This window comes from Enterococcus sp. HMSC076E04 (assembly GCF_001814285.1).
Taxonomy (GTDB): domain Bacteria; phylum Bacillota; class Bacilli; order Lactobacillales; family Enterococcaceae; genus Enterococcus_B; species Enterococcus_B lactis.
Window position 1 is genome coordinate 1 of record NZ_KV815625.1, and the last position, 46,221, is coordinate 46,221.

Annotated in this window: 44 protein-coding genes and 1 pseudogene; 12 read left to right on the top strand and 33 right to left on the bottom strand. The window is 39.2% G+C overall.

The features are described from left to right. Positions 1 to 46: 46 nt before the first annotated feature. The 8 genes and pseudogenes from HMPREF2961_RS10515 to HMPREF2961_RS10550 all read right to left on the bottom strand — a co-directional run bounded on the left by HMPREF2961_RS10515 (position 47) and on the right by HMPREF2961_RS10550 (position 6,424). Positions 47 to 628, bottom strand: coding sequence for a TetR/AcrR family transcriptional regulator (locus tag HMPREF2961_RS10515; protein ID WP_002314525.1), 582 nt, complete (start codon positions 626 to 628; stop codon positions 47 to 49). A gap of 183 nt (positions 629 to 811) precedes the next feature. Further along, positions 812 to 1,438, bottom strand: coding sequence for a cysteine hydrolase family protein (locus HMPREF2961_RS10520; RefSeq protein WP_002314524.1), 627 nt, complete (start codon positions 1,436 to 1,438; stop codon positions 812 to 814). Positions 1,439 to 1,459: 21 nt separating this feature from the next. Beyond that, on the bottom strand, positions 1,460 to 2,788 hold the full coding sequence (locus HMPREF2961_RS10525) for an FAD-dependent oxidoreductase (protein ID WP_002314523.1): 1,329 nt from the start codon (positions 2,786 to 2,788) through the stop codon (positions 1,460 to 1,462). A gap of 156 nt (positions 2,789 to 2,944) precedes the next feature. Continuing rightward, entirely contained in the window at positions 2,945 to 3,346 is a 402-nt protein-coding gene (locus HMPREF2961_RS10530; RefSeq protein ID WP_002286825.1) for an organic hydroperoxide resistance protein, read from the bottom strand. 84 nt (positions 3,347 to 3,430) lie between these two features. Then, complete coding sequence (locus HMPREF2961_RS10535; RefSeq protein ID WP_002308156.1) at positions 3,431 to 3,637, bottom strand: hypothetical protein; 207 nt, start codon at positions 3,635 to 3,637, stop codon at positions 3,431 to 3,433. Between the two features lie 94 nt (positions 3,638 to 3,731). Next, positions 3,732 to 5,234: a phosphohexomutase domain-containing protein gene (locus HMPREF2961_RS10540; protein ID WP_002314522.1), complete on the bottom strand. Its 1,503-nt coding sequence runs from the start codon at positions 5,232 to 5,234 to the stop codon at positions 3,732 to 3,734. 17 nt (positions 5,235 to 5,251) lie between these two features. Beyond that, positions 5,252 to 5,707: an arginine repressor gene (locus HMPREF2961_RS10545; protein ID WP_002314521.1), complete on the bottom strand. Its 456-nt coding sequence runs from the start codon at positions 5,705 to 5,707 to the stop codon at positions 5,252 to 5,254. Positions 5,708 to 5,804: 97 nt separating this feature from the next. Further along, positions 5,805 to 6,424: pseudogene (locus HMPREF2961_RS10550) on the bottom strand (GyrI-like domain-containing protein). A 220-nt stretch (positions 6,425 to 6,644) separates the two neighbouring features. Here HMPREF2961_RS10550 and HMPREF2961_RS10555 point away from each other — a divergent pair. Together HMPREF2961_RS10555 and HMPREF2961_RS10560 are read left to right on the top strand one after the other, a co-directional pair. Beyond that, positions 6,645 to 8,018: an MFS transporter gene (locus tag HMPREF2961_RS10555; RefSeq protein ID WP_002314519.1), complete on the top strand. Its 1,374-nt coding sequence runs from the start codon at positions 6,645 to 6,647 to the stop codon at positions 8,016 to 8,018. A gap of 74 nt (positions 8,019 to 8,092) precedes the next feature. Beyond that, positions 8,093 to 9,205 (top strand): NAD(P)/FAD-dependent oxidoreductase, encoded by a 1,113-nt coding sequence (locus HMPREF2961_RS10560; RefSeq protein WP_002314518.1) that lies wholly within the window; start codon positions 8,093 to 8,095, stop codon positions 9,203 to 9,205. Between the two features lie 71 nt (positions 9,206 to 9,276). On the opposite strand, the gene HMPREF2961_RS10565 is transcribed toward HMPREF2961_RS10560, so the two are convergent. The 7 genes from HMPREF2961_RS10565 to HMPREF2961_RS10595 all read right to left on the bottom strand — a co-directional run bounded on the left by HMPREF2961_RS10565 (position 9,277) and on the right by HMPREF2961_RS10595 (position 16,668). Then, complete coding sequence (locus HMPREF2961_RS10565) at positions 9,277 to 10,914, bottom strand: phosphoenolpyruvate carboxykinase (ATP) (RefSeq protein ID WP_002314517.1); 1,638 nt, start codon at positions 10,912 to 10,914, stop codon at positions 9,277 to 9,279. Between the two features lie 166 nt (positions 10,915 to 11,080). Continuing rightward, on the bottom strand, positions 11,081 to 11,689 hold the full coding sequence (locus tag HMPREF2961_RS10570) for an aggregation-promoting factor (protein ID WP_002314516.1): 609 nt from the start codon (positions 11,687 to 11,689) through the stop codon (positions 11,081 to 11,083). A 382-nt stretch (positions 11,690 to 12,071) separates the two neighbouring features. Further along, positions 12,072 to 13,223 carry a tRNA epoxyqueuosine(34) reductase QueG gene (queG, locus tag HMPREF2961_RS10575; protein WP_002314515.1) on the bottom strand — a complete coding sequence of 384 codons (1,152 nt, stop codon included), beginning with the start codon at positions 13,221 to 13,223 and terminating at the stop codon, positions 12,072 to 12,074. 18 nt (positions 13,224 to 13,241) lie between these two features. Beyond that, on the bottom strand, positions 13,242 to 13,994 hold the full coding sequence (locus tag HMPREF2961_RS10580) for a hypothetical protein (protein WP_002286840.1): 753 nt from the start codon (positions 13,992 to 13,994) through the stop codon (positions 13,242 to 13,244). A gap of 140 nt (positions 13,995 to 14,134) precedes the next feature. Next, a complete protein-coding gene (locus HMPREF2961_RS10585) occupies positions 14,135 to 15,085 on the bottom strand; it encodes an Mn/Fe ABC transporter substrate-binding lipoprotein EfaA (protein WP_002342906.1) in 951 nt (316 codons plus the stop codon). Then, on the bottom strand, positions 15,086 to 15,925 hold the full coding sequence (locus HMPREF2961_RS10590; protein WP_002308137.1) for a metal ABC transporter permease: 840 nt from the start codon (positions 15,923 to 15,925) through the stop codon (positions 15,086 to 15,088). Beyond that, on the bottom strand, positions 15,922 to 16,668 hold the full coding sequence (locus tag HMPREF2961_RS10595; protein ID WP_070704750.1) for a metal ABC transporter ATP-binding protein: 747 nt from the start codon (positions 16,666 to 16,668) through the stop codon (positions 15,922 to 15,924). Before HMPREF2961_RS10595 ends, HMPREF2961_RS10590 begins: the two co-directional genes overlap by 4 nt. 238 nt (positions 16,669 to 16,906) lie before the next feature. Between HMPREF2961_RS10595 and HMPREF2961_RS10600 the strand changes: the two genes are divergently transcribed. After that, positions 16,907 to 18,277 (top strand): amino acid permease, encoded by a 1,371-nt coding sequence (locus tag HMPREF2961_RS10600; protein WP_002314512.1) that lies wholly within the window; start codon positions 16,907 to 16,909, stop codon positions 18,275 to 18,277. A gap of 50 nt (positions 18,278 to 18,327) precedes the next feature. Here the strand turns inward: HMPREF2961_RS10600 and HMPREF2961_RS10605 are convergent, their stop codons facing one another. The 4 genes from HMPREF2961_RS10605 to HMPREF2961_RS10620 all read right to left on the bottom strand — a co-directional run bounded on the left by HMPREF2961_RS10605 (position 18,328) and on the right by HMPREF2961_RS10620 (position 21,179). Continuing rightward, positions 18,328 to 19,224, bottom strand: coding sequence for a LysM peptidoglycan-binding domain-containing protein (locus HMPREF2961_RS10605; RefSeq protein ID WP_002314511.1), 897 nt, complete (start codon positions 19,222 to 19,224; stop codon positions 18,328 to 18,330). A gap of 113 nt (positions 19,225 to 19,337) precedes the next feature. Next, the gene (locus tag HMPREF2961_RS15445; protein ID WP_002314510.1) at positions 19,338 to 19,508 is read right to left on the bottom strand and encodes a hypothetical protein; all 171 of its coding nucleotides are present in this window, start codon (positions 19,506 to 19,508) and stop codon (positions 19,338 to 19,340) included. Then, positions 19,505 to 20,182 (bottom strand): NAD(P)H-dependent oxidoreductase, encoded by a 678-nt coding sequence (locus HMPREF2961_RS10615; protein WP_002314509.1) that lies wholly within the window; start codon positions 20,180 to 20,182, stop codon positions 19,505 to 19,507. The genes HMPREF2961_RS15445 and HMPREF2961_RS10615 overlap by 4 nt, the downstream gene beginning before the upstream one ends. Before the next feature lie 91 nt (positions 20,183 to 20,273). Beyond that, positions 20,274 to 21,179, bottom strand: a complete 906-nt coding sequence (locus HMPREF2961_RS10620) for an AraC family transcriptional regulator (protein ID WP_002312019.1) — start codon at positions 21,177 to 21,179, stop codon at positions 20,274 to 20,276. A gap of 174 nt (positions 21,180 to 21,353) precedes the next feature. On the opposite strand from HMPREF2961_RS10620, the gene HMPREF2961_RS10625 reads away from it, so the two are divergent. The 5 genes from HMPREF2961_RS10625 to HMPREF2961_RS10645 all read left to right on the top strand — a co-directional run bounded on the left by HMPREF2961_RS10625 (position 21,354) and on the right by HMPREF2961_RS10645 (position 26,943). Further along, positions 21,354 to 22,808, top strand: a complete 1,455-nt coding sequence (locus HMPREF2961_RS10625; protein ID WP_002336053.1) for a glycoside-pentoside-hexuronide (GPH):cation symporter — start codon at positions 21,354 to 21,356, stop codon at positions 22,806 to 22,808. Positions 22,809 to 22,823: 15 nt separating this feature from the next. Next, entirely contained in the window at positions 22,824 to 23,855 is a 1,032-nt protein-coding gene (locus HMPREF2961_RS10630) for an aldose epimerase family protein (protein WP_002314507.1), read from the top strand. A 6-nt stretch (positions 23,856 to 23,861) separates the two neighbouring features. Then, positions 23,862 to 25,049, top strand: coding sequence for a galactokinase (locus tag HMPREF2961_RS10635; RefSeq protein ID WP_002314506.1), 1,188 nt, complete (start codon positions 23,862 to 23,864; stop codon positions 25,047 to 25,049). A gap of 153 nt (positions 25,050 to 25,202) precedes the next feature. Then, positions 25,203 to 26,585, top strand: coding sequence for a Y-family DNA polymerase (locus HMPREF2961_RS10640; RefSeq protein ID WP_002291409.1), 1,383 nt, complete (start codon positions 25,203 to 25,205; stop codon positions 26,583 to 26,585). Beyond that, the gene (locus tag HMPREF2961_RS10645; protein WP_002314505.1) at positions 26,557 to 26,943 is read left to right on the top strand and encodes a hypothetical protein; all 387 of its coding nucleotides are present in this window, start codon (positions 26,557 to 26,559) and stop codon (positions 26,941 to 26,943) included. The genes HMPREF2961_RS10640 and HMPREF2961_RS10645 overlap by 29 nt, the downstream gene beginning before the upstream one ends. A gap of 121 nt (positions 26,944 to 27,064) precedes the next feature. Here HMPREF2961_RS10645 and HMPREF2961_RS10650 read toward each other — a convergent pair whose 3' ends face one another. The 14 genes from HMPREF2961_RS10650 to efp all read right to left on the bottom strand — a co-directional run bounded on the left by HMPREF2961_RS10650 (position 27,065) and on the right by efp (position 42,378). Then, on the bottom strand, positions 27,065 to 27,733 hold the full coding sequence (locus HMPREF2961_RS10650) for a DUF421 domain-containing protein (RefSeq protein WP_002308119.1): 669 nt from the start codon (positions 27,731 to 27,733) through the stop codon (positions 27,065 to 27,067). 278 nt (positions 27,734 to 28,011) lie between these two features. Next, on the bottom strand, positions 28,012 to 29,391 hold the full coding sequence (locus tag HMPREF2961_RS10655; protein ID WP_002314504.1) for an FAD-dependent oxidoreductase: 1,380 nt from the start codon (positions 29,389 to 29,391) through the stop codon (positions 28,012 to 28,014). A gap of 173 nt (positions 29,392 to 29,564) precedes the next feature. Continuing rightward, positions 29,565 to 30,734, bottom strand: coding sequence for a pyridoxal phosphate-dependent aminotransferase (locus HMPREF2961_RS10660; RefSeq protein WP_002314503.1), 1,170 nt, complete (start codon positions 30,732 to 30,734; stop codon positions 29,565 to 29,567). Next, a complete protein-coding gene (locus HMPREF2961_RS10665; RefSeq protein ID WP_002291404.1) occupies positions 30,709 to 31,860 on the bottom strand; it encodes a M20 family metallopeptidase in 1,152 nt (383 codons plus the stop codon). The genes HMPREF2961_RS10660 and HMPREF2961_RS10665 overlap by 26 nt, the downstream gene beginning before the upstream one ends. Further along, the gene (locus HMPREF2961_RS10670) at positions 31,820 to 33,181 is read right to left on the bottom strand and encodes an aspartate kinase (protein WP_002291402.1); all 1,362 of its coding nucleotides are present in this window, start codon (positions 33,179 to 33,181) and stop codon (positions 31,820 to 31,822) included. Before HMPREF2961_RS10670 ends, HMPREF2961_RS10665 begins: the two co-directional genes overlap by 41 nt. Then, positions 33,178 to 34,179 (bottom strand): aspartate-semialdehyde dehydrogenase, encoded by a 1,002-nt coding sequence (locus HMPREF2961_RS10675; protein ID WP_070704753.1) that lies wholly within the window; start codon positions 34,177 to 34,179, stop codon positions 33,178 to 33,180. Before HMPREF2961_RS10675 ends, HMPREF2961_RS10670 begins: the two co-directional genes overlap by 4 nt. Before the next feature lie 15 nt (positions 34,180 to 34,194). Then, positions 34,195 to 34,890: a 2,3,4,5-tetrahydropyridine-2,6-dicarboxylate N-acetyltransferase gene (gene dapD / locus HMPREF2961_RS10680; protein ID WP_002314500.1), complete on the bottom strand. Its 696-nt coding sequence runs from the start codon at positions 34,888 to 34,890 to the stop codon at positions 34,195 to 34,197. 5 nt (positions 34,891 to 34,895) lie between these two features. After that, the gene (gene dapB / locus HMPREF2961_RS10685; RefSeq protein ID WP_070704756.1) at positions 34,896 to 35,612 is read right to left on the bottom strand and encodes a 4-hydroxy-tetrahydrodipicolinate reductase; all 717 of its coding nucleotides are present in this window, start codon (positions 35,610 to 35,612) and stop codon (positions 34,896 to 34,898) included. Continuing rightward, positions 35,609 to 36,490: a 4-hydroxy-tetrahydrodipicolinate synthase gene (dapA, locus tag HMPREF2961_RS10690; protein ID WP_002314498.1), complete on the bottom strand. Its 882-nt coding sequence runs from the start codon at positions 36,488 to 36,490 to the stop codon at positions 35,609 to 35,611. The genes dapB and dapA overlap by 4 nt, the downstream gene beginning before the upstream one ends. 2 nt (positions 36,491 to 36,492) lie before the next feature. After that, positions 36,493 to 37,293 (bottom strand): diaminopimelate epimerase, encoded by an 801-nt coding sequence (gene dapF / locus HMPREF2961_RS10695; RefSeq protein WP_002314497.1) that lies wholly within the window; start codon positions 37,291 to 37,293, stop codon positions 36,493 to 36,495. Continuing rightward, positions 37,280 to 38,539 carry a diaminopimelate decarboxylase gene (gene lysA / locus HMPREF2961_RS10700; RefSeq protein ID WP_070704759.1) on the bottom strand — a complete coding sequence of 420 codons (1,260 nt, stop codon included), beginning with the start codon at positions 38,537 to 38,539 and terminating at the stop codon, positions 37,280 to 37,282. The genes dapF and lysA overlap by 14 nt, the downstream gene beginning before the upstream one ends. A gap of 287 nt (positions 38,540 to 38,826) precedes the next feature. Then, a complete protein-coding gene (locus HMPREF2961_RS10705; protein WP_002314494.1) occupies positions 38,827 to 40,722 on the bottom strand; it encodes an alkyl/aryl-sulfatase in 1,896 nt (631 codons plus the stop codon). Between the two features lie 127 nt (positions 40,723 to 40,849). Beyond that, the gene (locus HMPREF2961_RS10710; protein WP_070704762.1) at positions 40,850 to 41,617 is read right to left on the bottom strand and encodes a J domain-containing protein; all 768 of its coding nucleotides are present in this window, start codon (positions 41,615 to 41,617) and stop codon (positions 40,850 to 40,852) included. Between the two features lie 197 nt (positions 41,618 to 41,814). After that, complete coding sequence (efp, locus tag HMPREF2961_RS10715) at positions 41,815 to 42,378, bottom strand: elongation factor P (RefSeq protein ID WP_002289434.1); 564 nt, start codon at positions 42,376 to 42,378, stop codon at positions 41,815 to 41,817. A 428-nt stretch (positions 42,379 to 42,806) separates the two neighbouring features. Between efp and HMPREF2961_RS10720 the strand changes: the two genes are divergently transcribed. The 4 genes from HMPREF2961_RS10720 (at position 42,807) to HMPREF2961_RS10735 (ending at position 46,143) form a co-directional block, all read left to right on the top strand. Next, positions 42,807 to 43,724, top strand: a complete 918-nt coding sequence (locus HMPREF2961_RS10720) for a PLP-dependent cysteine synthase family protein (RefSeq protein ID WP_002314491.1) — start codon at positions 42,807 to 42,809, stop codon at positions 43,722 to 43,724. 12 nt (positions 43,725 to 43,736) lie between these two features. Then, the gene (locus HMPREF2961_RS10725; protein ID WP_002292688.1) at positions 43,737 to 44,882 is read left to right on the top strand and encodes a cystathionine gamma-synthase; all 1,146 of its coding nucleotides are present in this window, start codon (positions 43,737 to 43,739) and stop codon (positions 44,880 to 44,882) included. 171 nt (positions 44,883 to 45,053) lie between these two features. Further along, entirely contained in the window at positions 45,054 to 45,512 is a 459-nt protein-coding gene (locus tag HMPREF2961_RS10730) for an S-ribosylhomocysteine lyase (RefSeq protein WP_002289439.1), read from the top strand. Positions 45,513 to 45,672: 160 nt separating this feature from the next. Further along, positions 45,673 to 46,143 carry a glutathione peroxidase gene (locus HMPREF2961_RS10735; protein ID WP_002314490.1) on the top strand — a complete coding sequence of 157 codons (471 nt, stop codon included), beginning with the start codon at positions 45,673 to 45,675 and terminating at the stop codon, positions 46,141 to 46,143. The last annotated feature ends 78 nt before the right edge of the window (positions 46,144 to 46,221 follow it).

The following is a 46,221-nucleotide window of genomic DNA, read 5'->3' on the forward strand; positions in this document are numbered from 1 at the left end:
TTTCTTCATACTCGAAACTAAGCGACTTTTTCACAACCTCTAATTATTAAAGAACCTTTTGCGAAGTTAACAATCTTTCTTTGATCAATTGGAAATTCTGTCTAAGTAGTGATAGATCTTGTGTGACTTTCAACAATAAGATACTACCCTGGATTTCAGCAATCAACGCTTTGGCTTGACGGTCTGCCTCTGCATCGGACAGTTTTTCTTCAGAAAGTGCCAAGATATTTTGTTTCGTATACTTGACCCATTGATTGACTAATTCTAGTAGCAATAGACGGAATTCTTCATCCACTGTACTCAACTCAATAATTAAATTCCCCACAGGACAGCCATGATAAGTGATTTGTGCCTCATGATCAGCGAAAATCCAATCCAACATTTCTTCTAGTGCTTCTTCTGGCTGTTTTCCAGCATTTAAGATGTCTTCAAACAACTCTGTCTGCCACACGTCCATATGCGCATGGATCACCGCTAGACAAACTTCTTTTTTTGAAGAAAAGTAATAATAAAATTGCCCTTTCCCCGTATCAGAAGCTGCTAGAATATCCCGGATTGACGTTTCATGATAGCCTTTTTTATAAATAAGATCTTTGGTCGCTTCCAAGATCTTTTCCTTTGTTTTCAATGATATTCTCCTTTTTCATCTCTCATAGTCCTATATTATACAATAAATTCATCATTTTATCTTCCTAATCGTTTAAAAAAAGACTGTGCCAAATTATCTGACACAGCCCTCACTATAAAACTGTTCTCTTGTAGCTAGATGTTCATTGATTCAAGAACTGCGAGGACAAAAGCAGTTCCTATCTTATGATAGTTGCTCTAATACTTCCTCTGTTGTCATCACTTGATCTGCAATAAAACCAAAATTCGTCAACGCTGCATCCATTGCTTCTTGGCCAGGAGCACCAATTGCATCTGTCGCTACCACAACATTGAATCCACTCTCTACCAATTCACGCATATGGGAATCGCTACACAAGTTTCCATTCATTCCACCAAGAATTACTGTGTCGATTCCATTTTTTCTCAATTGAAGCGCTAAGTCGTTGCTTTCTGGTCCAAAGATTTTATGAGGAGAGCTGATAATCGTATTTTCATCCAAATATGGTTTCAATTCTTCGATAAAATCGGCTCCTGAACCTTCTTCCACTGGTTCATATTGACTTTTTCTAGCAAACATCTGCTGCTCAAGCATCATATGTTCTCCTGCACCGCCAAATTGCCATTTATGGTCATGTGGATAAAAATAATGAGGAGAAATAAAGAGTTTGTATCCTTTTTCTTTTGATTGTTTCACCATTTCAATCATATTTTCGATCGTATTGTATTTTTCTAAGATATCTTTTGTCAAACCAAAGCCACCGCCTGCTGGTTTCAAGAACTCGACTTGCGGGTCAGTTAGAACTACTGCTGTATTTTTGTTGTTGAACATGATAAATTCTCCATTCGTTATTTATTTTAATACATCATTTAGAGCTTCACTCATTGTTGGATGAGAATAGATTTGATCTCTCAATAACGTATAAGGAAGTTTTCCATTCATAGCTAGCGAAATCAAGTTGATGACTTCATGAGAATCTTCCGCATAAATACTTGCACCTAGAATCAAGTCAGTTTCAGGATCAACTAAAACTTTGAATACCCCTTTAGGATCTTCTAATACTTGTGCTTTAGGAACACCGCTTGTCATATACTTGAATAATTTGTAATTGACGCCTTGAGCTTTGGCTTGTTTTTCTGTTAATCCTACATTGGATAAAGTTGGAGTGATAAATACACTGTAAGACACAGCTTTCCGGTTATTCGTTGTTCGTGTATTCTCGCCTTTCAACTGATCCATGATAATTCGATAATCATCTAGAGAGATATAAGTGAACTGCAGTCCGCCTTTGACGTCTCCAATCGCCCAAATGTTTTCCGCATCTGTACGAAGGTATTCATCTACAGCGATTGCTCCGCGATCGGTCAGTTTAACATCTGTATTTTCTAATCCAAGAGAAGCTGTATTAGCTTTTCGGCCAGTTGCTGCTAAAACTTTAGATGCTTCAATCGTTACTTTTTGACCATCTTCTGTAAAGGTAACGGCAGCTGTTGATTCTTGGTCTGCTACTTCATCGACAGTCACACCTAAGTGGAACTCGATCCCTGCATTCGTCAAATCTTCTAAAATCATTTGTGCGATGTCTTCATCTTCACGAGGAAGAAATTCAGGATGGGCATCAAGAACGATAACTTTAGATCCGTATTCATTGAACATTGATGCAAATTCCAGACCAATATATCCAGCCCCAATGATCACTAATTTTTCCGGTAATTGTTCCTGATCCATTGCTTGCGTAGAATCAATCAAGTAGCGACTTGTATTCAATCCTTTGATTGGTAAAATGATTGGTTCAGAACCAGTATTGATGAAAATCCGTTCGCCTTCAACAATTACTTTTTCACCATTATTCGTCACTTCGATTTGATGGTTAGAAAGAAAACGTGCGGTACCGTCCATCACTGTCCCAGTCGCCTCATCGCTGATCATATGATAATTTTTGGCGCGAAGCATGCCCGTCAATTTTTCTTTCCGAGCAACAGCCTCTGTAAAATCGATTCCTCTTTCTCCATTGAATATCAATGATTTAGAAGGAATACAGCCGATGTTGATACATGTTCCGCCATACATACGTGTTGACTTTTCAACGACTAAAACCGATTCGCCTTTTGAAGCTAACGCCTTCGCTAAAGTCTTACCGCCCTTTCCAAAACCGATCACAATATTTTGATATTTTTCCATCCTTTTTCCCTCGCTTCTTTTTTACCTACCGATTGGTACAAAAATATGATAACCGATAATCGTCTATTTTCCAAATCATCTGCTTTGTTTGTCAAAAAAACCAGACAAAAAGCGGTCCTTTCACGTTTTTAGTCTGGTTCGATTTCCTTTATTCTTCTAAACAATCGTTACTTCTACATCGATATTTCCTCTAGTTGCTTTGGAGTAAGGGCAGAATTCATGCGCATCTTCTGCAATTTTTTGGGCTTCTTCTTCGCTGATGCCATCGATATGCACTTCTAATACTACACCGATCTGATAGCCGCCATCATCTAAATTATAAAGAGAGACACGTGCTTTTACTGTGGACTCTGCTGTCATTCCTGCTTCTTTGATCATATGTTGTACCGCCCCATTGAAACAAGAAGCATAACCTGCTGCAAATAATTGTTCTGGATTTGTTCCTTCTGCATGGATTCCCGGAGGAGTGATTTTCATATGCATCGAGCCATTGGGTGCCTCGACCTCTCCATTGCGCCCGCCATGGTTGATCATTGCTGTTTCGTATGCTTTTTTCATTGTACTGCTCCTTTCGATTGACCATTTGCTACTTGCTATAATTATAGTGTATGACAAGTAAGGCGCTTTCTACAAAAATTCTGCTTATTCAAATACCAGAATACCGTCTTCTACTATTTTTCCAAAAAACAAAAAGATGCCACTCGTGAACAACAGGGTCATATTCGTTCCAAAATAAATAGCAATCTTTTCTAAATAATCTTTTATATGATTGATTTTGAGATACATATATACCAGAAAGTTGACCCCATAGACCAATACTGTTAAAAAAATAACCATATTCGTTACCATTTTTTTCCTCCTTTTGCTGGCCACCCTACCAGCACTCGGTTTAACCTTACCACTTTTTTTGTTGTCCAAGCAACTACCTTTCAAGAAGATTGGTTTATTCTGCTGATAATGATTCAAGATCAGAAAAATGTCCGAATAAGTTTGCTAGTTTTTCTAACACTAGCTGGTTCTTTCCGCTCTCGTCATTTTCTATCTGCAATACTAACAACGGCTCATGTAAGCTTAAGCGAACCAAAAACCAACCGCTTCCATAAGGTTCTTGCAGATTATACCGAATACCTTCTTCATTTGCCGGGTCGAAGTTCATCCCTTTTTCTTCTTCCAACAGTCGCTTCATTTCTTCTAATATCTTGTTTCCTTGTTCGCGTGGTTCATCACTGAACAATTTTAGTCGGATTTCTTGTACTTCTACAGGCTGTTTCAACTCTTTGATTTGTTCATCCAATGTGATACCTTTTCTTTTTAATTCTGGCAAAAGCATCAGGATCTTCGCGATGACGTATGCACCATCATCCAGAAAATAATTTTCCTTGAATGCAGCGTGACCGCTTGTTTCGATGGCTAGCTGTGTATCTTTCCCAAGACGATTAAGTTCTAATGCTTTATTGATTACATTTCGATAGCCGGAAATATAACGAATTTGGGTACCTCCTTTTTCTTCAATGAATTTTTGTAGATGAGAAGAAGTAGGCGAATTCGTTACGATCCTTGTCCCTGGATGCTCTTTTAATACGATCGTACTTAATACTGCGATCAAATTATTTCGATTGATGACTGTTCCAGAAGCACTGACCACAGCTGAACGATCCACATCTGTGTCAAAAATGATTCCAAGATCTGCTTCATTTGCTAAAACAGCCTGCTTGATACTTTCCATCGCTTCTTTGTTATCAGGGTTGGGGATGTGATTAGGAAATCGACCATCTGGTTCCAAAAATTGAGATCCTGTTGTATCAGCGCCTAAGCTATTCAATACTTTTTCAGCAAAAAATCCTCCAGCACCATTTCCAGCATCCACGATGATTTTCCAACCTTTTAGTGGTTTGTCATCTTGTGTTCCCATCCCTTTTTTGATTTTTGTGACTAAATCTTGCGCATAAGGTGTCAAAAGGTCTGCATTTTCCACACTTCCTGCTTGTTCACTGTTTATTTTTTGCTGCTGTGACAGGATATAAGCAATATCTTCTTTTTCTGCCCCTCCTTCTGAGGTGAAAAATTTTATTCCGTTGTAATAATAGGGAAGATGGCTAGCAGTCAGCATGACCGCAGCGTCGCATGAGAATTGTTCAAATTGAGTGGACATAAACATAGCTGGCGTAGTAGCCAATTCGAAATCAATGACATGTATCCCTTGTTCTTTCAGACTTTGGATCAACGCCTCTTTTAGTGCTGGTCCGCTGATCCTACTGTCATGACCAATCCCAATCGTCCATTTTCTAGTTGGATTAGTTGATTTCTTCTTTTTCTTTAGCCAGTTTGCTAGTCCCCAGCCGATCTTTTCTACCCTGTCTGTCGTCAAATTGACTTCATGACCTTCAACTGGTAATGCAATCCCTCGAATATCCGATCCATTTTGTAGCGCTTTCATATCTTCCATATAAAAGTCCTCCTCATCTATTCCCTCATTTTTTCTAATTTTTCCGCAAATCGCTGTGCTTCTTCTTCTGAGCGGCAAATAATAATGAATGTATCTACACCTGCCATCGTTCCAACAACTTCGGGATAAGCAACTTCGTCTAACCAATTCGTTACCACATCAGCGCCATTTCGTTCAGTCAATACGATAACCATGAATTGAACAGACTGTATACGTAAAACCTCACGCCTAATTGCCGTACGCAAACGTTCTTCATTTAAAGAAACAGATGGTTGGTTAAATAATGTATAGCGTACTATTTTATTTTCATCTTGGCTTTTTACTAACTTCATTTCTCTGATGTCTCGAGAAATCGTAGCTTGAGTCACATCGGCACCTGCTTCATGCAACCGTGTAAGCAGCTCTTCCTGTGTCCCAATCGGTTGTTCTGTAATCATTTGGCGGATCAATGCTTGTCGCTGTTTCTTTTTCATATTAGACACCTCTCAATATTGATTATAGCAAAAGAAAAGTAATATTTCTTCTTATTTTGGTATTTTTTACTTTTATTTTTCGGTTTTATTCAGGTTGCTATCTTTTTTCTATTTTGACACGCAAAATCGTCTTCATTTTTTCAGGTGCAGATTTTCGTGGATCGCTGATATAGATTTCTTTGTGTTCTTTAGAAGTTCTTTGATACCCTTCTTCTGCAATGAATGCTTCTAATTTCTCAAAGGATTCTGGTTCTTCATCATAGGAACCAATGTGTAAGATTTGGGCACAAAGACCTTCTTCCATCTTTCCGAATGCTACTTGTTCTCTCAAGTCTTCCGGAAGTTTGCTCAGAGAACGCTGAATGGCTTCTTGGGCTATCGCTTCTGTAACAAAGTCAGGCTGTCGGATCATCAATTGATAAGAAAAATGTTCTTTTTTCATCACTGGTTCATGCAAATACTTTTCTTGCAGTCCCCATTGTCCTTCCAATGGATAGACAGTATACATCTGATAATCAGGAATCAGCCAATTTTTTTTAGGCGACATGCGTATTGCATAGCTGACTGCATATAGACAGGCTACTCTTTGTTTAAAGCCTTCCTGATTCGGGTCGCCGATCCCTCTGATGCTAAAGAATGGTTTTTTAGGAACCTCTAGTATTTGCGGGCTTTTTTCATACTATAGCTCTTGTCTTTACGCCATTCGATTTTTTCCATTTTTCTTCCTCCGCGAAATTCCATTTAGTTATTTATTATCATACCTCTTTTTAAGTGACTTGGCTAATCGTGTTGACACTATTTTTCAGTTTGTGCTAGAATAAGTTAAGTAAATAAATCGTACAGATAACACGTTTCGGCGTGTCGAGAGAGAGGCGGTTTCTATTTTTATAATAGAAATCACTCTCTTTTTTTACGAAATTTTTTAGAGGTGATGTAAATGACAAAACAAAAACAGCTGCTTTTAGTACCTGCAGTAATTGCAACAGGGATGATGTCTTTTGCGGGCGTATTGATCGAGACGGCCATGAATGTAACTTTCCCAACTCTTATCAGACAGTTTGATTTAACGACCGCACAAGTCCAATGGGTAACAACGATTTATCTTTTGATGATTTCGATCATTGTTCCGCTGTCTACTTATTTGAATCGCAATTTTAGTCTCAAAAAACTCTTTTTAGCTTCAAATCTGCTTTTCTTGGCAGGTATAATGATCGATTTCTTCTCTCCTACCTTCATGGTTCTATTGTTTGGTCGATTGCTCCAAGGGGCAGCAACAGGTATCGCTCTTCCGTTGATGTTCCATATTATCTTGACATTTGCCCCCCTCAATCGACGAGGCGCGATGATGGGTGTCGGTACTTTGACAACGGCCATTGCTCCAGCGATTGGACCCACTTACGGAGGCATTATGACTTCACATTTTACATGGAATCATATTTTCCTGTTTCTTGTGCCCATTTTGCTCCTTTCTTTGATTATCGGCTGGTTTGCTATTCCCGAGATGGCAGTACAAAAAAGTGGTTATTTGGATTGGTGGAGCGTTTTAGGAATCTTTCTTTTGTTTAGTGGAAGTCTGACATTTTTGAGTACGTTGGGAACACTTTCTAGTTGGATTGCTTTGATCATCGGCGGGATCGGCTGGTTCCTATTTTACTATCGAAGTAAAAAAGTGGAACATCCGCTGATTCGGCTGTCCATTCTTTCAAATAAAACATTCCGTTTGTTTTTGATTGGCTTCTTGGTTTATCAGTTTTTATTACTTGGTGTGTCTTTTGTCTTACCGAATTTCCTTCAGATCGTTCAAGGAAGCAGTCCTTTTGTCGCTGGATTAGCCATGCTTCCCGGTGCAGCGGTTGGTGCTTTGCTTTCTCCTTTTTCTGGTAAAATGCTGGATCAATATGGACCGAAGAAGCCAATTTTTGCTGGACTGATCCTTTCTTTGATTGGTTGGTTAGCATTATTCCTGCTTATCGGACACGCTTCATTGGGTGTATTGATTGCCTGTCATGTTTTTTATATGGTCGGTATCGGTTTGTCTTACAGCAATATGATGACGACTGGAATGAATGCGCTGAATGAAGAACTGCAAGGAGACGGGAATGCAATGTTCAATACCTTGCAACAGTTTTCTGGTGCTGTGGCTACTTCATTAGTAGCGGTTATCATCAATTATGTTCAGCATCATACTTCCCATAATTACGAAGTGTCTACTACATTAGGATCAAAAGCGGCGTTGGGCGTCTTATTGCTGTTGCTTCTTATCAGCTTTGCTCGATTCGTCTATTCTCTGTTTTTTGCTAAAAAAGCGTAGTTTCCATATACGGCAGGTGTTGCATCTGCCGTTTTTTTGTGTGAAAATGGTTGTTTGTAAAAGGAGGCTTTTTTATGGAAAAAATTGCCATTATCGGTGGCGGGATCATTGGTATGACTCTAGCCAATTACTTGGATACATCAACATTCGATGTTGCTTTGTTTGATGAAGGGACAGGACAGGCAACGAAAGCAAGCGCTGGGATCATCTCCCCTTGGTTGTCAAAACGCAGAAACAAACAATGGTATCGTCTGGCTAAAGACGGCGCTGCTTTTTTCCCTAAACTCATAAAAGATTTCCAACTTGATCAAACGATTTATGCACAATCAGGGACACTTTTGCTTCGGCCTGAACAAGATTTAGCTGAATTAGCTATTCTTGCGGAGAAACGAAAAGAAGAAGCGCCAGAAATTGGAAATATCGAATGGCTTTCACCTGAACAGACGTCCCAAGCTCTTCCGTTATTGAAGCCAGCAGTTTCACTACGCATCAGTGGTGGTGGTCGTCTGGATGGAAAAGCATATTTAGAACATCTTGGTCAGCGTTTAGTACAAAAACAAATCGAGCAGATCCAGGCAAAAGTCACCTTGCATAAGAAGAACGATTCTTGGCTCGTCAAGGGACCGTTTGGAGAATACACAGCTGACCGCGTAATCTTGACACCTGGTCCTGCACTTAAGCCTCTATTGAAAAAATTAGGCTATTCTGCAGATATACGTCCGCAAAAAGGGCAGCTCTTAGCATTTCAGACATCTTATAAGATGAGTCAAGACTGGCCTGTTGCTATGCTTGACGGAGAAGCTGATTTCATTCCTTTCATGGATGGAAAGATCCTTTTAGGTGCTACCCATGAGAACGATCAAGGATGGGATTTGGCTCCTACTAGCGAAGCTTATGAGGGATTGACTAAGAGTGCAGAACAGTTCTTGGCTGATCCAGATCAGATAAAAAATTGGTCCTACGAGTTCCGTGTAGGCACCCGTGCTTATACGTCAGATTTTTCCCCATTCTTCGGCGTATTGCCAGATGACCCAAGTCTACTGGCTGCTAGCGGTCTAGGCTCTTCTGGTTTGACGACAGGCCCTTATATCGGCTATCTATTAGCCAACTTCTTAAATACTGGTCATTGGCCTACGGAAGATTATCAAAAGGACATCTCCACCTATATTACGAAAAATCCATCATAGAAAAACAGCTTTTTCAAGTAAGGATCCCGAGCGATATTGCGCATGGATTACTTCTTGAAAAAGCTGTTATTTTAGTTCAATTTCTGAATCAAATTCTCCAAACTTTCTTTTGCTTCATCTGGCAAGAGATCTTTTCCTATCTGAGCTTCAATGAATCGTAAACGACTATCAAGTCGTTGTTTCACCAGATTTTTATAGGACGTATCCTCAAAAGAAACAGGAAAATCTGGTATAGGTAAATAGTGGATGTCTTCAAACGGACCAAACGACTTGAATTCTGCCGTTTGTTGCACGATTCTTTCAACGATTGACAATGTCGTTTCAGGTTTGATTTTTTTATCATCGAAATATCCAGTATTCAAGACATAGCAGGCTGTTTGCTGTTTCAAAAACAACTCTCGAAAAGCTTGATAGTCTTCCCTAAGAGGATAGACACGGAAAGGATTAGCAAATGGTTCAATGACTAGCTCATCTAGCTGTCTTTTTGTAGTGATATTTTCCGCGTCTGATCGTTTTGTTGCTAATGTTGCACCAAAAGACGCTGCTAAAACCGGGTCATTGATCTTGATAATTGGCGGAAGTGAATCATCTTTCATGATCCAAAAAACAGCATCGATCTTTTCGCTAAGATGATCGACTCGGTCTGGTGTCGCATAACGTGATTTGACTGTCCGCCCATTTCCGTTTCGTATATCTCCTGTCACTAGGACTTTTTCACCCTTACTCGTACATGTCACGCCCACATTCTGACAAGTAAGGAAAGAAGAAATGGCCGGATCATCAGACGGATAGTCTTGTGTTTTATCAAAGTAAGAAGGTTCCAAGGCAGTAGCAAAACCATTTTTTCTAGAAATAACAAAAGCATCGTCATGTAGGATCGTAACAGAGTACCCTTCCGAATGTTTTGCTAAGGTGATCGTTGATTTTCCAGAACCGGACAACCCAAATACAGCCATCGTATAAGTCTGATCATTACTAGTATATTGTTTCATCCCGCCATGGCAGGCAATAAAACCATTGCGATTCCCCAATGCCCAAGCAAGCGTCAAAGTCGCTTTTTTTAATTCCCCAAAGTAATGTAATCCTAGCACAGCAGCTGTATTATGGAGAGAATCAAATAAAACGAGTCCATTGGGAAAGGCTTCATGCGTCCATTCGGGATCACAAAAGATATAAAGATCTCCCTCATCAAAGGACGCAGATTTTTGATAAGTAGCCAGGGTCTTCGCATTCGCTGGCTGAAAATTCAGTATATAAGAATACAGATTGTTCTCAAATCCTTCTGGAATCAACAAATGACTTTGTACAGAAAATTCTTCAGATAGACCAACGATTACTTTTGTATGATAAAATTGTCGCTTTCGACTTTGATACACGGCTTCTCTCAAGATCTTCTCGTATTTACTTTGCTCCTTGCCCAAGTCCTCAAAGATACGCCGAGCACTTGCTGTTCTTCCTACAATACTCCCATCATTGAATACTAGTGTCCTAGCATCAGCTGGTAAATCTAGTTCTTCAGCATGTGAGACCGTTAAATCTGTGATGATCGTTCCTGGACTCCCTTTTGCTAGTTGATAAGCTGTCTTCCTGTCAAAAACTTCTTGAACATTATTACCGTAGAATGCCGTTTCAATAATGGATCGAATACTGGATAACAGTGGATTTTCACTTGTGATTTCCTCTAATTCGAGACTCTCTTTTGTACTCATCGCTCCTCCTCCTCCCCTAAACAAAAAAGCGGTTTCTTTATTATACATTATCCGAGTTTTTATTTGTACTGCTGTGCAGAGGGAAACAAATCATTTATTTTTCATAAAAAAAACCGAGAACTTGAATAAACAAGACTCTCGGTTTCATCATTTTTCTTTTATCGGCTTAGTACCAACCGTTTGCTAACCAGAATGTTTTAGCAGCATCCCATGAACCATAACGAGATGTTACGTATTGTTCTGCTACACGTTCTTGATTGGCAGCTGAATAGTCGCCGTTTAAGTATGAAGCATCTAATTGGTAACGGCCAATGTAACGTCCGTTAGTAGCTGTGTATGAACCGCCTGATTCTTTTTGTGCGATCCATTCTTTTGCAGAGCTTGAAGTTGGCGCCGTTGCAGCAGCTGGGGCAGCAGGAGCTACTTCAACTGTTTCAACAGGTGCAACGTATGTATGTTCTTGCGTTGCTGTTTCAGTTGTAGATGCTGTATTTTCTGTTGTGTTGCTTTCTGTTGTTGCTGAAGAATCATTTGAAGTTGGGATTGTTAATTGTTCACCAACATAAATGCGGTTGATGTCTGCAATTGAATTCTTTTCAGCAATTGCATCGATCATTGAGTTGTCTCCTGCAAATTTTTGTGAAATCTTAGATAATGAATCACCTGATTTTACTGTGTAAACTTCATCAGCGTGAGCATTTGTAGTTCCTACAAACATTGCAGTAGCACCAGCAGCAAAAGTTGTACCTAAAACAATTTTCTTAAATGAATTCATATTAAACTCCTTTTTTCTCCGTTTTTTATTCTTTCGACGCTATTAACTTTATCATTTAGAAATATTTCATAGGTAAAATAATCATGACATTTAATGACAAAATGACGAATTATTTAATATTTGTAACATTTGAACAAAAACTTTTTTGATGTAAAACCATCAGATCGTTGTTATATAAGCAAAGTAATCGTTTTTCTATGTTTTTTTATTTTTGAATGAAAAACATCTTTTCTGTAATATTTACTGCAATAATCCATAAAAAAAAGCAAAAAAATGTTTGATTTTTATCAAATCCTCTTAAAAAAACGTAAAAAATACAAAAAAACCAGTAATTGTTACAACAATTACTGGACAAAAACAATGAATAATGCTTACTATTTTTTTATTTTAACTTTCTCCGCAATAATTTTTGTGCATGTTCTAGTTCATTTATGACGACTTCTTCCGATTCTTTAGCTAATGTTTCATCTAATACATCAAGCCATTTTTCTGGCTCTTTTGTTCCTAGACGTCCAATAGCCCAAGCTGCTGTTCCTCTGATGACAGGGCGGACATCCGTTAAACATTCTGAAATCTCAGGCAATGCCGTTCGATCTCCTAGATTAGCTAAAGCAATCAATGCGTTTCTCTGCAAAGGTTTTTTTCCACGCCACGAACCGGCTAAATGCCCAAATTGCTGCTTGAAGTCTTTATTCGACATCGACAGCATCGGCTTTAATTTTGGATATACTTCATCTATTTTTGGTTCCATCTCTTCATGAAAATGAAAATCTTTTCCTTGATTGTAAGGGCAGACTAACTGGCAGATATCGCATCCATAAATGACATTTCGCATTTTTTTCCGATATTCTTCGGGCATCATCCCTTTTGTCTGCGTTTGATAAGATAAACATCGCTGTGCATTCATTCTGCCATCACCAAGCAATGCTTTCGTCGGACAAGCAGTCACACAGCGCATACAGTCACCGCAACCAAACTCTCCTGGTTTATCCGGCTCAAATACGATATTAGTGACGATCTCACCAAGATAGACAAATGAACCGAACTCTTCGGTGATCAACAATCCGTTTCGGCCGATAAATCCTAATCCAGCTCGCTGTGCTACAGCGACATCGATCAGTTCCCCAGTGTCTACTTGCGGAGCTAGACGCCATTCCTCTTCTTTTTGCCATTTTTCTGCTCTTGTTTGGATGAATTCGATCAATCGATTTAATCGGTCTCTCAGTATATCATGATAGTCGATCCCCCATGAGGCACGAGCAAATTGCCCTCGTTTTTCATCCCTAGGTACTTCTTCATGGATTCTAGTAGGATACGCAAGAGCAATGGAAATGATTGATTTTGGCTGATCAAATGTCATTTCTGGATAAAGACGCTCATCGATATTTGGGTGTTCGAAACCAGAAGTGTGGCCGGCTGCTTTTTGCTCTTCCAACGATTCTTTTAATGAATCAAAAGGCTCCGCCGTCGTAAACCCGATCTTGTCAATTCCTAATCGTTTGCTTTCTTGTATGATTTCTTCTTTTAATGTCATGGTCTTCCTCGCTTGCTGTTAACGGCTGTATAATCCATAATATAGTTTTTCTTTTTTCAGTTGGACAAACTGGATCTGCTGATCAGCAATCTTCTTTTCTTCCATCCATTTTTTTCTTGCAGCAAATACTTCCCAATAATTTGTCGAAATCAATTTTCTTTTGTTATCCAATGCGTTGAAAAAATTCAAAGAAACTGGTTTTGTACTTAACAATTCATGGAGTCTTACCTCTTCCCAAGGTGAAAACTCAGACAGATCACGGGAATACAGTACTTCTTCATAGAGATTTTTTTGCTGCGTATACGTGAATGTTTGCGGGATCTTCCCGGGTCTGGCAATTTCTACTAGACGGTTATAAAACATATTCATTAATTTGCTGTTGGCAATAAATTGACTTTTATAATAGGCCGACTGGATCTTTTTGATTACTCCTTCTGCTTTGATTACTGAAAACAAAGCAGGCCATGCTTTGACGGTTATTTCGTCGTTTTGTTTAACTAATACGCCAGGTGTGAAGCCGACTGGAGAAAGGAACACAAAATAACCGATACCGGTATTTTCATCTAAAGGCTGAAATTCATCAAACAACCATTTGCCTATGTACAGCTCTTCATCTGGTTCTGTTGTCTCGTTTTGATTTGCTATGAATAATTTAGCTAATTCTGCTTCAAGAAATTGAAGGTCTTGATCCTTGTCGGTATTTTCTTGCTGGCTAATCAATCGAAATACTTCTTCTTTAATCGTATATTTATCTTTACGTGTAAAATTCATAGCCACACCTTCCTTCCTTACTCTAACTATAACGGAATTTTCTCAAAAAGGGTATCTGTACGCCGAAAAACATCATAATTTTTTTCCGGTTTCTTGTAAAAAAACGCAAGGTCCGCTCCTTAAGCCAGACCTTGCGTTTTTCAGCTCTCTTTTGTTTGGGATAAACCTTCATGGATTGTTTCGATGTTCCATTTCATCATCTGATAGTAAGAATCTCCTTGTTCTCCTTCTTTGGCTATAGAATCAGTGAACAATTTATCATAAATTTCCAAACCCGTTTCTTTTGCTACTCGCTCCATACTTCTTGGATCTACACTGGTTTCCACGAATAAAACTGGCACTTCTTTTTCTCTTACCTGATCAATAATTGCTTTCATTTGGTCAGGCGTGCCTTGGCTTTCTGTATTGATTTCCCATATATATGCTGCTGGCAAATCATAAGCCCTTGAAAAGTATTTGAATGCTCCTTCACTTGTTACTAATAATTTTTTGTTCTCTTCGATAGAAGCAAAACTTTCCTTCGCTTGTGTATCTAATTCTTTTAGTTTTTCCACATATGTTTCTGCATTTCGCTTATAATGTGTCGCATTTTCTGCATCTTTTTCAGAGAATATACGTGCGATTTCCTGCACATATTTTATTCCGTTAGATAGGTCTAGCCAAGCATGAGGATCCGCTTTTGTATGTTCTTCACCGCTAGTTAAATAAAGAGGTTCTACATTTTTGCTAACTGCAAAATAATCTTTTCCTTCTTCTTTCTTAGCTGTTTCCATCAAGTTATCGAACCAGCTGTTACCTGTTTCAAGATTCAATCCGTTGTATAAAATGACATCTGCGTCGCTTGCCTTTTTGATGTCTTCTGGTAGTACTTCATATTCATGCGGATCTGTTCCGACTGGTACGATACTGTGGATATCTATTTTATCTGTTCCGACCTCTTTTGCCATATCTGCCAAGATCGAATTGGTTGCCACGACTGACAGCTTTTCTTTACTTACTTCGTCTGCTTGATCTGAAGTTTGCTTTCCGCAGCCAACTAACGCTAATAAACTAATTGCCAGGATCAAAAAGAGTGATTTCTTTGTTTTCATCTATCTGCTTCCTTTCTGAAATAAAATTCCTTTTGTTGGTGAGAATAAAAAAGCAAGGATAAAAAATGCGGTACATGCTAAAACAATCGTGGCTCCTGATGGCCAATTGTAACTATAACTGAAAAATACGCCGACAACGGCACTGAACATACCGATCCCTGCAGCCGTGATAATCATTTTCAATAAATGGTTCGTCAACAAGTAAGCTGTGGCAGCTGGTGTGATCAACATGGCAATCACCAAGATCGTTCCCACCGTCTGCAAACTAACTACAGCGACTAATGTCAAAAAGAACATCAAAAGATAATGGATCAGTGACGTATTCAGCCCATAAGCTTTTGCCATTGTTGGATCGAATGATGTGATCTTCAATTCTTTATAAAAGAAAAAAACAAATATCAAGACGATTCCGCTGACTAGTGCTGTCAGCAGCAGATCGCTCTCCCTAACAGCTAAGACATTCCCAAATAAAATATGATACAGGTCTGTCGCACTTTGAGCATATGAAATCAAGATGATCCCCAATGCAAAAAACGAACTAAAGACAATCCCGATCGCTGTATCATTTTTCAATCGGCTCCGCTGTGTCACGAAACCAATCACCGCTGCTGTCAACATCCCAAAAGCAGTGGCTCCAAAAATGTAACTAAAACCAAACATATAAGAAATGGCTACACCTGGAAGAACTGCGTGAGAGATAGCATCTCCCATCAAAGACATCCCACGTAAAATAATAAAGGAACCGATGACTCCAGAAGCCAGTCCTACAAGCATGGAAGTGACCAAAGCATATTGTAGAAATTGATAATTCATCAATCCATCAATAAAAGATTGGATCATTTTTTCTCTCCTCCTTTTACTAAATGTCCGATGATCTCACCATAGGCCAGTTGAAGATTCTTTGATGTAAAGACTTCTTGTACTGGACCAGAAGCGATCAGCTGTTTATTTAAAAGAACCACTTCATCGAAATATTCTTCTACTTTATGAAGATCATGATGGACGATCAGAATCGTTTTTCCTGAATTCTTCAACTCTTGCAAGATGTCAAAGATTTTTCGTTCACTCAATGCATCGATTCCTACGAATGGTTCATCTAAAAAGATCCACTCTGCACCTTGAGCTAGAGCTCGTGCAATAAAAACTCTCTGAAGCTGACCACCCGATAGTTCGCTGATTTGTCTTTTGGCATAGTCTTCCATCCCTACTTTTTTTAATGCTTGTCTTGCTCGTTCTTTTTCTTTTTTCCCGGGCCGCTGTCCGATTCGTAAAGATGGATATGTCCCTAAAAGTACAACGCCTAACACATCGATTGGAAAGGAAAGATCCAATTCGCTTCGCTGCTCCACATAGGCTATTTTTTTACAGACTGATTTTACTGGCTGTCCTGAAAAAGTGACTTTACCAGTAGAAGCTGGTATCAACTCTAGCAATGCTTTCATGAATGTTGATTTTCCTGCGCCATTTGGTCCGATGATACCAGTGATTTTTTGTGGCTTTATTGTTAAATTGATGGTTTTCAAAACAGTTTTCCCTTGATAAGCGGCTGAAAGGTCTTGAATTGCAATGGCCGTTCGTTCCAAATCCTACACTCCTTTTTAGGTTTCCCTAACTTTTTATTTAAATATAGTTTAACTAAAAAGGAAAGCATTTACAAGTAGAAAGATGAAAAAGTTTTTTTCGAATTTTCCTCGCATTTTATGAAAATTTTCTGTAGAATCACATCAAGAGTTCAATAAGGTTAACCTAAAAATAATACAACTATCTATTGAAACGTTTAATTATTTTTCCTGTTGACTCAACAACGAAAGGAGTTTTTGTATGGAAGAAGAAAAGTTAACTCGAAGTCTTAGTGCCCGTCATATCCAAATGATCGCACTAGGTGGAACGATCGGCGTCGGTCTGTTTATGGGTGCCTCCTCAACCATACGCTGGACAGGACCCTCAGTGATGGGAGCTTATGCGATTGCAGGATTCTTTTTGTATTTGATTATGCGTGCTTTAGGCGAAATGCTTTACGTCGATCCTTCGACTGGTTCTTTTGCAAACTACGCGAGCGAGTACATCCATCCTGTGGCTGGCTACTTGACCGCTTGGAGTAATATTTTTCAATATATTGTCGTAGGGATAAGTGAAGTAATCGCTGTAGGATCTTATATGAATTATTGGTGGCCCAATCTGCCAGCAATTATTCCCGGCATCATTGTCGTCTTATTTCTTATGCTGGCAAATCTTATTTCTGTCAAAGCGTTTGGCGAATTAGAATTTTGGTTTTCGATCATCAAAGTCATAACAATCATTTTGATGATCATTGCAGGTCTTGGGGTGATTTTATTTGGATTTGGTAATCATGGCCAGGCGGTAGGGATCTCAAATCTTTGGAAAAACGGTGGATTCTTCACTGGCGGTGTCAAAGGCTTTTTCTTTGCGTTATCGATCGTCGTTGCTTCCTATCAAGGGATCGAACTGATCGGAATGACTGCTGGCGAAGCAGAGAATCCTAAAAAGACGATCATTGAAGCTGTTCAATCCACTATCGGTCGAATCTTGATTTTTTATATTGGTGCCATTTTTATCATCGTGAGTATTTATCCGTGGAATCAATTGAGTGAGATTGGCTCGCCTTTTGTCCAAACTTTTTCTAAAATCGGCATTACATTTGCTGCAGGGTTGATCAATTTTGTCGTGATTACAGCGGCATTATCAGGTTGCAATTCAGGCATTTTCAGTGCAAGCCGTATGGTCTATACACTTGCGATGAATGGAAAGATGTCTAAAAAGTTTCTGAAATTATCTCGTCATGGTGCGCCTTTTTACCCTGTCGTAGCCATCTCAGGCGGAATCTTGATTGGTTTGATCTTAAACTATCTTCTGCCAATGTTCATCAACCAGTCCGAAAATATCTTTGTCTTCGTATACAGTTCAAGTATTTTACCTGGTATGGTTCCTTGGGTGGTGATTTTGATCAGTGAGATTCGCTTCAAAAAGACTCACGCAGATAAAATGCATGATCATCCTTTTAAAATGCCGCTGTCTCCTTACACGAATTATGCGACACTTGCTTTTTTAGCTATCGTGTTGATTTTCATGTTTATCAATCCTGAAACAAGGATTTCTTTGATCATTGGTCTCGTTTTCTTGCTTTACATGACGATCCATTACTTTATACGTGAAAAAAGAACCGCCAAATAAAAAGAACGAAGCTTCCATCAAGGGAGTCTTCGTTCTTTTTATTGCTTTTATCAATTCAATTTTAGTGTCTCACCGGGAGTCAGGAAATAATCGTCCATACTCATCCCATTCAGTGACAAAATCGTTTCTACTGGTACGCCAGTTCGTTCGGCTATTTGATTTGGGCCTTCTCCTTCCAAAACAACAGTTGTCGCAGCCTGTGACGTCGTACTGCTAGTAGTCGTTTCAGTGTTTTCTGTTGTGTCTTGCGTTGTTCGAGCTTGCATTCCAGAAGCTTCTGTTGATTCTATCGTCTCAGACTCAGAAGATGCTGTTTCTTGTGTGCTTGTTGACTCTGCTTGAAGAGAAGCGCTCGTCTGCAAATATATGTCGGAAATCTTAGCGACATGATTCGTATAGTTAGCCGATAGCTGATTGATCAAGGTATCTAAGGCTACACCGTCTTTATTATCTGCTGACTGATACGCTGCACGTAACTTCCCGATCCCTTCGTCGGAGATAGCTTGGAGCTCACGTGCTTTTTGGTTAGCAACTGCGGATAAACCAGCTATGCCCTCCTGATTTCCCTGGATTTCTGTTTGGTATTCTTCAATCAACACAGGCGTCTTTTCTTCCATCTTTTTCGAATAATCATTGACGATTGCTTGGAGTTGCTCTGACAAATCATCTGCTGTTTTTTCTTCAGCAGTTTGTGTTTCTTTTGTTTCAGTCGATGCCTCACTTGTTTGTTTCGCATCTGTTTTCTTTGTCGTTGTTTCCGTTACGGTCGTGCTTTTTGCATCTGACGAATTTTTCCCGTGAAAATACAGCCCCGCTATTCCTCCTACTATGATCAAAAAAACGGCAACTGCTGCCCCAATCATGATCATCCGCTTACGTGCTGCCTGTTTTTGCTGTCTTCTTCGGGTCATCCGAACATTTTCTCCCCACTCATTTTCATCATACATTTTTTTCACCACCAATTTTTATGTATAACAGCGTTATCAAACGCTTCATATTCTTATTGTAGCAAATAATTGTCATTGTGCACATTTTTATCCTTGTTATTTATAAGAAAATTTCACCAGTTGAGATGATTCCAAGATTGTCCGTCGATTTCTCCTTGCAACTGTGTTGTTCGTTCATCTATCTCAGCCATCAGTTTCTTTATCTCATATAAGAGTGCACGGTCTTGATATTCTGATTTTTCACTTAATTCATCTAATTGTTGGATCAACCATTCATTTGTCATAATGAAGTTCCTTTCATTTCTTGCAGTGTAAAGGTCAAGTCTTCGATTTGCTCTTTTGCGTCAGTCAGTGCTTCTATGATATATGTTTGTTTGTCCGAATCTTCTTCCTGCATTTTCTGATTTCCCTGTACTCTTTGAATAAACCAGTCAATCCGTTGAGTAAGCGATGGCTTCCCTTCCAATGAGAGATACTGCTGATAAGCAATTAGCTTCTCCCAACGTTTTTCTTGGGATAAATACATAAATTGTGCTAAAACGAATGGCGGAAGATAGGTCATATGGAATTTGTTTGCGATTCGCTGATATGGTCTCAAAAATTCGGAGATCGTATATTCTTCTTTCCCTCCAGCTTGGTATTCCTTTTCCGCCACACCTGTTGTCAATACGATGCCTAATTCTTTTCCTTCTAATACATGTGCTGCTTGTTCCAAAACATTATCTTGCCAAATTTTTAAATGAGCAGGGGAACTATACCAGTAAAATGGAAACTGGAAAATGATTCGATCATGCTGTGCCAGAAGCTGTAGCTCAGCCTTTACATCTATCTTTCCATCTGGATAACTTGATTCTAAATGATGCCAAGTAACGGATAAACCGGAAGAAGCTTCTTTGAAAAATTGCTGATTCAGAGATTCCTCCATCGTTGGATGGCTGATGATGATAAGTGTACGCATCCCTTCTCCTCCTTTTTTAGTCTTCGTTTTACAGTGTAGCATAACCGCCACAAGTTTCTTTTGCCGATGCTTGTCCTTTTGTCCAAGCAAATTAGGTCGTCCAAGAGACTGCAGTTTGTTTTTCCAACTGTTTTTTCAAAGTATCCAAAGCAATATTCTTGAAATTTTCGTTTTTCATCCGTTTACGATAGTTCGTAGCCGTTTCTCCGGTACTTTTTTTGAACATTCGGCTAAATACGACTAGACTATTGAACCCTACTTGATAGGCAATGCTTTCCACGGATTCATCCGTCAGGGAAAGAAGAAACGCCCCTCGATTAATCCGTACCCCGATCAAATATTCCTTGATACTGGTACCCATATGATTTTTGAATACTCGTGACAAGTGACTCCGGTTGACAGCTAAATGCTGGGCAATTTCCTCAACAGATAAATTTTCCGCATAATGTGCCTCGATGTATTTGACTGTCTCAACAGCTAAGGAGGAATGAACTTTTTGTACGCCACCGCTGATCTTTCCGCCGTCTTTTAAAAGGACTGATAAAAAACGGTAGGTTAGTGCTGTTAACTGTAATTCATTTTCCAAGGTTTCTTCCGTATCTTTCATGCATTCTAAAATAATGTCGATATATTTTTGTATATCGGAAGAGACCATCGTGTACTGGTCTTCTCTGAAAAGCGACTGCCGGATGATTTCTTCTGCCGCATGTCCACCGAAAGAAAGCCAGCAATACATCCATGGATCTTCTCCATCTGATAAGTAAAATGTCGAGTCTCCTGGACGAATCAAGAATAGATCTCCTTTTTTCAATTGAAACTGTTGATTTTTCACATGATAAGATCCTTTGCCTTCCATCACGACGTGTAAGATGTAATCATTGCGAATAGCAGGACCAAAAGAATGAAACGGCATCGTTTTAGAGAAGCCGCAAAAATCAAAATACAATTCTTTTTCTACTTGTTGATGTTCCTTTTTTAAAAAAATCGATTGCTCCATTTCTTCCCCTCCTTACTTCTTTAGTATAATGCAACAAAAAGTTAAATAAAAGTCACAGAAATATATTAAAAAGGAAGCGATTTCTTGTTAAGTTTAAGTCATTAAAAGATCTTTGTTATTCGTTGTAACCGGTTTACTTAGTATTATATATTGAACAGGAGAGGAATACAGATTATGAAAAGCAAAATGATCCAACGTATGTCCTACGCTTTAGGCGCTTTTGGACACGACACATTCTATGTTACATTAAGCACTTATTTTATGGTATTCGTGACAAGCCAGATGTTTGCAGGAACAGATAAGGCAACGAATGCAAAAATGATTGCTACAGTTACAAGCTTAGTTGTAGGTATTCGCTTAGTTGAAATTATTTTTGATCCTTTAATTGGTGGCGTTATTGATAATACCCGTACAAAATATGGCAAATTCAAACCATGGTTAGTTATCGGTGGTATTGTTAGTTCTGTACTCTTGGTAGCAATCTTTACCAATTTCTTTGGCTTAGCTACTCATAATACGACTTTATTTATCATATTATTTGCAATCGTTTTCATCTTGTTGGATAGTTTTTATTCATTCAAGGATATCGCTTTTTGGTCAATGATTCCTGCTTTGAGCACGGAAACAAAGGAACGTGAAAAATTTGCTACGTTTGCTCGTTTCGGCTCTTCTCTAGGTGCAAATGGTACTACACTAGTCGTTGTCCCTATCGTTACTTTCTTTACCTATCTTGTTACTCATAAACATATTGAAGGCGCTTCAGGTTGGTTCTGGTTCGGTGTGATTGCCGCTGTTATTTCAGGCGGTACTGCGATTATCACTGCCTTGGGAACAAAAGAAGTCGATACTGCGATCCGTCAACAAAATGAAAAAGCCGGAATCAAAGATGTGTTCAAAGCAGTTGCTCAAAACGATCAATTGATGTGGCTTGCCCTTGCTTATATCGCTTATGCGATTGCTAATGTAGCAACGACTGCCGTATTGTTCTACTTCTTCAAATATGTACTTGGCCAACCAACTGAATTTTGGATTGTTGGTCTAGTTGCTGCCTTACTTGGTTTAATAGCTGTCCCATTATTCCCAATGCTTACACGCGTCATCTCTCGTCGCTATGTTTACCTTGGCGGGATTGCAATGATGATTTCTTCCTACTTTTTCTTTACGATCGCAGGTTCAAGTTTGCCAATCGTTATCATCGGGTTAGTATTGTTCTACTTCCCTCAACAATTGATTTTCTTATCCGCTTTGATGACAATCACAGACTCTGTTGAATATGGCCAATGGAAAAATGGTATCCGTAATGAAGCCGTTACTCTCTCTATTCGTCCTTTACTAGATAAAATCGCTGGTGCTTTGTCTAACGGGATCGTAGGGTTTGTCGCTATCGCTTCTGGGATGACTGGTAATGCTACTGCTGCTGATATCACTGCTCATGGCGTAACGACTTTCAAAGCTTATGCATTCTATGCTCCTGCTGCTTTGATGATTTTCTCCGCTATTATTTTTGCTTGGAAGATTACATTGACAGAGAAAAAACATGCACAAATCGTTGAGGAATTAGAAAACAAATTGGCTCCAGCTGATACAATGGAAGATGAACTTCACGATGCAGTAGTTCCTTCACATTAAGAAAGGATCTTGAAAATGAAGATTACAGAAAAAGATTTCGGCCAAGGTTATCATTTGATAACCTTGGAGAATAAAAACAAGCTAGTACTTTCTGTCTCTGATTTAGGTGCTAGGATCGTTCGTTTAAAAACAAATGATCAAGAATTAGTTTTGGGATTTGACACCGCTGAAGAATATATCGAAAAAGACCCGTATATCGGCGCATCTATCGGTCGCACCGCAGGGAGGATCGAAAATGGCCGCTTTTCTCTCAATGAAAAAACTTACCAACTAGCTATAGATCCAAAAACTGGGCATAATCTGCATGGTGGTTCTCCTGGATTTGAATTAAAAAAATGGTCTTATGTCATTTTGAATGGCGAAAATGAAGCTTCTGTCATTTTTACTACTACAAGTCCCGACGGAGAACATGGTTTTCCAGGTACATTGGATGTGGAAGTCCGTTATACTTTGACACAAGATAATATCTGGCGGGTGACCACTCGCGGCATCAGCGATCAAGATACTTTATTCAATCCGACAAATCATGTCTACTTCAACTTGACGGGAGATGCTTCTCAAGCGATCGATCAACATGAGCTTTGGCTCAATAGTGAAGCTTACGCTCCTTTACGAGCAGACAGTATTCCTATAGGAGTAAAAGAAAATACTGCAGGAAATGCTTTCGATTTTCAAACGCCTAAAAAACTAGCGTCCGTTTTTGCTAGTGATTTGGATCAAAAAGAACTCGTTGACGGAATCGATCATCCATTTTTCTTAAAAGAATCTGGCTTGGATAAAGAAGCCGCTCGCTTGACTAGTCCGGATAAAAAAATCCAAGTAGATATCGCTACAGATGCTTCTAGTATGGTTATTTTCACTGCAAATTTCGGTCCAGAAACACCAGAAATGCGTGGTCGAAAACTGGCACATCACGGCGGCATCACATTTGAGACTCAAACAGCTCCAGGGGCAGAGCGCTTCTCAGCATTTGGTTCGATTCATTTAAAAGCCGGATCAACATTTGAAACAGTGACAGAATTCAAAATCAAAACAAGAGAGGAATAACTCATCATGGAAATCAAAAGAAGCTTAAACACAAAATTTGCCGAAACATTCGGCCCTAAAAAAACGACACAATACTTCTCGCCAGGTCGCATCAATTTGATTGGTGAGCACACAGATTACAATGGCGGTCATGTCTTCCCTGCTTCTATCACCTATGGAACGCAAGGTGTCGCCGCACCTAGAGACGATAATAAAATATTAGTTTATTCCACAAACTTTGATGATATCGGTGTCATCAGTTTTACTTTAGACGAGCTAGAATATGATAAAAAAGCAAATTGGGCAAATTACGTAAAAGGAATGGTCCTTAAATTAAAAGAAGCTGGACACCCAATTGATCATGGATTTGAGTTGTTGGTGGAAGGAACAATCCCTAACGGTGCAGGACTTTCCAGTAGCGCTTCATTAGAATTATTGGTAGGTGTTGTATTAGAAGATCTGTTTGATTTAAAAACAGATCGTTTGGAACTAGTCCAAACGGGTAAAAAAGTAGAAAATGAATTCATCGGTGTCAATTCAGGTATCATGGATCAGTTTGCCATCGGCTTCGGTGAGCTAGATCATGCGATTTTGTTAGATACAAATACGCTGAAATATGAAATGGTCCCAGTGAAACTAGATGGTTATGCAATCGTCATCATGAATACGAATAAACGTCGGGAATTGGCAGATTCAAAATACAATGAACGCCGCAGCGAATGCGAAGAAGCCTTGGCACGTCTGCAAAAAACTTTGCCTATCTCTTCTTTAGGAGACTTAGATGAAGAAGAATTTGAATCAACTATTGACCAAATCGGTGATGATACATTGATACGCAGAGCTCGTCATGCTGTTTATGAAAATCAACGTACTTTGAAAGCAAAAGCTGAATTAGAAGCTGGAAACTTGGAAGCATTTGGACAACTGCTAAATGATTCTCACCACTCTCTTCGCTATGATTATGAAGTGACTGGGATCGAGTTAGATACACTAGTGGACGCTGCTCAAAAACAAGAAGGTGTCTTAGGTGCACGAATGACAGGAGCTGGATTTGGCGGCTGTGCGATTGCTCTTGTCAAAGAAGAAAATATACCTGCCTTCAAAAACAATGTCTATGATGAATATATGAAAGTTGTCGGCTATGCTCCAGAATTTTATGTTGCACACATTGGAAATGGGACAACAAAGATTGATCCAGAAGCCGTTCATGTTTGATAGAAAAATCAATGAACACAGCTAAATAAACAAATACAAATAACCTCTCAGCAATTTTCAAACATGAGCAAAAGGCTCACATTTGAAAATTGCTGTTTTTTATTGACACAAAAAGGGAACGTGTGTTCTAATTATGTAGAAGAGGTGATTGTTATGTGGGCGAATCAAAATCCAGTATTTGTTTATGAAAAAGAACCTTCACGAGATATTTTATGTATTGACTGCAAATCTTTTTACGCCTCCGTAGAGTGCGTGGAAAAGGATCTTGATCCCCTTACAACTAAATTAGTAGTAATGTCCTATCCGTCTGATTCGACAGAAACACGGGGTAGCGGATTAATCTTGGCTTCCAGTCCTGCAGCAAAAAAAGCGTACGGCATCACCAATATCAGTCGTGCCAGAGATTTACCCTTCCCCTATCCAAGTGATTTATATATTGTTGCTCCAAGGATGGCCTATTATATGGAAAAAAACAGAGAAATCAATACTATCTATAAAAAATATGCAGATGAAGCGAACCATCATGTCTATTCCGTTGATGAAAGCTTCCTTGATGTAACAAATAGCATGGCACTCTTTGGTAAAACGAATGCGTACGACATGGCTAAACTGATCCATAAAGATGTATTTGAACAGACCGGAATCTACACGACTATAGGAATCGGCGATAACCCACTACTTGCTAAACTAGCCTTAGATAATGGCTCAAAAGACGGAAAACAAATGATTGCTGAATGGCGTTATGAAGATGTCCCAGAAAAGTTATGGACAATCTCAGATATCACTGACTTTTGGGGAATCGGCAAACGAACAGCAAAACGACTGAAACAAATGGGTATACATTCGGTTTATGATTTAGCTCACGCGGATTATTATCACTTGAAAAGCACGTTAGGGATCATCGGTACTCAGCTTTATGCCCATGCTTGGGGAATCGATCGAAGTTTTTTAGGGCAAGAATATATACCGAAATCAAAAAGTATCGGAAATAGTCAAATTCTAGATAGAGATTATACGAGGCAAGAAGAAATCGAGATTGTTATCAAAGAAATGGCCGATCAAGTCGGTACCCGCTTGAGACGATCTGCAGCAAAAGCACAAGTAGTCAGCTTATGGGTAGGATACTCCTTAGGTTATCTTGATCCAAATGGTAAGACCGGTTTTCACCAGCAAATAAAAATCGAAGCGACAAATGCTAGCAGAGATCTAGCAGAGGCTTTATTGACCATTTTCCACCAGCATTACCGCTGTCAGGATATTCGGCGTATAGGTGTGAACTGTTCCAACCTCGTATACGCGACAGGTTTACAGCTTAACCTTTTTGAAGATCCTGAGAAGCAGATAAATGAAGCGAAAGTTGATTTTGTAGTCGATACGATCAGAAAAAAATACGGCTTTAAATCAATCATCCATGCGCATAGTCTCTTGCAAGGAGGACGCGCCATCGCACGTAGCTCTCTCGTTGGTGGGCATGCAGGTGGGATGAGTGGATTAGAAGGTGGAAAAGATGAGACGGACAGCAAAAAAATTCATTGACTATAACGAGTATCGAGATCGTCCATTTGGATTAAAATGGGGAACCGCTTTTGCGATGGAAGAACTAGTCAACGGTATCAAAAAAAATGAAGAAGAAGCACGCAAACAACCTATCCCTAAACAACAAATGACATTACAAGAAATCGATAGTATACTGACAGAAGCTTTTTTATCTCGTAAAGCAGTAATCATCCAGCTCAATTTAACAGATGAATTTGGAAGACTCTTAGATGAGGTTGAAGGTCATTTCATTGGTGAAGCCTATGAAGATTATTTTATGATCGACCATCAGCCGATAGTTTGGGAAGACGTACGGCATATTGAGTTAAAAGAAACAAAAAAATGGTTTGTGACATGAGAGGCTGTTCAATCAGCGTTTTGATCTTATTATTAGCTGATTGAACATCGTTTAGTGGAGATTGCGAAAAAGTCGCTTAGTTTTGAGTATCAAGTCAAAGAGCTGATTTCACAACCTCTCTCTATCCATCTATCCGGTAAGATTCATGCATCACGTCTTCTTTGTTTAGTACGTAGAACCCTTTTTCTTCTGACCATTCGACATAAATCAGCTGTTTTACGTCTGCATAGCCTTCTTTCTTTAAATTCTCCAGAAGCCACGATTCATCTAGTTGATTGGATTGAAGTACTTTATGCTGGATTTGTCCTTCATCCACTAGCAGGATCGACAAAGCTTTGTCATCATCTGATTTTTTCAATACACTCATTTGACCGGCATTCTCTAGGATAACATGTTTGGCATTTTCAAGAGAAAAGCATTCCTGCTGTCTTAAGATTGCTCGCAATTGCTCCATCTCGATATGGTTATTTGCCAACTCTGTCATGTTGATGACGCCGTCTTTGATTAAAACAGAGGGCTCGCCTTTAACCCAGCGATTGACTTTTTCATTTTTTTGGACGATACGTTCGATACCATAAATCATTACTGCCCAAAGCGCAATGGCAAATAGGACATGGCCTACATGGACATTGTCATCATAGGTTGATTCTTCTAAGATCCCCCCTAAAACAAGCGTATAGACTAAATCAAATGGTGTGATTTCCGACATGGATTTCTTCCCAAGCAAACGCACCACTAATAACAAGCCGATCAATCCGAATACCAGTTTCATTGTGATTGAAAAAACCATTCTTTCTCCCCCTAACTATCTGTTAATTAAATTATATATGCTTTCTCTCAAACACGCATGGAATATACAAGGAAGAAATGCATCCTTTCACTAAAAAAAGGACTGTGACACGAGTCGTGTCACAGTTCCTTATTCCGAACAAAGGGTGTTCCAGAAGTAGCTTCTTCGAAAAATAAGCGAAATTTCACAAAAATTTGAGAAGCAATTTTCGTAAATTCCTTCTTATTTCTTGAAGCTGACCACTTCTGTCACAACCTCTTTTCAAATATTTCGTTTCCTTATTCTACAAATGGTTCTTCTCCTAGTGCTTGTTGAGCGGCTAGATTCAACATGCTCCATTGTCGGTCAAAACCTGGTTGGAAGAAGAAGTCGGCTTCTGCCAGTTCTTCTAAAGTCAGTTTATTTTGGATCGCTAGTGCCAACACATTTCCTTGACCTGTAACATCATAGGTAGATAATACTGCTCCTCCTAGCAATTGATGGGTCATTGGATCTGAGAATAATTGGATGGACACTTTTGGATTTCCTTGTTCTTCTGGTACATATTTTGGTCGTAACGTATCTTCATAATAAGACACTCGTACATCTACTCCTGCTTTTGCTGCAGTGAAGCTATTCAATCCGCTTGCTGCAAAATGGTAGTCGAAGACACTTAATGCGGAGGAACCTACGACTCCGCCGAACGGTTTATTTGGTACTTCTTCAAAAAGATGTTTTACTACATAACGTGCTTCTCTACGTGCAACAGTCGCTAAAGCAATCGGCATTTTTTTGCGTGCTGGGATAGAATAAGCAAGTGTAGCATCTCCTACTGCATACACATCTGGAAGATTTGTTTGCAAGTATTCATTCGTTTGGATCCAGCCACGTTCATCTAAGTCGACGATCCCTTTTAACCATTCAGTATTTGCCTTCACACCAGCAGCTTGGATGACTAGATCTGCTGGGATTTCTTTTTCACTTGTTTTGATTGCTTCCACTTTTCCGTTTCCGGTAAAGGCTTCGATTTTGACGTTTGTCAAAACTTCAATACCGTTTTCATTTAGGTGTTGTTCTAAAATGTCTGTCATCTCAGCATCTAAATATGTGCCTAAGGGTCTGTCGATCACATCAAGCAAGACGACTTCTTTCCCAGCTTTTCGGCTTGCTTCTGCTGCTTCGATCCCAATGTAACCAGCACCTACGACAGCGATTTTTTTAATAGCCGGATCATTTAATTTTTCTTTGAGTTTGGTTGCCCAATTGTATCCACGCATCAAGTAGACATTTTCTAAATCTGCCCCTGGTACTGGCAAATTGTTTGGTTTGACACCAGAACTCAAGATCAATTTATCATAAGGATATTCTTTTGTTTCGTTATCTGATGCGCTAGTAACCGTTACTGTTTTTTTATCTGCATCGATCGTTTTTACTTCGTGATTATTTAAAATATGAACATTGGATTGCGGAAAGTTTTCTGGTCTGAAATTACGTACATCATTTACATCTGTTACCTTGTCTTCTAGATACAGCTCCATACCGCATGACATGAAGGAAACATAGTCTCCTGCTTCAAATAGCGTGATATCTACATTTTCACCGTATCGTGTCAATAGTTCCAAGATCGATTGATGCCCTCCATGAGATGCACCTACAATGACAACTTTGATTTTTTCCATTGATGAAACCTCCTTGAATATTCTTTTAAAATCATTCTAAACAATTTAAACTTAACATTACATCAGTTATGAATCAAAAGAAACGCGTTCATTTGAACCAAATTTAAAAAACAATCGGCAATTTGCAGAATATACCGCAAAGATGCCGATTGTTTTTTGAGAAAATTCATGAATCACTGTTCTGTTAAAAAGTCTTTGATCCGTTTGCACGCTTCATGTAAGTTTTCCATACTGCTAGCATAAGAAATTCGTATATAGCCTTCTCCTTCTGGGCCAAATGCAATGCCAGGGATACACGCAACTTTTGCCTGTTCCGCTAAGTCTACACAAAACTGCCAAGAGTCGGTTTGAATGACAACTGGGAGTTTGCAAAATAAATAAAATGCACCGTTTGGCTGAGTCACTTCAAATCCTAAAGGCGCCAATTGCTGGACCAGATAGTCTCTTCGTGTTTGATATTGCTCTTTCATGTTCTCGCTATCTTTTACTCCATTTATTAGCGCTTCAGCCGCAGCTTTTTGCGACATCGTTGTAGCCGCAGTCACCAGATATTGATGGACTTTAATTAGTTCGTCAATAAGGGCTTTTTGAGCAAAAATAAACCCCACTCGCCAACCAGTCATCGCATGTGACTTGGATAGCCCGCTTATCACGATTGTTTGTTCCGGAAGATAAGAAGCTATGGACATATGCGTTCCAGTGTAAGTCAATTCAGCATATACTTCATCACTTATAACAAATACCGGATATTTTTTTAAAACTTCAGCGATTGCCTCCAACTGGCTTGCAGACAATGTCGTCCCAGTTGGATTGTTAGGATAATTTAAAATGACTGCTTTGATAGCTGATCCATATTGTTCAAATGCTCGTTCAAATTGTTCCGGCTGACAGACAAACCCTGTGTCAGAAGTATCTATCGGGATCAATTCAGCACCAGCTAGTTCCACTAATGGCTGATATCCTGAATAAGCAGGCGCTGGAATAAGAACCTTGTCTCCTTCTTCTAAAACAGATAACAATGCAGAGGCAATCGCTTCCGTTGCACCAACCGTCGTCAAAACTTCCGTTTGCGGATCATAAGTTAATCCATAACGCTGCTGCTGAAACATACAAGCAGCTTCCCGCAGTTCCTCCAGTCCTCTCATTCCGGTATAGTGAGAAAAGTCTTCTTCAATCGCTGCTATTCCGGCTTGTTTGACATGTTCGGGAGTCGGAAAATCCGGTTCTCCCAAGGTGAGCTTGATCACATCTGGTATCGACGATATTTGCTGATCGAATTGCCGTATTTTAGATACTTCTATTCTAGAAAGCCTAGGATTAAATTGATTGGATAAATTCATCATTATTTACTCGCTCCTCTTTTGAACTGCTGTCGATTTCTTCAAGAAGATTTTCTGTAAAAAGAATCGTTTTGTACCATTCTACACCATTTTCTAAAACATCCATATCAAAATCGAACGTCGGATCATGTAAAGCAGGGGTATCACCGACACCTAAAAAGAAAAATACACATGGATATTGTTGCGTATATATGCCAAAATCTTCGGCTTGAAGAACTGGATCCTCTAATTCATGTAGTTTGTTTGAATCCGACAATGCTGCGTATAAGCCTCTATGATTGATTACAGCTGGATAGCCGTCATTATAGCGGAAAGAAATAGTAGCTGCAGAGTGAAACTGTTCTGCTAAATGAGCTAATCCCCTCTTCAAATAATTTTGCATATCTGAACTGTAAGAACGGATACTTCCGGATACAATAACTTCTCCAGCTAAAACATTCCGGATCGTTCCACCTTGGATTTGACCAAATTTCATTAGATGATTCCACTCTGCCGGTAATTGCCGATCAAAATCATAAACATTCTTCAAAAATCGTACAGCTGCCTCCAGACTATCTATTCCTTTTTCACTAGAAGCAATATGCGCGGACTGGCCCTTGATGATGATGTCTGTTTCACTGCTTTGTGCCATCAAAGGTCCTGGTCGAGAAAAAACTTCTCCTTTCGCTAGTCCAGGCCATAGATGAAAGCCAAATATTGCTTGTACTTCATATTTATCTAACAATCCTGACTGAATAACACTTTGTGCGCCGCCGGAAATTTCTTCTGATGGCTGATAGATCAGTACTACATTATAAATAAGCTCCTCGATGTGTTCAGTTATAAAGTCGGTCAACCCTAAAAGCATCGCCATATGTCCGTCATGACCACATGCATGCATGTACCCTTCATGCTTAGAAGCAAAAGAGAGATTTGTTTCTTCTTTGACTGGCAGTGCATCGATATCTGTTCGAAAAGCAATCGTTTCTTCTTGTTGATTATCAAAATAAAGAAGCAGTCCTGTTTCGCCGATTTCATGGATAACGGCTCCACTATTTTTTACTTGTTCATATAAATATTTTTTTGTTTTGAATTCATGAAATCCGATTTCAGGAATTTGATGGAGTGCCATTCGATATTCTTTCAGCATCCGTATTCACCATCCCTTCATAGATACCCTTCACTACGGTTTCATACTGATCATTCGGTACACCGATGATTAGATTCAACTCCTGTGCTCCTTGTGATAAGATCGATGTGCGAATTTCTAATTTATTCAATATCGATAACACTTTTCCAGATAAACCGATCAATTCTTTATGCGGTCCGCCAACGACAGAGATCAAAGCTAAGTCTTCGATCACGACGATTTCTTCCACGCCAAGTGTTTCTTTTAATTCTTTTGTGATGAGAAATAATTTATCGGCAATCGCTTCTGCTGAGACGATCACTCCGATATTGTCGATCCCTGAAGGAATATGTTCGATTGATATCTCATGTTTAGCAAAAATGCTCATTGCTTTCCAGATAAACCCGATTTCATCGGACATATGACGTTTGAATAAAGTGATCGAAAGAAAATCCTTGCGTCCAGCTATTCCTGTCAGTCCATTTTCCTTTTCCACTTCGTGATTCGATATTTTTGTTCCTTGAGCGAAAGGATCATTGGTATTTTTTATTTGGATGGGGATATCCGCCTCTTGAACTGGGAAAACAGCTGCTTCATGAAGAACATTAGCCCCCATATAAGCCATCTCTCTCAGTTCTCTAAAAGAGATTTCCTCGATGATTTTAGGATGATCGATGATTCGCGGATCAGCCATCATGATTCCTGAAACATCTGTCCAATTCTCATAACTCGCCGCTTGTAGCATCTTCGCCAGTAACGCGCCAGTAATGTCGCTTCCCCCACGTCCCAATAATTTTTCTTTGCCTGCAGGGTTTGCCCCGTAAAATCCTGGAACAACCATTTTCGGATATCTTTTAAATGCTTTTGTGATTTCCTGTGCTGTTTTTTCCTCATCGATTTTTCCATCATAGTCAAAGAACAGCAGGTCCTTTGCATCAATGAACTGGTAACCAAGATACTCAGCCATCAGTCGAGCAGTCAGATATTCACCTCTGCTTACTAAATAATCTTCAGTTATCTTTTCATCTTCCAGTTGTTTTTGTATGCGTGCCAGTTCCTCTTCCATAGGTAACTGCAGGTCAAGAAGGTCTCTTACTTGAATGAAACGTTCACAGATCCTTTCCCAAAGGGGTGTCCAATCAACATGATGCTGAAGGTAGGCATAAATCAAATAAAGTAAGTCTGTTACTTTGTCATCATCTGATGTACGTTTGCCTAAAGCAGAAACAACGATCACTTGACGATTGGGATCTGAAAGAACAATTGTACGGACTTTTTTGAATTGTTCTTCATGAGACATCGATGTTCCGCCGAATTTTGCTATTTTCAGCGTATTACTCATCTTGCCACCTCCGCTATTTTCTGCATTAAAGCTGCAGCAATCTGTACGGCATTCGCAGCGGCTCCTTTGCGTATGTTATCGGCAGTTGTATAGAACAACAGTCCGTTCTCTAAAGAGGTGTCTTTTCTGATCCTCCCAGCATAAACCGTATCTGTTCCTCTAGCAAGAATGCTCGTTGGATATTTATGTGCTGCTAGATCATCTTCTAATTGGATTCCTGGAAACTGACTGAGACACTCTTTAACTTCTTCAATCGTAAACTCTTTTTGCAACTGAACGGCCACCGAGACTCCGTGTCCATTCTCGATTGGCACACGTACACAGGTTGCTGATACTGGCAAATCAGGCTGATGCAGAATCTTACGGGTCTCATTTATCATTTTCTGTTCTTCTTTGGTATAGCCGTTTTCCAAAGGCTGATCGATTTCTGGAATCACTGTTTGACTAATATTATAAGGATACAAAGCTGGTTCCTCGTCATTTTGCGTGCGGTAAAGATCTTGGATACCTTTCTGTCCAGAACCAGAAACTGCTTGATAGGTCGAATAATTGACTCGTTGGATTCCAAAGGCTTCTTGTAAAGCTTTAAGCGGTAGTACCGCTTGAATGGTTGAACAATTTGGATTCGCAATCAGCCGATTCAATGTATAGTCTTCAAGATTGACCTCTGGAACGATCAATGGAATATCCGAATCTTCTCGCCATGCCGAGGAATTATCTATAACAAATAATCCTTGACTTCTTGCGATTGGCGCAAACTCTTTGGATACAGAAGCACCTGCAGAAAATAGCGCTAAATCATATCCTTCAAATGAAGTTTCTGTCAATTCCTGTACAGTGTGTTTCTTCCCCTTGAATACACAAACTTTGCCAGCTGAACGTTTTGACGCTAATAATTTCAATCGTCCTACTAGAAAATCATATTCTTCTAACACTTTGAGCATCGTTTGTCCGACTAATCCGGTTGCCCCCACAATACAGGTATCTATTTCGCGCATTTTTCTCCATCTCCTCTATAATTCGCGTAACGCAGCAATCAATGCTGTATTTTCTTTTGTCTGATCATCACTTATTTTCAAGACACGTGCAGGTATTCCACCGACAACAGTGCCTGCTGCCACATCTTCTAAAACCACTGCTCCTGCTGCCACGACTGCATCTTTTCCGATATGGACACCTTCAACAATCACTGCATTCGCACCTACCAGCACGCCATCTTCTACGATAACCGGTTTAGCCGATGCGGGTTCGATTACACCTGCTAAGACAGCTCCTGCACCAATATGGCAGTTTTTGCCCACTGTCGCTCGTCCACCTAAGACAGCACCCATATCAATCATCGTGTTTTCACCGATTACTGCACCGATATTGATAATCGCTCCCATCATGATCACGGCATTGTTGCCGATGGACACTTGATCTCTGATAATAGCACCTGGTTCGATACGGGCATTGATTTTTTTGATATCCAGCAAAGGAACTGCACTGTATCTTGCAGCAGTTTCGATTTCGATTTCAATGATTTTTTCCGCTTCAGCTTCTAAAACCGGAGCAATCGACTCATAGTCACCAAAAACAACGAAGCTGTTTCCTTCACCAAAAACTTTGCTGTCTTTAAATTTGATTGGCTCGGTTACATTCAGATAGACTTTCACAGGCGTCTTTTTAGATGCCGTTTGGATGTAGCGGATGATTTCTTGAGCTTCCACGTTTCTTACACCCCTTTATCCATTAATAAATCTTCTAATTTGTAATAACCTGGTGGCTGATTTTTCAACCAGTCCGCTGCTTCTACTGCACCTGCAGCAAAGATTCGATTAGAAAAAGATTCATGTTTGACCGTAAATACTTCATCGGGAGCTGCAAACATTACCTCATGTTCACCAGGTAAAGAACCTGCACGAATACTGTGTACACCAATTTGATTTTCTTCTCTTTTTTGTCCTTGCCAGTTGTATACAGGCTGAAGCTTTTGTACTTCTTGGATTGTTTGAAGCAGCATATTCGCGGTACCAGATGGTGCATCTTTTTTACGACTATGATGTTTTTCAATCAGTTCGATCTGCCAGCCTTGCAACATTGCAGCTGCTTGCTTGATCAGTTGGTTCATCACCATGATGCCTAACGAAAAATTAGCACTATACATCACGGGTACCTGCTTGGCATGTTCTTCCATTTCTTGGAGCTGTGATTGTGTATAACCTGTCGTGCCAATGACTAACGGAAGTTGATAAGACAAGCTATACGAAAGGATCATCTCTAAATTATCTGGATGAGAAAAATCAATAAGCAGTTCTGGCAGTTCCGTAAAAGCAAGCGTAGTTGCTTCTTTAGGTGCCGTCCGTAAAAGAAGGACCGTATCTCCTCTTTCTTGTGCAACTTCTTCGACTCTATTCCCCATCTGTCCACTGCCAATCAGTCCGATTTTCATTTTTCAACCGTCCTTTCTCTTAGCAAAAGCTGAGCTAATTGTTTCTTTTTCTCTTCCGAAAGGGACACTAAAGGCAGGCGTAGAGGTCCTGAAGGTAAATTTAATAATGACATAGCTGCTTTGACAGGAATAGGATTGGTCTCACTGAACAAGGCATGGATCAGCTCAAGTGCATTTAATTGTTTTTCTTTTGCTTGCTGCCATCTTCCCTCCATCGTATCTTTTACTAACTCATGGACTATTGTAGGCTGGATATTTGCCCATACACTGATTACACCGCTCCCTCCTACACTCATTACTGGCAGGATCAAATCATCATTTCCGCTGTAAAGGCTGAATTTTTCGCTAATCAATCGAGCGGCATCCATCACATAAGCCATATCTCCTGAGGCTTCTTTCAAACCAATGATATTAGGATGTTCTGCTAAATCTACTAGTACATGGATTGGAATCGACATGCCTGTTCTAGAAGGGACATTATATAAAATAAGCGGAATTGGTGAAGCTTCTGCAATTGCTGTGAAATGAGCAGCTAATCCTGCATCACTTGTTTTGTTGTAGTAAGGAGTGATGACCAAAAGTGCATCTGCGCCCAAAGAAGCAAAATGCTTCGCTTTTTCAATCGTTTCTTTCGTATTATTCGTTCCAGCTCCTGCAATCACCGGCACACGGCTAGCCACTTTCTTTACTGTCAGTTGAAGGATCTTCTCCTCCTCAGATTGTGTGAGTGTAGAAGATTCTCCTGTTGTACCCAAAACTAATAATCCGTCTGTTTGTTCATCTAAATGGAATTGGATCAATTTTTCCAAACCAGCATAATCTACTGATCCCTCTTCATTCATCGGCGTGATTAGCGCCACGATCGAACCTTTTATCATCTTCATTCCTCCAATATTCTTGTCCATTCATGAACTGCTGGACCAGCCATTTGTATCGTATCCTCACCAGAGATCATCAAGTCTCCTTGTTCCAAGTGAACGACTACCTGATCTGCTGAAATCTTCCCAGTTTCCTTCGCAACCGCATAAGAGGCACAGCAACCTGTACCGCAAGCAAGTGTCCACCCTACTCCTCTTTCATAGGTACGGACGGTCAATTCTTGTTCATTGACTACTTCTACAAAGTTGACATTGGTTTTTTCTTTGAATAAAGGATGATGACAGATCAGTTCGCCTCTTTTTTTCCAGATTTCCTCACGCGCATTTTCAACAAAAACAACGGTATGGATCGTCCCTAAAAATAAACTAGTGATCGTTACTTTTTCGCCACCAATCTCTATTTCCTGGTTTTTTATTGGATAAGATTGTGCAGCTTTGATTTTTTCTGGAGAATCATCTGGCACTCCCATATCTACGCTGCAATAAAAAGGTGAGGGATCCAACACCGTAATTTTTCTTGTGCCTGCTAACGTCTCTACGTTGAATTCCTGTTCATCCATCCTATTTTGATCATTCACATATCGAGCAAAACAGCGAATACCATTTCCGCACATAGGGGCACGGCTACCATCTTTGTTGTAATAGATCATTTCCAACGGATCGGTTTTTACGGCGATCAATCCGTCTGTGTCATATTTTTCTTTTGCGCATAAAGAAGCGGCTAATTGACTATAATCCGTATCCTCTGTGTAATCTAATAAGATAAAATCATTTCCACAGCCATTATATTTATGAAGGATCATAAGAAACTTCCCCCCTTAGTAGATCAGAAAATGCTTGTCTGCGAACAACCAGTCTCGATTGACCATTATTGACAAAAACAACTGCTGGTCGTGTCGCTCGATTGTAGTTGCTGCTCATCGAGTATCCGTAAGCCCCCGTGGAATAAACAGCTAAAAGATCACCTGATTTTGCTTTCGGCAAATAAGTTTCTTTGATTACCACATCTCCTGATTCACACATTTTTCCTGCAATCGTCACTTTTTCTGTTTTTTCTTCCGACAGTTTTTCTGCTAAATCACAATCGTATGCTGCCTGATAAAGAGCTGGGCGGATATTATCTGTCATCCCGCCATCTACAAAGTAATATTTTTTATGTGGTGTCTTTTTGATGAAGCCAATCGTGTATAGTGTTGTACCAGCTTCCCCAACAATACTTCTTCCTGGTTCGATCAGTAGTTGACGAATCGTCAGTTTTCGTTTGTCCAAAGCTTCTTCCGTATATTCAATCAGCTTTTTTAGTGCCTCTTCGATTGGGATTGGCTGATCATTTTGTGTATAACGAATCCCGAATCCTCCCCCGAGATTCAAGGAAAGTGGTTGCTCAAAATCGGTTAAGTAACTCGTCAATTTGTCGATTTCAGCTAGCCAAGCAGTAACATCAAAAATTTGTGACCCAATATGGGCATGAAAACCTTCTAACTCTAGATAACTGCTTTCTTTTATCAATTGGAGAGCTTGCTGACACTCTTTACTTTCATAGCTCATGCCGAATTTTGAATCAATATGTGCAGTGACGATATATTCATGAGTATGGGCTTCTACACCGACATTCAACCGAAGCATGACATCGACTTTTTTAGAATAGCGTTGGCTTAATTCTTCTAATAACTCGACTTCCATCAAGTTATCGGCAACAACATGCAACAACTCATTTTCAAGTGCATAGATCAGTTCTTCTGGGGTCTTGTTATTACCATGGAAATAAATAGCATCTCTAGGAAAATCAGCTTGCAAAGCGGTATAGATTTCCCCACCGCTGACAACATCCAGCCCAAATCCATATTCATGGACTAAACGTAGCATCTCAATCGTTTGGAATGCTTTAGAGGCGTAAAGCACTTTTGTATCAAAATGCTTCGATACAAAGCCTCGCTTGAATGACAGCATCGTTTGTCTCATCTTTTCTTCGTCATACACATACAGAGGTGTCTGATACTTTTCTGCTAATGTGCTTGCTGTGACTCCGCCAATTATCAATTCTGCCATTTTTTCATTCCTCTTTTCACATTTTTTCCGTTTTTATTGGAATTTCATTTGATAAAGATTTGAATTTTATTGGAATAATATTATACAAAATTTTCTGAATTGTCTAGTATATTTTGAAACATTTTTTTAAAACAAAAATAAAAATGGGTACAAAAAATAAAATATCCGAACTATCAGAAGAATATTCCTGCATACCAGCAGAGGTTTATCGCTGTTTAGCGATGATAAACCCTTTTTACTTCCATATCGTTCGGATATCTTAAATTTATGAGTTATTTCAACTATTTTCACGGTTCCATGATATTGAAATAGTTGTTTGTATCTGCTTTAAAAAACATGGACCAGTTTCGTGGTTCACCCGAGGAATCAAGCATTTGCTGGAGGAATGTTAATCTTTTTCCTTCATAAATGAGCGTGACCTCCTCTTTGTCTGAAGAAATAGGATAATAAGTCAAAATTCCTTGCCAGTAATCGATGAAATAAGTCGTTGTCAATGAATGGATTTGACCATTTGAAAGTTGCCAATCATCTGTGAACTTTACCATGCCCGTCTGTTGTTTTTTGGTCGAAATAGTATGGATGCTTAAATAATCCAGCAACATTTCTCCATTCATCTGTGCCGATAACTCTGACGAATCAGCCGATTCAATTGAAAACAAGTCCACATCTTCCTTTAATTCCAGTGCTCCAGTCAAGTACTCATTTCGCCAAGCCCCAGATTCCGATTGATACCCCAATTGTGTCAACGATCGTCGGCAAAGCGCTCTTGCTTCTTTATTTTCAGGATCTGCGTAAATGACCAAATTCGTAACTTTTGCCGCCCATTGATAATTTCCTTTTTCATAATCTTCATGTGCTTTTTCTAAGATGGCCTCTGCTCCACCCATGTACTTTACCATTTGTTTCGCTTCCTGTTCAGGAGGAAGCGGATTTAAATTCACCGGATTTGAATCATACCAACCGATATACTTTTGATAAACCGCCTTGCTATTATGAGCAATCGTTCCGTAATATGGTCTTAGATACCACTGGTTTGTCAGCTCTTCTGGCAAAGCGACTTGTTCTGCTAATTCGTTTATGGTATACCCGGCATTGACAGCTTTAAGTGATTCATCATGAATTCCTTTATATAACCGTGCTTGGTCTAGTAAATACCTGTTAATAGCATCTGGTTCCTCCTCAGTGGCGTACCGCGGCCAAGTATGCGCATGGAACAATACTTTTGCTTTTGGTCCATAGCGCCGTTGTGCCTCGATAAGGTATCTTGACCAGCTTTTTCCATCTCGTATCTGTGCCCCTCGCAGAGTATAAAGATTATGCATCGTACAAGTGCAGTTTTCTGCCATCCAAAGCGCTTGATATGCTGGAATATACGTATTCATTTCGGCAGGGGCTTCTGTGCCAGGGGTCAATTGGAAATCCAGATCTAATCCATCGATAGCGATTATTTTATTTTCAGTGATCTCACAAGTAGGAAGCTCAAAACTGATCGTGCCTGTAGATTGTCCTTGTCCAATCCCAACAGATAAGGAACCAAATGGACTTTTTTCTAAGGAAGAGCCATATTGAAAGACTGCTCTTCTTCCCATGGCCTTCCCTACCATAAGGTTCTCAGAAATAGCAGCTTCCGTAAATCCTTCAGGTACATAAATCGGAACAGAAGGATCTACGTTGAAGTCTTTAAACAAACCGCGTATGCCACCAAAATGATCGACATGGGAATGACTGATAATGATTCCTGCAAGATTCCCCTCCACTTCTGGATACCCGTTTTCATTAAACCAGCGATCCGCAAACTCAATCGATGCTCTTGAACATTCGATACTCATCAATGTATCAAAGACAATCCATTTATTGTTTGGAGTAAGAACCAGTGTGAGGTTGGCCATATCAAATCCCCGTAACTGAAAGATTTGCTCAGTGACACGAAAGAGACCCGTTTGATGGTTACATCGCGCATTTTCCCAAAGACTTGGATTCGCACAGTTTGGACATTCCTCTTCTAAAAATGCATAAGCTTTCTGGCTCCATATAACTTTTCCGTCTTGAATAATCTCTAAATGGTTAAAGGGAGCGACACAATTCTGGCTAGCTAACATAAATTCATGATTATCCGCAAAGTTCAATTGTTTTTTTACGTTGCTATTTTCTTTCTGTGTCTCTTTCGTCGTATGCTTCTCCATTATTCAGCCTCCGTTTTCTCTTTTTAAACTAATTTAATTATAATATTATTTTAATATAAAGAGAAAGAACACGCTGTCTTGGTTATACAAGCAGTAGGAAAATAAAAGGAAACATGGCAATTTGAAACTATTTCAAATATTTATAGGCTTCGATAATCTCTTCGTACTTTTCTTTCGCATTTTCTTCTACGGATTTATCTGGATGATACTTCATGACTTTTTGTCGATAGGCATGTTTGATCTCTTCTTTTGTTGCCTGTTCATCTACACCTAAGATCAGCCTAAAATAAGCTTCCAGTTCAAAAGGCTCGTTGATTACTAAAGAAGTTTTTTCGTTGTTCCTATTTTGATCAGATGATTGTTGCGTATGCTCAGAAGTATCTTTCTTTTCATTTTTTTCTTTGAGTAAAAAAGTGAATAAATACGTACACTTACGAAAATACTTATTCAAAGAATGATAAACAACTAAACGGATACCAATTGCTACGAGAGAGACCGGAACTGTCAGCAAAATATTCCAAATCAAAGCTAATTGAAAAATAACATTTAATAAATAAAAAACAGTAACTATCGTCATACATGATCCTATGATCTGCAATGGATAAATACCATAAAATTGTAATAGACTAGACAACAGCAGGTAACTCAGTGGAATGCTTAAAAGAATAAATAATTTTACAGATAGATGCGCTTCTGTAAATCGTTGAAAATAATGGATGATAGGCTGAAAAAATTCCAATAATTCAATATATCGCCCACCTATTTCATTCGGAAGGAACATCGAAAACAAAACAACAATTATGTACAAAGCCACTTCTGGAAATGCAAGCGTTACAATTATTTCCCACAACAAAAAAATCAAAAGATAAAAAAACAGTAATAGGATGAATCCCATAAAGATTCCTCTCTTTCAAAATATTCGACAGATCACATCTTTCAATTAAATTGTATTTCAAAGTGTAAATAAAACAAATACTTTTTTATTTTTCAATCGGCTGATTCTACAAAAAACCTCTTGAAAGGCAGATCGGATGATCCACTTTTCAAGAGGACAAGCTATGTTATTCAACTTCTTATCAATTCGTCAGCTCATTATTTTGACGCACGTTTTACATAAGAACCTTCTGCTGTATTGATTTCCAATAATTCATCTGTTTCGATGAAGTCAGGAACATTGACCACTAAGCCAGTTTCCATTGTCGCTGGTTTACCTGAACCAGTAACTGTTGCACCTTTGATTGAAGGTTGTGTTTCCACGACACGCAACACGACAGTTGTTGGTAATTGAACACCGATAACTTCGCTACCGAAGAATTGGATTTTTACTTCCATGTTTTCTAGAATATATTTCATTTCTTCTTCTACTGTTTCTACAGGAATTTCATATTGTTCATATGTTTCCAAATCCATGAAGAAAGCTGTATCGTCCATCGTGTACAAATATTGCACAGGTTTTGTGTCGATATGTGCTTTTTCAAATTTTTCTTCTGGTCTGAATGTTGTGTCGTATGTTGCGCCTGAACGGACATCTTTCAGTTTCATACGCATAACTGTATTTCCTTTACCAGGTTTATGGTGGCTTGCATCCAGAACTTTAATCAATTTACCGTCTTGAACGAATGTCATACCGGCTCTTAAATCACTTGCTGAGATCATTATTTTTGCTCCTTCTTTTCTTTATCATAATCAACTTTATTGTATCAGACAACCGGTCAGAAAACTAGAGTATTCTCTATCTTTTAAGGTTTCATGACTATTTGTCAAAAAAAAATAAACACGGGTAAACGATACTATCGAAAATTTTTTCCTTTCAAGCCTTTGACTTTTATTTTTTTTTTATGCTATCGTTAATAAAAATTTTACTTGGAGGGATACACATGACAGTCAGCAACCAAAAACAATTGAATCGTTGCTGTTGTATGGTGCGTAAAAGCAGCATACTATTTGTCATGTCTATTAATTGCCCTTCATAGAATGAGTACCAGATAACTTATCTTTTTGTCTACTCAATTTTTCTCTATGTCTTTCAAGGAGCTGATTTAATAGTCAGCTCCTTTTTTTATTATCTTTTTTAGGAGGTCCATATGATTATCTCGACAATTACAGAAGCTATTGGTTCTACACCGCTTTATCGCTTTGACAATCAGCACTATTCTATGCCTAAAGGTTCTGCTATTTATGCAAAACTGGAATATTTAAATCCAGGAGGAAGTATCAAAGATCGATTGGGCAGTTATTTAATCAAAGAAGGACTTGCCCAAGGAAAAATCAATGAAAAAACGACGATCATCGAGCCGACTGCCGGAAACACAGGGATTGGGATTGCTCTGGCCGCACTCACGCATCAGTTAAGAACGATTTTTGTTGTTCCAGAGAAGTTCAGCTTAGAAAAACAACAATTGATGAAAGCATTGGGAGCAAAGATCATCCATTCTCCTAGTGAGAAAGGAATCGTCGGTGCCATCAGCAAAAGTAAAAAACTTGCAGAAGAGATATCGAACAGCTATCTGCCTCTTCAATTTGAAAATAAAGATAACCCCGCTGCTTACTATCATACGTTAGGGCCGGAAATCTTTCATGAAATCAAAGAAGATATCCATAGTTTTGTGGCGGGGATCGGTAGCGGTGGAACCTTTGCTGGAACTACTACCTTTTTGAAAGAAAAATATCCCGACATTCGAATAATCGGTGTAGAACCAGAGGGCTCTGTGTTAAATGGCGGAGATCCAGCCCCTCATGAAATTGAGGGTATCGGTGTAGAATTCATTCCGCCGTTTCTTTCTCCCCTTTCAATCGATCAGATCGAGACAATCTCTGATATAGAAGGGTTTAACTATACTAGGCAATTAGCACGAGAACAAGGACTATTAGTTGGAAGTTCGAGTGGTGCGGCTTTTGCAGCAGCATTAAGAGAAATTCGTCGTTTACCACCTGGTCATCGTGTCGTTACGATTTTTCCAGACGCAGCAGACCGCTATTTATCAAAAAACATTTACTTATAGGAGGAAAGAAACATGCACATTCAAACAAAATTGATCCACGGAGGCATCAGTGAAGATTCCACAACAGGAGCTGTCAGTGTACCTATTTATCAAACATCCACTTATCGGCAAGATGGAGTCGGTCATCCTAAACAATATGAATATTCAAGATCTGGTAATCCTACTCGTTTTGCATTGGAAGAACTGATTGCTGATTTGGAAGGGGGTGTTCGAGGATTCGCTTTTTCTTCTGGTCTTTCTGGGATTCATGCCGTTTTTTCTCTTTTTGAAGCTGGCGATCATATCTTATTAGGAGATGATGTCTATGGAGGAACATTCCGTCTATTTGACAAGGTTCTTACTAAAAATGGTCTCGAGTACACGATCATAGATACGAGCAATCTTGATAAAATAGAACAATCCATCCAACCCAATACAAAAGCACTTTATCTTGAAACACCTAGCAATCCACTTCTAAAGATTACTGATTTAGAAAAAAGTGCCACTCTGGCTCATCGACATGGATTGATAGTTATTGCTGACAACACATTTGCTACTCCTTATTTTCAAAGACCATTAGATCTTGGTTCTGATATCGTTGTCCACAGCGGCACCAAATATCTAGGCGGACACAGCGATGTAGTAGCTGGTCTAGTGACTACTAGACATAAAGAGCTGGCTGAGCAGATCGGATTTTATCAAAATGCTATCGGTGCCGTTCTTGGTCCTCAAGATAGCTGGTTACTTCAGCGTGGAATCAAGACTCTAAGTGTTCGTATGGAGGAACATCAAAAAAATGCTTTTGCAGTAGCTGATTTTCTTTTCTCTCATCCAGCAGTAGAAAAGGTCTACTATCCAGGATTACCCGATCATGAACTTTATGGAATTGCTAAGCAACAAATGAGTGGCTTTAGCGGAATGGTTTCTTTTACTTTAAAAAATGAAGCAACTGCTATTCCTTTTGTTGAATCTCTCCAACTATTTACTTTAGCAGAAAGTTTAGGTGGCGTAGAAAGTTTAGTAGAAATTCCCTCTGTCATGACTCATGCGTCTATTCCAAAAGAAAAACGTGAAGAGGCTGGCATAAAGGACGGCTTGATCCGTCTTTCTGTAGGAATTGAGTATGGTCAGGATCTCATAAACGATTTAGCTCAGGCATTTGACACAATCAAGAACTAGAAAGTCCGCATAAACGGTTTAGCAGAAAAATCTAAAAAATATTTCAGATTGCTACACCTTGGAAACGATAAGTGTTAGAATCAAGTAGAAAGACGTTTTTGTAAATTTCACTAAATAATTCTTTAGTGGAAAACATCAAAACAAATGAACAAATAGATAGGAGTCTTATAAATGAGAATGAATGTCGAAAGTTTTAATCTTGACCATACGAAAGTCAAAGCACCTTATGTACGTGTAGCCGATCGAAAAACAGGTGCACATGGCGATGTCATCATTAAATACGACGTCCGCTTTAAACAACCAAATAAAGAACACATGGATATGCCAAGTCTGCATTCATTGGAACACTTGACTGCTGAACTAATCCGTAATCATGCAGATTATATCGTAGACTGGTCACCAATGGGATGCCAAACAGGATTTTACTTGACTGTATTGAATCATGAAAGTTACGAAGATATTTTAGATGTTCTGGAAGCAACAATGAAAGATGTCCTTGAAGCTACTGAAGTACCAGCAAGCAATGAAACACAATGCGGCTGGGCTGCTAGCCATACATTAGAAGGTGCACAAGCCTTAGCTCGTGAATTTTTAGCAAAACGCGATGAATGGTCTGAAGTAGAAGCATAGTTTCTAAAAGAACGTAAAGGTGAGAAGCAATAAAGCTATCTTATCTTCGTAGTCGTTTTATTAACTATTTATTGTCTGAAAAGAGTACTAAACGAGAAAACAAATAGCTAGTTTTCAGTTTAGCACTCTTTTTATCATATAATAGAAAGGAGAAAATTTTATGTCTATCTATAATTTTGAAGTTGCTTTAGAAGACGGCACAGTTTATTCATTGGAAAAATATGCCGGCAAACCAATAATCATCGTCAATACTGCAACAAAATGCGGCCTAGCACCGCAATTCGAGCAATTAGAAAAACTTTATCAAACTTATCAGTCACAAGGTTTGGTTATATTAGGCTTTCCTTCGAATCAATTTAAACAAGAACTAGCTTCAGCGACTGAAGCAGCAGAAGTTTGTAAAGCCACTTATGGCGTTACCTTCCCTATGCATCAATTGATTGATGTAAATGGAGAAAATACAGATCCTCTTTTTACTTATCTTAAAAATGAAGCTCCTGGTACGGTCACTAAAGCCATAAAATGGAATTTCACTAAATTTTTGATTGATCGAAATGGAATAGTAATTGAACGATTTGCACCACAAACTTCTCCATTGAAAATGACTACTGCAATTGAATCCGTTCTTTAACTTAATAAAAATAAAAAAAGATGAACTATTTCTAGTTCATCTTTTTACCTTTGCGTGGCGACGTCCTACTCTCACAAG

What these genes read in the sequence shown, in the direction of transcription:
- HMPREF2961_RS10520 (WP_002314524.1), bottom strand. Translation starts at nt 1,438, where the DNA reads ATGTTCAACAACAAAAATACAGCAGTAGTTCTAACTGACCCGCAAGTC.
- HMPREF2961_RS10525 (WP_002314523.1), bottom strand. Translation starts at nt 2,788, where the DNA reads ATGGAAAAATATCAAAATATTGTGATCGGTTTTGGAAAGGGCGGTAAG.
- HMPREF2961_RS10530 (WP_002286825.1), bottom strand. Translation starts at nt 3,346, where the DNA reads ATGAAAAAAGCATACGAAACAGCAATGATCAACCATGGCGGGCGCAAT.
- HMPREF2961_RS10535 (WP_002308156.1), bottom strand. Translation starts at nt 3,637, where the DNA reads ATGGTAACGAATATGGTTATTTTTTTAACAGTATTGGTCTATGGGGTC.
- HMPREF2961_RS10540 (WP_002314522.1), bottom strand. Translation starts at nt 5,234, where the DNA reads ATGGAAGATATGAAAGCGCTACAAAATGGATCGGATATTCGAGGGATT.
- HMPREF2961_RS10545 (WP_002314521.1), bottom strand. Translation starts at nt 5,707, where the DNA reads ATGAAAAAGAAACAGCGACAAGCATTGATCCGCCAAATGATTACAGAA.
- HMPREF2961_RS10555 (WP_002314519.1), top strand. Translation starts at nt 6,645, where the DNA reads ATGACAAAACAAAAACAGCTGCTTTTAGTACCTGCAGTAATTGCAACA.
- HMPREF2961_RS10560 (WP_002314518.1), top strand. Translation starts at nt 8,093, where the DNA reads ATGGAAAAAATTGCCATTATCGGTGGCGGGATCATTGGTATGACTCTA.
- HMPREF2961_RS10565 (WP_002314517.1), bottom strand. Translation starts at nt 10,914, where the DNA reads ATGAGTACAAAAGAGAGTCTCGAATTAGAGGAAATCACAAGTGAAAAT.
- HMPREF2961_RS10570 (WP_002314516.1), bottom strand. Translation starts at nt 11,689, where the DNA reads ATGAATTCATTTAAGAAAATTGTTTTAGGTACAACTTTTGCTGCTGGT.
- queG (WP_002314515.1), bottom strand. Translation starts at nt 13,223, where the DNA reads ATGACATTAAAAGAAGAAATCATACAAGAAAGCAAACGATTAGGAATT.
- HMPREF2961_RS10580 (WP_002286840.1), bottom strand. Translation starts at nt 13,994, where the DNA reads ATGAATTTTACACGTAAAGATAAATATACGATTAAAGAAGAAGTATTT.
- HMPREF2961_RS10585 (WP_002342906.1), bottom strand. Translation starts at nt 15,085, where the DNA reads ATGAAAACAAAGAAATCACTCTTTTTGATCCTGGCAATTAGTTTATTA.
- HMPREF2961_RS10590 (WP_002308137.1), bottom strand. Translation starts at nt 15,925, where the DNA reads ATGATCCAATCTTTTATTGATGGATTGATGAATTATCAATTTCTACAA.
- HMPREF2961_RS10600 (WP_002314512.1), top strand. Translation starts at nt 16,907, where the DNA reads ATGGAAGAAGAAAAGTTAACTCGAAGTCTTAGTGCCCGTCATATCCAA.
- HMPREF2961_RS10605 (WP_002314511.1), bottom strand. Translation starts at nt 19,224, where the DNA reads ATGTATGATGAAAATGAGTGGGGAGAAAATGTTCGGATGACCCGAAGA.
- HMPREF2961_RS15445 (WP_002314510.1), bottom strand. Translation starts at nt 19,508, where the DNA reads ATGACAAATGAATGGTTGATCCAACAATTAGATGAATTAAGTGAAAAA.
- HMPREF2961_RS10615 (WP_002314509.1), bottom strand. Translation starts at nt 20,182, where the DNA reads ATGCGTACACTTATCATCATCAGCCATCCAACGATGGAGGAATCTCTG.
- HMPREF2961_RS10620 (WP_002312019.1), bottom strand. Translation starts at nt 21,179, where the DNA reads ATGGAGCAATCGATTTTTTTAAAAAAGGAACATCAACAAGTAGAAAAA.
- HMPREF2961_RS10625 (WP_002336053.1), top strand. Translation starts at nt 21,354, where the DNA reads ATGAAAAGCAAAATGATCCAACGTATGTCCTACGCTTTAGGCGCTTTT.
- HMPREF2961_RS10630 (WP_002314507.1), top strand. Translation starts at nt 22,824, where the DNA reads ATGAAGATTACAGAAAAAGATTTCGGCCAAGGTTATCATTTGATAACC.
- HMPREF2961_RS10635 (WP_002314506.1), top strand. Translation starts at nt 23,862, where the DNA reads ATGGAAATCAAAAGAAGCTTAAACACAAAATTTGCCGAAACATTCGGC.
- HMPREF2961_RS10640 (WP_002291409.1), top strand. Translation starts at nt 25,203, where the DNA reads ATGTGGGCGAATCAAAATCCAGTATTTGTTTATGAAAAAGAACCTTCA.
- HMPREF2961_RS10645 (WP_002314505.1), top strand. Translation starts at nt 26,557, where the DNA reads ATGAGACGGACAGCAAAAAAATTCATTGACTATAACGAGTATCGAGAT.
- HMPREF2961_RS10650 (WP_002308119.1), bottom strand. Translation starts at nt 27,733, where the DNA reads ATGGTTTTTTCAATCACAATGAAACTGGTATTCGGATTGATCGGCTTG.
- HMPREF2961_RS10655 (WP_002314504.1), bottom strand. Translation starts at nt 29,391, where the DNA reads ATGGAAAAAATCAAAGTTGTCATTGTAGGTGCATCTCATGGAGGGCAT.
- HMPREF2961_RS10660 (WP_002314503.1), bottom strand. Translation starts at nt 30,734, where the DNA reads ATGATGAATTTATCCAATCAATTTAATCCTAGGCTTTCTAGAATAGAA.
- HMPREF2961_RS10665 (WP_002291404.1), bottom strand. Translation starts at nt 31,860, where the DNA reads ATGCTGAAAGAATATCGAATGGCACTCCATCAAATTCCTGAAATCGGA.
- HMPREF2961_RS10670 (WP_002291402.1), bottom strand. Translation starts at nt 33,181, where the DNA reads ATGAGTAATACGCTGAAAATAGCAAAATTCGGCGGAACATCGATGTCT.
- HMPREF2961_RS10675 (WP_070704753.1), bottom strand. Translation starts at nt 34,179, where the DNA reads ATGCGCGAAATAGATACCTGTATTGTGGGGGCAACCGGATTAGTCGGA.
- dapB (WP_070704756.1), bottom strand. Translation starts at nt 35,612, where the DNA reads ATGAAAATCGGACTGATTGGCAGTGGACAGATGGGGAATAGAGTCGAA.
- dapA (WP_002314498.1), bottom strand. Translation starts at nt 36,490, where the DNA reads ATGATAAAAGGTTCGATCGTGGCGCTAATCACGCCGATGAATGAAGAG.
- dapF (WP_002314497.1), bottom strand. Translation starts at nt 37,293, where the DNA reads ATGATCCTTCATAAATATAATGGCTGTGGAAATGATTTTATCTTATTA.
- lysA (WP_070704759.1), bottom strand. Translation starts at nt 38,539, where the DNA reads ATGGCAGAATTGATAATTGGCGGAGTCACAGCAAGCACATTAGCAGAA.
- HMPREF2961_RS10705 (WP_002314494.1), bottom strand. Translation starts at nt 40,722, where the DNA reads ATGGAGAAGCATACGACGAAAGAGACACAGAAAGAAAATAGCAACGTA.
- HMPREF2961_RS10710 (WP_070704762.1), bottom strand. Translation starts at nt 41,617, where the DNA reads ATGGGATTCATCCTATTACTGTTTTTTTATCTTTTGATTTTTTTGTTG.
- efp (WP_002289434.1), bottom strand. Translation starts at nt 42,378, where the DNA reads ATGATCTCAGCAAGTGATTTAAGAGCCGGTATGACATTCGTTCAAGAC.
- HMPREF2961_RS10720 (WP_002314491.1), top strand. Translation starts at nt 42,807, where the DNA reads ATGATTATCTCGACAATTACAGAAGCTATTGGTTCTACACCGCTTTAT.
- HMPREF2961_RS10725 (WP_002292688.1), top strand. Translation starts at nt 43,737, where the DNA reads ATGCACATTCAAACAAAATTGATCCACGGAGGCATCAGTGAAGATTCC.
- HMPREF2961_RS10730 (WP_002289439.1), top strand. Translation starts at nt 45,054, where the DNA reads ATGAGAATGAATGTCGAAAGTTTTAATCTTGACCATACGAAAGTCAAA.
- HMPREF2961_RS10735 (WP_002314490.1), top strand. Translation starts at nt 45,673, where the DNA reads ATGTCTATCTATAATTTTGAAGTTGCTTTAGAAGACGGCACAGTTTAT.